Genomic DNA, 55,666 nt, shown 5'->3' with positions numbered 1-55,666 from the left:
TGGCTAGCGCCGCCACGTCGGACGGGCCGCGGGACTCGGCGCGCACCAGCGCCCGCACGGCGCCGACCTGCGAGCTGCGGTACGCGGAGGACGTACCCGGAACGCGGTTGTAGGCCTCGACCGCGCCGTCGCGGTCGCCCACCTCCAGCCGGCACCGGGCCAGCCCCGCGGCAGCCGTGGTGTACGCCGGGTCGGTCCTGCTGACCACGTCGTAGTACGTGGCGGCCTGCGCATGCCGCCCCGCGAGCTCCAGGCTCAGGCCCAGCGCGAGTTTCGGCGCGAGCTCGCCCGGCAGCACCGAGTAGACCGCGTCGAACCGCTCACGGGCCCTGGCGTGGTCACCGGACGCCAGCGCGAGCAGGCCGTCGTACCACCCGACCCGCCAGTCCTGGCCGTAGGCGGTGACGATCGTGTTGAGCAGCTTGGTGGCGTGCGCGTGCGCGTCGGCACCGATGTCCACATACGCCCGCAGCGCCCGCAACTGCACCTCGATGGTGTGCTCGGGTGCCTTGCCCAGCAGCGCGAGCACCTCGCGCGGGTCGGTCACCGTCACCGAGGCCAGGAACGCGGCCGCCGGATCGGTCAGGTCCACCATCGGCGACGGCAGGTAACGCCACTGCGGCTCGTCGCGGCCCGCCTCGGTGCGCATCTCGCCGGTGAACAGCCGCGACGTCGCCGGCCGCGGGGTGCCGTCGGCGGCGGCGAGCACCTCGCGCAGCACGCCCAGCATCTGCTCGGTCATCTCGGCGGCGTCGACGAACCGCTCCGCCGGGTCGATCCGCGTGGCACGCAGCAGCAGGCGGTAGAACGACTCGTGCCGCTCGTACACCTCGAAGTCGCGGCGTTCGGGGAGGCTGTCCTTGAACGTGCTCTGGTAGCCGCGGAAGTCGGTGGTGAGCACGGCGAGCGTACGCCCGATGGTGAAAAGATCGCTCTGGATCGACGGCCCGGCGGTGGCCATCTCGGGTGCCTGGTAGCCCAGCGTGCCGTAGAGGGCGGCGTCGTGGTCGTCGATGTGCACCACGCCGCCGAGGTCGATGAGCTTGACCTGGTCGCCGGTCTGGATCACGTTGTCCGGCTTGAAGTCGCAGAAGATCAGCCCGCGGTCGTGCAGGTAGCCGAACGCGGGCATGACCTCGAGGGCGTACGCGAGGGCCTGGTCGACCGGCAGCGGATCGGCGTGCCCGGCCTGGGTGCGGCGGGTCTTGAGGATGTCCTTGAGCGACTCCCCGCCGACGTACTCCATGACGATGTAGCCGGCGCCGTCGTGCTCCACGAAGTTGTAGATCTTGACGATGCCGGGGTGCTCGACCTCGGCCAGGAACCGGCGCTCGGCCACCGCGGCGGCCAGGGCGTCCTCGTCACCGGAGTTGAGCAGGCCCTTGAGCACGACCCAGCGGTCCGAGACGTTCTTGTCGATCGCCAGGTGGATCCAGCCGAGCCCGCCGTGGGCGAGGGCGCCGACGACCTCGTACTGCCCGGCCACCAGGTCACCCTTGGTGAGTTTCGGGGTGACGTCGAAGGCCTCACCGCAGGAGGGGCAGAAGCCCGAGGTACGCCCGGGGCGGTCACCGCGGGACCGGCCGACGGCGTTGCCGCACTTCGCGCAGTACCGCTTGTCCTCGGGGACCTCCGCGACGGCCATGATCGCCGACGCGGGGTCACGCGGCTCCAGCGGCGCGACGTCGACCAGGCCACCCCCGAACCGTCGTCTGCTCACGCTGCGGGAGCTGCCGGTCCTGGCGGATCCTCCCGTACGCGTGGACAGCGCGGCCGTCCGCACGGAAGGCGCTGTCGCCGTCCGCGCTATGACCGGGTCGGCGCTGCCGGTCAGCGGTGGGCGCCGCGGCCTCGACCCGGCGGTGACCCCGGTGACCTCGGCGGGGGCCGCCTGCCGGGGAGCCGCGGCCGGAGCCGGGCTCTTCAGCGGCGCCATACCGCAGGTGTCGCAGTAGCCGTCCTCGATCGTCCCCGGGCAGTTCCGGCGGCATTTCATCTCGGGACCTCCCTGGTCAACGCGGCGACCGCGTCCTGATACGCCGCGACGGCGGCCCGTGCCGAGTCGAGGTTGACCGGCGCCTCGGTGAGCGCCGAGCGGGCCCGCTCGGCGAGCGGCACCAGTGTGCCGTGCTCGGCCAGCCCCCGGCTGCCCGCCTTGGCCCGGTAGGCGTCGAACCGGCCCCGCAGCTCGTTGCGCCCCGACAGCATGGCCGAGTTGCGCGTCGTGGCTTCGCTCAGGGCGGCGAGGCGCTCCCTGGCCTGCCGGGTCCACGCGGCGAGGCGGGGACTGATCAGCGCCCAGTGCCCCGCCGCCGCGAGCGCGTCGACGGCGGCCAGGTCGGGGCGCAGGTCGGGGCCGCCGACCCGGGCGATGTCGCCGTCGGCGAACCGGCCGGTCACGGCATCCTCGGCGGCTGCCGCGGTGTGCGCGGCGGCGGCGAGCCGGGTGGCCAGGCCGTGCGCGTCGGCGAGCCGCTGGGTCAGCGTCTCGCGCAGCTCACCGGCGGAGGTGCGCTCGGCGTCGGCGCGGTCCAGCAGCGCGCGGACCCGGTCGAGGATGTTGTCGTCGCAGCCGATCGGGTCGGTGGCGAGGGTGGCGGTGAAGTCGCCGAGCCGGGTGTCGGCCTCGTCGAGCGTCGCGGAGCTGGTGAGCGTACGCAGATGGGTCAGCCGGGCCGTCAGGTCGGCGGTCTCCGGCAGCAGCTTGCTCCACCGTTCACCGGCCCACGTCGCCACCGAGACGGCCGTGCGGAACGCGGCCTCCATCGCCGACAGCAGCTCGGCGGGGGAGCAGGTGGTGCTGACCTGGCCGGCGCCGAGCAGTCCCCGGCGGGCCAGCGGCACGGTCGTCGTGGACAGCGTGATCGAGCGGCCGAGCACCTGGTCGACGTAGACGGAGCGTTCCGCGTCACCGAAGCGCCGCTGCGCCCGGGTCGTGCGGGCCTCGGTGATCAGGGCGGTCAGCATCCCGTAGCCGTCCCACAGCTGGGTCAGCGCCGCGGTGGCGTCCTGCCACTGGGTCGCCGTGCGCCCGGTGAGCGGGCCCCGGTCGAGGTCCTTGCGGGCGCGGTTGTCGTCGAGGTCGACCAGGTTGGCCGCGATGGTGGCGGCGGCGGCCTCGAGGCGGGAGAGCTCATTGTCCGCGCGGGTCAGCAGCGCCGGGAACGGTCCGGTCATCGCCGCCGTCAGTCCTTGTACACCGCGGCGGGCGGCTTCGGCGCGGCGCCGAAGTCCCCGAGCCAGTGCTCGTACGTCTTCTTCCAGGTGCCGTTGGCGCGGTTCTTCTCCAGGACGGCGTTGACGAACCTGGTGAATTCCTTGTGGTCCTGGGAGATCGCCATGGCGTACGGCTCCTTGGACAACGGTGTGCCGACGACCTTGGCATACGGGTCCTGGGCGGCCAGCCCGGCGAGGATGGTGTCGTCCGTGGAGATCGCGTCGACCTGGTTGCGCTGGAACGCGACGAGGCAGTCGCCGAACGTCGGCTTACCGACCGCGACCGGGTGGGACGCGGCGAGCTTGATGTTGTCCAGCGAGGTGGAGCCGGAGGCCGCACAGACCTTCTTGCCGCCCAGGTCGGCGATGCCCTTGACGGCGGAGGTCGAGGAGACGAGGACCCGCTGCCCGGCGTCGTAGTAGACGGTGGAGAAGTCGGTGTCGCCCCAGCGCTCGCACGTGGCGGTCATGGTGTCCGCGACGAGATCGATCTTGCTGTCCTTGGCGGAGACGAGGTCGGAGCGGCCCTCGTACGGGATGACCTGAATCTTGATCTTGTCGGGATCGCCGAAGATGGCCTGCGCGATCTGCCGGCCCTGGTCGACGTCGAAGCCCTCGATCGTGCCGCTGAACGGGTTGCGCGAGCTGAACAGCAGGGTGTCCTGGCTGGTGCCCAGCGTCAGGTAGCCCCGGTCCTGGATCGTCTTCATGAACGTGCCGGCGGGCATGTTCCCCGGCGCCGGCAGCGCGCCCTGGGGCCGCAGGCTGGCCCGCGGGTTGCAGGACGTGTCCGCGGGCTTCTTCGCGCCGCCACCATCAGCGCCGGCGGACGGGGCAGCGGACGCGCGGACGCGGGCGGCGCTGTTGTCGGAGTCACCCGAGCACCCCGCGACGGCGAGCAGGGTGAGGGCCGCGACGGCAGCACAGACACGGTTTCGCATCAGCGGTACTCCTCCAGTCGGGCACGGAGGCCGGCGACGGCCAGGGCGGCGACCGCGAGTGCCAGGGCCGGCCCGAGAACGGTGAGCAGTCCGAGGCCGCGACCGGCGACGCTGCTCTCGTGGGTGAAGACGTCCTTGCGGTCATCGAGGGCCTTGCTGAGGCTGTCCGAGAGGCGCTGGAACGTCCGGGTCGTCTCCGTGCCGATCGCGAGCTTCACCGCGCCGGCGTAGTCGGCCTGGTCGTCCAGCGCGCGCACCTCTTTGTGGGCGGCGAGGTATTCCTGGTGGTACTCCTGCGCGGACTCCAGGGACTCCTCGGCGCGGGTGCCCTGCACGGAGCGCTCGGTCTCGTCGAGCACCCCGGCGAGCTTCTGCACCGTGTCCTTGAACTGCGTCTCGTTGTCGTCGTCACCGGCCCGGCCGACCAGCGTCAGCGCCTCGTAGCTGCGCTCGTTGAGGACGAGGATGCGGGCCTGGGCGAGCAGGGCGACCGGCCGGGAACCGCCCTCGTCGGCGTTGTGCAGGTGGTCGCGCTGGATGGTCAGGATCGTGAGCGTGGTGATCCCGAGCAGCGCGGTGACGACGGTGGCCGCGGCCAGCGGGACGTTGAACGTGCGCCGGGTGCGGGCGCTCAGCTGCACCTGGGTGATGAGGAGCATCGCGAGCAGCACGATCAGCAGCACGGTGAGCAGCGCCGACCAGAGCGAGCTGCGGGCGCTGGAGTAGGAGCCGTCGACCTCGACCTGCGCGGCGTGCAGCAGGGCCTCCGCCCGGGGCTGCAGGGTGACGCGGTTGAGCTCGGAGGCGGACGACAGGTAGGACGCGCCGAGCGGCAGGCCCTGCCGGTTGTTCGCCCGGGCGCTGGCGACCAGCGCGGTGTATTGCGGCAGGCCGATGGAGAGCTCGCGGACGGCCTGGCCGGCCTCGCTGGTCTCCGGGGAGAGCCGCGACGCCGACGCGATGGCCTGCGCCGCGCGGTCCAGGTCGGCCTCGTAGCGCTGGGTGAGGTCGGCGGGCTCCAGGCCACCGGCGAGGAACGCCTGCGTGGCGGTCGTGTCGGCGTCGGCGAGGGCGGTCCAGACGGTCTCGGCCTCGACCAGCAGCGGCTGGGCGCGGTCGCCGAGATCGTCGGTGCCGGAGCCGGCGGAGGCCGCGGTGATGCCCGCGACCAGCCCGGTGAGCAGGGCGACGGTGACCAGCGCGGTCAGCCGCAGCCGCAGCCGCCCGGGCGTGGTCCGGCGCAGGGCGGCCAGCCGCCGGAACGGGCCCGGGCGCTTGACGGTCACGGGTGGCGGCGCGGCGACCACCGTCGCGGGCGCGGGTGCCGGGCCGGCGGGGCGCGCCGGTGCCGTGCGTGCTGGTGCGGTCACACCCGACACTGTGCCGTATCCGCGCAAACGATCTTGTCCCAGGTGGCCTCTTTTTTCATGACGGTTTCTAGGAGAGTGCGCGCTTCAGGAGCTTCCCGGTCGCGGTCATGGGCAGTGTGTCGGCAAAGGTCACGATCCGGGGATATTTGTAGCTCGCCATCTGCTCGCGGCCCCACGCGACGAGCTCCTCCTCGGTGATCGTGGCGCCCTCGTTCAGGATCACGTACGCCTTGACCTCCTCGCCGTGGCTCGGATGCGGGACCCCGATGACAGCGGCCAGCGACACGGCCTCGTGCGTCATCAGGACCTCCTCGATCTCGCGCGGGTACACGTTGAAGCCGCCCCGGATGATCATGTCCTTGGCCCGGTCGACGATGTGGTACCAGCCGTCCTTGTCGCGCCGGCCCAGGTCACCCGAGCGGAACCAGCCGTCCTTCATCACCTCGGCGGTCGCGTCGGGCCGGTTGTAGTAGCCCCGCATGATGTTGTGACCGCGGATGGCGATCTCGCCGATCTCGTCGGTTCCCCCGATCGTGTTCCAGGACTCGTCGATCAGCTTCACCTCGACACCCCAGATCGGGATGCCGATCGACCCGGGACGCGGCTCGGCCGACAGCGGGCTGAACGTGGCGACAGGGGAGGTCTCGGACAGCCCGTACCCCTCGAGGATGGTGAGCCCGAGCCGCTCCCGCACCTGGGTGATGATCTCCACCGGCAGCGCCGACCCGCCGGAGACCGCGACCCGCATGTTCGCCGCGATGCGCTGGACGTCCACGCCCTCGGTGAGCGCGTTGAGCAGCGCCCAGTACATCGTCGGCACGCCCGCGAAGAACGTGACGTTCTCGCTCTCGAGCAGCTTGACCGCGCCGGCGGCCTCGAACCGCGGCATGAGCACGAGGGTGGCGGCGTTCGAGAAGCCGGCGTTCATGTTGACCGTCGAGCCGAACGAGTGGAACAGCGGCAGGACCAGCAGGTGGGTGTCCTGCGCCGGCGCGGACTGGAACAACCGGTTGCAGGTGAGCGCGTTCATCACCAGGTTGGAGTGGCTCAGCTCCGCGCCCTTGGCCTGCCCGGTCGTGCCGCTGGTGTAGAGGATGACGGCCGGGTCGTTCTCGTCGGCCAGCACGGTCTCGAAGACCGGCGACCGCCCGGCGAGCCCCTGCCCGAGCGTCTCGGTCCCCTCCACCGGGGATGCAGCAGCAGGGTCCGCCGTGATCATGAAGAAGTGCTCGCAGTCCGGCGTCTCGCTGAACCCGGCGTACCCCTCGGTGCCCATCGGGAGCTCGGGCGTGCCCTGGAAGCAGAAGTACGCCTTCGTCTGCGAGTCGGCCAGGTGGTAGGCGATCTCCCGCCCCTTGAGCAGCACGTTCAGCGGTACGACCACCGCGCCGGCCTTGAGGATGCCGTAGTAGACGACCGGGAAGTACGGCAGGTTGGGGCAGGAGAGCGCCACCTTGTCACCGGGCCGGATCCCCCGCGCGACCAGCAGGTTCGCCACCTGGTTCGCGGCGGCGTCCACCTGGGCGTAGGTGAGACGCTGCGGCCCGAGCACCACCGCGGCGCGGTCGGGATGGTTGCGGGCGCTGTCCTCCAGGAAGATGGAGAGATTGAGCATGCGAGAGTCCTCCGACGATGCGCTGTGACGACGGTCTCATCCCAACATGCCCCGCCTTCGCTTCAGAACCCACCGTTTCGACTTTGTTTCCTGGTGAACACCGGCGCCCCGGCGGCCAGCACCGCCACGAGCGCGCAGATCAGCACCACCGGCACCGCCTGCCCCCACGGGATGACCAGGTCCACGCTCTGGCGCAGCTCCTCCTCCGTCGCGCGTCTCATCCCCAGCAGTGCTGCGGCCGCCACCCCGCCGCCCAGCAGCGTCCCGGCCGCCACGGCGAGCAGGGCCTCGCCGGTGGTCACCCGCAGCACGTGGCCGGTGCCGCCGCCGGCCAGCCGCAGCGCGCGGAACTCCGTCCGCCGTCCCGCCGTGGCCATCAGCAGCGTGTTCGCCACGGCGAGCCCGGTGTAGCCCACGGTGAGCGAGATCAGCACCACCAGGAAGAGGTCGATGATCTGTCCCTCCTCGTCGACGAGGCCGGTCACGTACTGCCGGGCGGTCAGCACCTTCATCCCCGGTTCCGCGCGCGCGGGGCCGTCCAGCATGACCGCGTCGGCCAGGGCCTGCGGGTCGTGTTCACGCAGGAGGGCGCGGGGGACGTCGGCCAATTCCGCGGGTCCGTCGTGCGTTCCGGTGACCGGCAACGTGGCCGTCGTACCGTCGCGGAACACGACATCGACCCGCTTCGGCCGGTCGGTGAGGTCCCGGGACAGGATCACACCCTTCGCGTCGCTCTTGCCGGTGACCTGGTACGCGCCGGTGGTGCCGCCGATCGTCATGAGCATCTCGCTCCTCAGCGGCGCGTCGCCCGGTTGTCCCGCGACGGCGGCCTCGGACAGCCCGGGAGTGTTGTCCGGCGCGGCGACCTCGACGGCGGGCAGCTTGGCGGTCTCGTCGATCCGGGTGGCCTGCTCGATGGTGGCGATCGTGCCGGTCAGCAACGTCGCGAAACCCACGGTGAGCAGCACCGGGGCGGCTGTCGACGCGACCCGGCGTACCCCCGTGAGGGTGCCCTCCCGGACCAGCATGCCGGTGGCACCGCCGCGCCACGGCCAGGTGACCAGGCGGACCAGCGGCACGATGACGACGGGGGCGAGCAGGGCCGCCGCGACCAGCAGCAGCATCGCCGCGAACAGGGCCGCCGTGGTCTGCGTCGTCGGCGGCAGCGAGGGCAGGGCCACGGTCAGCGCCGCACCGCCGGCCGCCGTCAGCAGCCCGAAGATCCAGCGCGGCACGGTCATCGCCCGGCGCTCCACCGCAGCATCCCGCAACGCGTCCAGTGCCGGGACCCGGCTCGACCTGCGCGCCGACGACCAGACACCCGCGAGCGCCACGATGATGCCGAGCAGGAAAGCCCCCGCCAGGACAGCGGGCTGCAGGGTCACGGCGAAACCCGCGGGCTCGAGACCGGCATTCACCAGGGGCGACGCGAGCAGGGGAGCGGCAAGGGCCCCTATGGGTACGCCCACGGCGCCGCCCAGCACCGCCACGACCAGGGTCTCCGCGTACATCAGGCGCACGACCTGCCCCGGGGTCGCCCCCACCGCTCGCAGCAGGCCGATCTCCCGGCGCCGCTGGGCCGCGCTCAGCGCGCAGGTCGACGCGACCACGAACACCGCGACGAACACCCCCAGCGTCACCATCGCGATGATCAGCTGCGCGCCCAGCCAGCGGATGCGCGTCACGGACTCGTCCTCGAGCTTGTCGCGTTCACTGCCGGCGAAGACCAGGTCGGTGATTGCCGAGGTCTGCGGGTTGCCGGTCAAGCCGATGACGCGTACGCCGCCCGCCTGCTCCATCGCCGCCGAGTCGGACAGGTAGAAGCCCGGACCGTCGACAGTGCCCGTGACCGTCCAGTGCTCGGGGCCCGCGGCGGTCAGGACGTCGATCGTCTCGCCCGGTGCGGCGTCCTGCAGCGCGACCTCGCCCGGTTGCGACGGCGGGGTGCCCGCGGTCAGGTGGTAGCCGCCGAGCTTTGTCGATGACCAGGCGTGTCCGGCCGTACGCGAAGCCTCGGGGTCGCCTGTTGCCCTGTTCTTGATCAGTTTCTGCACGTAGAACGCCGGGTCCGGAACGGCTGCGGTCACGCCCGGCACGGTGCTGAGCTGGTCGGCTTTGTCCCGCGCCTCGGCCGGCGTCCAGGAGCGGTAGTCGGGATAGCCGTCGGTGCCCTTGCCGATGGCCGGGGAGTGCACGAGCACGGGGGCGCTGTCGTAGCGTTCCGGAGCCTGCGGGCGCGACGACGCCCACAGCGTGCACGCGCCGGCGACCAGGGCGACCCCGAGCGCGATCGCGACGAACGTGCCCGCGAACGCCGCGAACCGGTGGCGGACCATCGTCCAGGCGAGGCTCATCGCTCCTCCAGCCCAGTTCGTTCTTCGAGGCGGGTCATGCGTACCGCGATCTCCGCGGCGTCCACGGAGCCCTCGGTCTGGTCGGCTATGCGGCCGTCGGCCAGGAAGATCACCCGGTCGGCGTGGGCGGCCGCGTACGGGTCGTGGGTCACCATCACCACCGTCTGGACGTGGCGGTCCACGGCCAGCCGCAGTAGGCGCAGCACGTCGCGGGACGCCTTCGTGTCGAGCGCGCCGGTCGGCTCGTCCGCGAACAGCACCGCCGGGCGGGACACCAGCGCGCGGGCGATGGCTACCCGCTGCTGCTGACCGCCGGAGAGCTCGCTGGGCCGGTGCTTCGCGCGGTCGGCGAGGCCCACCTCGGCGAGCATGGCTTTCACCTGTCCCGGATCCGGCCTGCGCCCCGCCAGCCGCATCGGCAGGGCGACGTTCTGCTCCGCGCTCAGCGCGGGGATCAGGTTGAAGGACTGGAAGACGAAACCGACCCGCTCGCGGCGCAGCTTCGTGAGATCCCGCTCGGAGAGCCCGCCGAGCGGGACACCGTCGATGATCACGTCGCCGCCGGTCGCCCGGTCGAGGCCGGCCGCGCAGTGCAGCAGGGTGGACTTGCCCGAGCCGGACGGGCCCATGATCGCGGTGAACGCGGCCGGGGCGATCGTCAGGTCCACGGCGTCCAGGGCCGTGACCGCGCCGTACTGTCTCGATACTTTCCGCAGCTCAACCGCGGCCTTGAGGGTCGTGATGGTCATGGCACCAAGACTTTCGGACCGTACGCCCGCGCACATTGGCGCAGGGAATAGTCCGGGACGTATACCTAGGGCTACTGTGCCCGCCCTGGTCGCGGCGCTAGCGTTCCTGTCATGGCGGCCCGCAACGCGCTCGAGGCGCTCACCATGCGCCCGACGAGATTTCTGGTGTCGTCGTGGCCGTGGCGCTCCCTGGCGTACCTGACCGGGGGAGCGCTGTTCGGCTTCGCCACCATCTTCGTCGTCGCGGGGCTGCTCGTCACCGGCGTCGCCCTGTCGATCGTGCTGATCGGGCTCGCCGCGTACCTCGCGACACTGCTCGCCGGGGTCGTCGTGGGCCGGCTCGAACGCTGGCGGATGCGGCTGATCGACCGCGACGTCCTGCCCGACCCGCACCGCCGCCCGCCCCGCCCGGGCCTGCGGGCCTGGCTGCTGTTCCGGCTGCGCGAGCAGTCCACGTGGCGCGAGCTCGGCTACACGATCGTGTCCGCGGCCGCGCTGTGCTGGATGGACGCCGCCGTGGTCACCGTGACGATCTTCGTGCCGACGGCGTTCCTGTTCGCCCCGCTCTACATCGACGACCGGCCGCTCAGCGTGACCCTGCCGATGACCCTGGTGGCGCCGCTCGCCTTCGTCATCGCGGCCTATCCGGTCACCGCGTGGGCCGGCGCCCGTGCGGCGATGGCCCGGGCGATCCTGGCCCCTCGCAGCAACGACACCGACGCCAAACTGGTCGAGGTCACCCGCTCGCGCGCCCGCCTCGTCGACGCCTTCGAGGTCGAACGCCGGCGGATCGAGCGGGACCTCCATGACGGCGCGCAGCAGCGGCTGGTCGCGCTGAGCATGCAGCTCGGGATGGCCCGGCTCGAGGTTCCGCGCGGGTCACCGGCCGATACTGCGCTGACCGGCGCGCAGGCGCTCGCCCGGGAGGCGCTCGCTGAGCTGCGTGAGCTGATCCGCGGCGTACACCCCAAGGTCCTCACCGACCGTGGCCTGGCCGCCGCGGTGACCGACGCGGCCGGGCATGCCCCCGTCCCGGTCGACCTGGATCTGCGGCTGGACGCCCGGCTCCCCGCCACGATCGAGGTCGCGGCGTATTTCGTGGTGGTCGAAGCCCTGGCCAACCTCGCCAAACACAGCGCCGCCACCCGGGCCTCGGTGGCCGCGGCCGTTCATGGTGACCGGCTGCACGTCGACGTTCGCGACAACGGCCGCGGCGGGGCCGACCCCAGCCGCGGGACCGGCCTCATCGGCCTGGCCGATCGCGTTGCTGCCGTCGACGGCACGGTCGCCCTGTCCAGCCCACCCGGTGGCCCTACCCTGGTCCACGTGGAGATTCCGTGTGGGTCGTGATCACTCTGTTCCTCGGGGGGCTTCCGTGCGGGTCGTGATCGCGGAGGACGGGCTGATCGTGCGGGAGGGGATCGCGGGGATGCTGCGGCGCTTCGGGCACGAGGTGGTCGCGGCCGTCGGCGATGCCCCCGCCCTGATGGCGGCGGTCACCGAGCACGAACCCGACGTCGTGGTCACCGACGTGCGCATGCCTCCCGGCTTCAGCGACGAGGGCCTGCAGGCGGCGATCGCCCTGCGCGCGGCCGACCCGTCCCTGCCGGTCCTGGTGCTCAGCCAGTACGTCGAGCAGACCTACGCGGCCGAACTCCTCGACTCGGCACCCGCGGCCGGCGTCGGCTACCTGCTCAAGGACCGCATCGGCGACGTCGAGGAATTCGTCGACGCCCTCGTCCAGGTCGCCTCCGGCCGCACGGTCGTCGACCCGGACGTCGTCCGCCAGCTCCTGGGCCGCCGCCGCGACCCCCTGCAGCGCCTGACCGCACGCGAACGCGAAGTCCTGGGCCTGATGGCCGAGGGTCGCTCCAACGCCGCCATCGCCCGCACCCTCACCGTCTCCGAAGCCGCCGTCGCCAAACACATCGGCAGCCTCCTCGCCAAACTGGACCTCCCACCCGACGCCGACGACCACCGCCGCGTCCGCGCCGTCCTCGCCTACCTCCGCACGGGGTAGGGCCTGCTTTCAAGACAGGCCCTGGCTTCCCTACCGGTAGTCGGCGAAGATCCGGCGTTCCGCACCGTCGACGGTGAGGGCGCCGCCGTGGGGAAGGATCCACTGCGGCCGGGTGTGGCCGAAGGGGACGCCGACGCAGACAACCGCCTCCGGGTTGTAGCGCTGCACCACGGCGGCGACCGTGTCGCGCTGCTGCTCGCGTAGCTGTGCCCGATCCGCAGCGTCAGGCCGGCGCGTGAGGTCGGAGACCGGCGGACGGGCCACCAGGACAGCGTCGACCGCGCTGAGGAGACCACGCTCGCCCAACGCACGGACGATCCAGCCGACATCGCGCGCAGGGAGCAGTTCCTCCGAAGTCTCGATGATCAGCACCCCGCCGTCCAGAACCGCCGCAGGGAACGGGAACCGTCCCGCGGTCAGGATCCACTCGATGACCTCCAGGCAACCACCCCAGGTGGCACCCGTGACCGAGCGGCGTGGCCCGTACCAGCTCCACGGCTGCGTCGGCTCGCGCTCCCCGAAGGACTCCAGCGCCCGCGGATCGGCCCAGTCGACCCCGACATCCTCGGACTCGCCCGGATCGGTGATCTCCAGCCGTTCCCCGGTGAGCAAGGCCGCCCGCAGCGACCGCGCGTGGATGTCGTCCACAGCGGGCCCGGGACCGAGGTGCACCTGGGAGGATCCACCGTAGAAGCTCGCGATGCCGAGGCCCCACAGCCAGTGGTGCAGATTGGTGTTGTCACTGGTGCCCAGGAACGGCTTCGGATCGGCCAGGGCGAGGCCGGCGTCAAGGTGCGGGACGACCGTGATCTGATCCTCACCGCCGATGACAGCGAGGATGCCGCGCACCTGAGGATCCGCGAAAGCGGCGTTGATGTCAGCCGCCCGGGCCGCCGCGCTCGCCCCGACCTCGCGCGTGGTCGGATACTCGACCGGAACGAGCCCGGTCACCTCAGCGAGCCGCCGCATGGCCTGCTCGTGGATCGCGGGAAAGGCACCCGCCGCGGCGAACGACGGCGACAGCACGGCGATCCGGTCCCCGGGCCGCGCCTTGCGAGGCAGAACAAGCTCATGTCTCATGCCGAGATCCAACAGGTACGCCACCCTCCGCGCACCCCATTTCGGTCAGTCGGGCGCTGGCTCGGGCGGCCGGGACCCCCGGGCAGACTGTGCTCGGGCCGCCGCTCGGATCGGGCGACGTCATGCCACCGGAATATCTTCGCCGCTGAGGGTGGGGCCCGGAAAATGTCGTACCCGAGGTTGATACTGACGTTCGAGCGATTGATCGGGGGCCGGGCGCATGGGGCAGAGTCTTCGGGGGGCACGTCTGCGAGGGGCGGACCTGTCCGGTGTGGTGGGTCGGGGGGTCTACGCGAAGACCCTGGATCTGAGTGGGGAGTTCGGGTCGCTGGTCGTCAACGGGGTCGAGGTGATGCCGTTGGTGGAGGCCGAGCTGGACCGGCGTCATCCGGATCGGGTGCGGATGCGGCCGGTCGACGCCGATGGGTTCCGAGTTGCCTGGGAGATCGTCGAAGGGCTCTGGGCGCGGACCGTGGCGCGGGCGCGGTCGCTGCCGGAGGAGCGGCTGCACGAGCGGGTCGACGACGAGTGGTCGTTCATCGAGACGTTGCGGCATCTACTGTTCGCGACGGATTCGTGGGTGCTGCGGGTGATCCTCGGGGACCCGGCGCCGTGGGATCCGCTGGATCTGCCGTTCGACGAGATGAGCGGCGCTGACGACGGGGTGCCCTGGGATCGGGCTGCGCGGCCCTCGCTGGAGGAGGTGCTGGCGCTGCGGGCGGATCGGATGGCGGTCGTGCGGCGGGTGCTGGCGGGGCTCACCGACGCGGAGCTCGACCGGGCGACCGGGCTGACGCCGGGCTGGCCCGAGCCGGTGGGCACGCCGGTGCGGTTATGCCTGCGCATCATCCTGAACGAGGAGTGGGAGCACCGGCTCTTCGCCGAGCGTGACCTCGGCATCCTGCTGGGTTCCTAGGGCCGGTTCCAGGGCTGTGTGGTGGTGGTGATCTCGTGAGCGGTGGTCGCGGCGTCCTCGATGGCGAGGGCGAGGAGCTGGTCCTGCATGCCTTCGGCCAGGGGGTACGGCGGCGGGCCCTCGCCGCGGACCCAGGCGGCCATCGCGTCCAGCAGGGCGGCGGTGGCGATCTCGTCGTCGTTGAAACGGGTGCCGGGGTAGGGATTGCGATAGAGGACCTCGGTGCCGCCGAGGGTGACCGTGGCGGTGTCGAATCCGTTGAGGTCCAGGTCATGACCGCTCTGCCGGCGCAGCAGCGGCACCCGGCTGATCGTTTCGGCGGCCGGCATGTGCACGATTTCGTCGTCGTGCAGTTCGCCGTGCGTGCCGCGGACCAGCAGGCGGCGGAAGCGCAGCAGGTTGCGGGTCTGGCCGGTCGTGAAGTCGTAGACACCGGAACGGCCTCGGCCGAAGTCCACTGTGGCGATGGTTGTGGTTGCCGGTTTCGGCTCCAGGGCGCCGGTCCAGCCGGCGCGGTCGAGCGGGTCGAGCAGCGGGGCCACGGTTCGTGTCGCGCGGACGGCGGCGGGGTCATGGCCCACGCCCAGCAGGCCGCGGATCAGGGACACGGCGTGGTATTGCTGCGTGGAGGAGACCTGCACCTGCGTCGGCGTGCCGATGATCCCGGACCGGACGGCGGCGAGCCGGGCCGCGTGGGTGGGCATCAGCAGATACTGCTCGGCGACCTGCACGAGACCGGACCGCCCGGCCACCTCCCACAACGCGCGCAGCCCCGCCAGGTCGGGCGCCGGCGGCGTCTCGGCCAGCACGGGCACGCCCAGCGCGACCGCCTCGGCGATCAGACCCGGGTTCGCCTCCCGCGGGACGGCGATGACCAGGAAATCCGGTCGCGCTTCCCTAAGACAATCAGAAATCGCACCGTACGAAGGGAGCACGCTCAACGGTTTCCGCACCACAGCCCCGACACAACGGAGGTGTGGCAGCGCCTGCGCCACCCGGTGGAACGTCGCCGCGCGGAATCCGAAGCCCACGAACGCGAAAGTCGTCATCGGTCGCTCCTGCGCTGATTGTTCTGGCCCTGGTCGTTCTTGTCCTGGATGTTCTGGTCCTGATCGCTTTGGCCCTGGTTGCTTCGGTTCTGGTTGCTTCGGTTCTGGTCGCTTCGACGTTGGTTGCTTCGACGTTGGTTGCGTTGACGTTGGTTGCTTTGGCGGCGGGCGAGGTGGACGGTGATGTCGGCGTTGATCTCGATTGCTTCGGGGAGTAGTGCGCCGATGCTTCGGAACGCTTCTTCACGTATGGCGGGCGGGAGGGTGAGTGAGGTAGGCGGAGATCGTCGACAGGTGGCCGATGTAGTCGGAGGCGGTCAAGGTCAGACGGCGCGTGATCACGGACTGGCGAACATCGGTGAACCAGGGGGAATGCTCGAGCTCCGGCCCTGGCCACTGCGTGGCCTGATCCGGGGGTGACGGTGCTGCGGGGCTTGAGGGTGACGGTGCTGCGGGGCTTGAGGGTGACGGTGCTGCGGGGCTTGAGGGCGACGGGATGTCGTCGCTGGGGAGGAACGGGGTGCGGGCGTCGCGGACGGCGTTTTCCAATGCCGGGTCGGCGAGGTGGAGCGGGGCGCCGAATGCGGTGAAGACGCCGCCCGGTTCCAGCAGGCCGGCCATGCGGGGCCAGCGGCGGACCGGGTCGGTCCAGTGGAGCGCCGCGGCAGCGAAGACCAGCTGGTACTTGCCGCGGGGACGTAGATCCTCGAAGGCCGCGCGGTGGGTGGTGACGCCGGCCGGGACGTGTCTGCGCAGCTCGGCGAGCATGGCTGCGTCCGGATCGGTTGCGGTGACGGCGATCCCGTGGGCGGCGAAGAGGCGGGTCGCCTTGCCCGTCCCGGCACCGATTTCGAGGGCGGTCCGGATCGGGTTGCCCGCGTAGGCCGTCACGAGCTCGATCAGTTCCGGCGGGTAACCGGGGCGAAACCGTTCGTAGGCTTCCGCCGACGCTCCGAAGCTCAGCGCGCGATCCGACATGACGCGCATCGTGACACGGGTCTGCGGGGTGCGCTCGTCCATTTCGGGTGAGAGCAAGGCTTCGCGGTGAGATCAGGGCCTCACGGGCGGCCCAGGCCAGGCCAGGCCAGGGCAGGCTGGGGCGGGGCAGGCCGGGGCGGGGCAGGCCAGGCCAGGCCAGGCCTGGCCAGGGTGGGGTGGGGTGAGGCCAGGGCAGGGTGGGGTGAGGCCGGGACGGCCCAGGCCAGACCAGCACGGGGCGGGGCTTGTCAGCGCGGGGCGGGGCATGTCAAGGCAGGGCGGGCCAGGGGCTGGGTGGGGTGAGGCCGGGACGGCAGGTCAGCCCGGGGGTCGCGGCAGATGCTTGGTGGCAGGTGGTCGCGTGGTGGACTCGGTGCGGGGGGCTGGCGTACTTGAAGGGGTGGCCGTGACACCCGCGGCCGGGAGCCACGGCACATGGTCTCTCAGATGGTGGCGGGGGTGGCTTCGGGGTCGACGGCGACCGTGACCGAGGCGATGAGGCCTTTGCTGAAGTCTTTGTGCTGCTGGACGACTTTCAGGAGGCCGGCTGATCCGCCCGCGTTGAACTGCATGTCGATGTCGTTGGTGGTGCGTTCGGTGGTGTTCGTGCGGTAGGGCTTGAGCGTGGCCACGCGGCTGGTGAGTCGTTCGGGGAAGAAGAACTGGCCGGTGTGGGAGACGTGGCCGCTCTTGGCGGTGCCGCCGGTGAGGTAGCTGCCTACGTGGACCTTGGCGTGGAGGTGGACCGTGCGGCCCTGGTACCAGCCGGGGAAGATCGTTGTGAATTCCGCGCGGCCGGTGTGGTCGGTCATCTGGACGCCGCGGAGGAATGTTTCGCTGTTGGTCGGGGTGGCGTGACCGCCGGCCCCGCCTTCCGGTCCGCCAGAAGGGCCGCCAGGAGGGCCGCCCGGGAAGCCGGACGGCGGCATGCCGGGGCCGGGGCCGAGGCCGGGACCACCGCTCGGGCCGCCGCCTCCGGGGCCGCCGGGAGGAGTCGTCGCATCGTAGCCGGAGTAGACGCCGAGTGCGCTGCAGTGCCAGATGTCCAGGACGGCGCCCTGGATGACCTTGCAGGTGGCGTAGTCGATCACCTTGACCCGCAAGGTCAGCGGCAGGCCGGGGCGGCCCTCGGTGATGTTCTTCCGGACGATCTCGAGCGGGAGGTAGTACGGACCCTCGGTGACCTCCGGGGTCAGCGTGCACGCCCCTGCGCGGGCCGTCTCCAGGAAAGCGTCGCCGGAGGAGGCGCCGAATGCGGTGGACACGATCGAGGTGATGCCGACGACGCCGAGGCTGACCGCGCCCGCGGCCGTCAGCGCTGTACGTCTTGTAACATTTGTCATTAAACGGATATATCAGGATCCCCCGCGCAGATGGGCGAGAACCAGCGGATCGATGTGTCCGGGGACGATGCGCTCCTCGAGGTTCTCGATGCCGGCCCACGTCGTCAGGGCCTCGTCGAGGTCGGTGGCGTGGTGGCCGGCGGCGACCAGGCGGCCGCGGACCTCGGCGCCCAGGGAGCCCTCCAGGACCAGCAGCGACGCAGGGTCGGGGCGTTCGAAGTACATGGTGTGCATGTCGAGGAGGCGGGCGAGCTCCGTGACCGGCTGCGGGTGGTCGTCGACGCGCAGGTCGACCACGACGTCGCTGGTGCCGCCGTAGCCCATGCCCTTGGCGACCACGAGGACCGCCGCGCTCTGCCGGCCGCGCCGGTCGCCGCCGGCCTCGTCGCCGGCTTTCAGGGCTGCCAGCAGGCGATATGCCAGGCGTCGGCGGCCGGATTCCGCGAGCCAGGTGTCGCGCATCGCGGCGACCACCTCCGGGCCGGTCAGCATGTTGCCCTGGATCGCATAGCCGTCGCCGGCCGCGCCGCCCGCCCAGTCGTGGCAGTTGTTGCCGGTGAACGTGGCGCCCGGGCCGTCGGGGCCGACCACGCCGACCTGGCGCTGGTCCACCGGGCCGTCGTCGCCCGCGATCAGTGCGGCGACCGCGTGGGTGGCCGTCATTCCCGTGCTGAGCAGGGCCAATGCCTGGGGGCGGTAGGCGAGGTTCGCGTACGACTGGGTCGCCACCGCGCCCACGTCGGCGAGGGCGGCCGGCACCGCCGCGCCGGCCCCGAGGAATTTGCTGGCGAGAGCCACGCCCAGCGCGCTTCCGTCGGCGGAGCGCGCCACGATCGAGAACGTCATGGGGGCACGTTAGCGGAGTCGTAACACGCCGGGATGACACTGCTACCCATGCAGTGGATACCTGTCGCCCGCGATGCCGAGGTCGGGCCGCGCCCGGTCGCCGTGGACGCGGGCGGGACGCCGCTGGTGGTGCTCCGCCCGGTCGCGGACGGGCCGCCCGTGGTCTTCGCCGACCGCTGCCCGCACCGGCTCGTGCCGTTGTCCGCCGCGAGCGGCGTGGACGGGCGGCTGCGGTGCGCGTACCACGGCTGGGAGTTCGACGGGTCCGGTGCCTGCGTGGCGCTGCCGTCGCAGGACGGCCACGTGCCGCCGAGGGCGGATCTGCCCCTGGGCCCCCGGGTACGCGTCAGCGACGGCACCGTCTACATCTCCGCCGACGACCTCGCGGCCACGGCGGCGGACCCGGCCGACCTGCTCACCAACGAGCACCCGGGGCTGCGTCGCGCGTGGCACCCGGTCGCCCTCGGCTCGGAGTTGCCGTGCCGGGTGACGCTGCTCGGCGACGAGTACGACGTGCACACCGGCGACGACGGCATCCTGCACGTCACCCCGGAGCCGTTCGCCGTGACAGAGCGGTGGGGCCTGATCTGGGTCGCCCCGGAGGAGCCGCTGACCGAGCTGTTCCCCGACGCGGACGGCGACGACGCGGCGTACGTGGGGGCCTGGCTGCCGCCGGTCCGCACGCCCGCGTCAGCCGGGGTGGTCGCCGACAACTTCCTCGACGTCGCCCACTTCCCGTTCGTGCACGCCAGGACGTTCGGCGCGGCCGAGGAGAAACTCGTGCCGCGCTACGACATCAGCGTCGAGCCCGACGGCTGCCGCAGCGTCCAGGACCAGTGGTTCGACAACCCCGAGGACCCGGGCGTAGCTGCCGGCCTGAGACCGCTGAAGCAACGCCGGCGCGCCACGTACGTCTACCGCGCCCCGTTCCAGCTGCTGCTCCGACTCGAGGAGCTGGATGCCGGTGCGGTGAAGACGATCCTGTTCTTCGCGCAGCCGGAGACGCTGACCAGTACCCGGATCTACACGAAGATGCTGCTGCACGGGATCGGTGGCGTGCCGGATCCGTCCGCCGAGGTGGTGCGCCGGGAGGTTGCCTTCGAGGAGGCTGTGCTCGCCGAGGATCTTGCGCTGCAGCAGGCCATGCGACTCCCTGGTCTGCCCCTCCGGTTGCGTGATGAGCTGCATGTCCGCGCAGATCTGCTGGGTGTGACACTGCGGCGGACGCTTGCGGCTTTTGTCGGTTTCGCGCCATGATCGACTTGCTCCTGCGGAATTCGTCACGCGGGGATCTGGCGGTGAACGCTGGGCGATTCATCCAATATTCCGGACAAGTCGCCCGGGAAACTATCGACCTTGGCGGCCGCCTCGTCACCCCACCCCTCGTCGAACCCCACATCCACCTCGACGCCGTACTCACCGTAGGTCAGCCCCGCCCCAACATCTCCGGCTCCCTCTTCGAAGGCATCGCGATCTGGGCCGACCGCGTCCGCGACCTGACCGTCGACGACGTGAAGAACCGGGTACGCCAGGTGCTCCGCTGGCAACTCGCCCACGGCGTGCAGCACGTACGCTCCCATGTGGACGTCTGTGACCCGTCCCTGCTCGCCCTGCGCGCCCTGGTCGAACTGCGCGAAGAAGCCCGCGGCCTGATCGACCTGCAGCTCGTGGCGTTCCCGCAGCAGGGCATCCTCAGCTTCGACAACGGCCCCGACCTGATGCGCAAGGCCGTCGAACTCGGCGCGGACGTGATCGGCGCCATCCCGCACTACGAGCTGACCCGCGAGGACGGCGTCGAGTCCGTGAAGTTCGCCATGGCCCTCGCCCAGGAACACGGCCTGCGCGTCGACATCCACTGCGACGAGACCGACGACGAGCACTCCCGCTTCGTCGAGACGATGGCCGCCGAGACGATCCGCCGCGGCATGAGCGGCCGCGTCACCGCCAGCCACACGACGGCGATGCACTCGTACAACGCCGCCTACGCGTCCCGCCTGATCACGAACATCGCCCGCGCCGGAATGCACATGGTGACAAACCCCTTGGACAACGCCGTCCTGCAGGGCAGATTTGACCAGGGCCCCATCCGCCGCGGCCACACCCGCGTCAAACAGCTCCTCGAAGCCGGCGTCAACGTCGCCATCGGCCACGACTCGGTGATGGACCCGTGGTACCCGCTCGGCACGGCGGACCCCCTGCAAGCAGCGTTCGTGCTGGCCCACCTCGGCCACATGAGCGGCGTCACCGAACTCCGCACCCTCATGGACATGATCACGGTCGCCCCCGCCGCCGCCCTCGGCGTGGCCGACTACGGACTTCGCGACAACGGACCGGCCGACCTGGTGGTCTTCGACGCGACGTCCGAGGCCGAGGCGTTGCGCCTGCAGCGACCCCGGTTCCTGGTGCTGCGGGCGGGCCGGGTGCTTGCCGGCACCCGCCCCGCCCGCAGCTTCGTCCGCTGGCACGGCGAGGAGGAAGAGGTCAACTTCCAACCCCTGTAAGTACGCCCAACCTCCCGCCCCGAGTCCACCCCGCGAGCAGTCTGCCGATCCAGGACCTGCCGCGACCGCCGGGCTGACCTGCCGTCCCGGCCCATGCCCCACCGGACAACCGAGCTCCGCTTCGACGACGGCCCCCGCTACCGCCCCAGCGGCGTCGACTACTGGTTCCGCTGGAGTTCTGGGGGCTGACCCCCACACCGGCACTCGGGCTTTCCGGCTGCCCCCGCGTCCGAGCTCTCCGTACGGTCGAAGCACATCAGCTTTCCCGTCAGGAGACCCGACGTGAGCACACAATCCGCAGCGCCCACCCCCACGAGGTTGCGCAGAACCGTGGCAGCCGCAATGACCGGCGCACTACTGGCCCTGACGGTCGGCAGCGGAGCCGCCCGCGCCGCACCGCCGATCGCGGGTCCCCGGCCGCCGGGCGCAGCCGCGGTCCTGCAGCGCGGCCTCGACGATCTGCGCGACCTCGGCGTGTCCGGGGCGCAGGGCCTGGTCCGCGACGGCGACCGCGTGGAGGTGGCCCGCAGCGGCGTGGCCGACCTGGACACCCGCGCCCCGGTCCCGATCGGCGGATATTTCCGGATGGGCAGCACCACGAAGACGTTCGTGTCGGTGGTGCTGCTCCAGCTGGCCGCCGAGGGCCGGATCGGCCTGGACGACTCGATCCAGCGCCACCTCCCCGGCGTGGTCACCGGCTCCGGCAACGACGGCCGTCACATCACCGTGCGCCAGATCCTGCAGCACACCAGCGGCCTCTACGACGCCACCGGCGACCTCCCCGGTCTCCAGTCGCCCGAAGCGTTCCAGGCGCACCGCTTCGACCACTACACCGAGGCACAACTGGTGGCGACAGCGATGCGGCACCCGCCCCTGTTCGCCCCCGGCTCGCACTGGAGCTACTCGAACACCAACTACCTCGTGGCCGGCCTGCTCATCGAGCGCCTCACGGGCAACCCCTGGTCCACCGAGGTCCGCTCCCGGATCCTGACGCCGCTCCACCTGACCCGCACGTTCTACCCCGGCGACCGCCCCACGCTGCCCCGTCCGCACGCCAGGGCGTACCAGCAGTTCGCGCCGGACGACCCCCTGGCCGACACCACGATCATCAACCCGACCGTGGCAGCCGCCGCCGGCGGCCTGGTCACCACCACCGCCGACCTGGCCCGCTTCTGGCAGGCGCTGACCCGCGGCCGCCTCCTGCCACCGGCACAAATGGCGGACCTGCACCGCACCGTGCCGGCCGAGTCGCTCCAGGACCTCCGCCCGGGCATCGCCTACGGCCTCGGCATCATGTGGATCCCCACCCGCTGCGGCGGCTACTGGGCCCACTTCGGCGACATGCCTGGCGTAACCACCCTCAACGCCGTCACCCCCGACGCCCGCCGCTCCGCAGTCCTCTCCATAACCACCCAACTGGCCGACCCCACCCGCGCCCCAGCCCTCATGCAGCGAGAGCTCACCCTGCTGGACGACCTGACCTGCGCATGATCACCGCCCCCCAGGCAGTACGCCGCCCAGAACGTCGCGCCGCCCAGAACGTCGCGCCGCCCAGAACGTCGCGCCGGTCAGCGGCGACAGCACCGGGCCAGGTGCTGCGGCCCGTCCCGGCGGGGCGCTGCACCCAGGGCGCATCTGATGGATCACGATGGCCTGCGCCGGGTCCAGGTTTCGACCACCTGCGACACGAAACCTGGACCTCGCCGCGGACTCGCCGTGATCCATCAGATGCGCACCTAGGGATTGATCGCGGCGCCGAGCGACGCCACCCTGGCCGTCAACCCCTGCAGCAGGGCGGTGAGCTGCAGGAACGCGACCTGGCGCTGGGCCCACGTCCGAATGCCGGAGCCGGATCCCAGGCCCGCGACCGATCCGAGCCTCGCCGTGGGCACACGCTCCGCCGTCTGCACCGCGGCGACCCGGTAGTCACCGGGGGAGATGCACTGCCCCTGCAGGATCGTGGCGGCCTGTGCCCGGCGGACGATGCCGATCCCGACGCCGAGTTTGCGCATCAGTGCCTCGGCCACGGCGGGGGCCAGGGCCGGGTCGTTGCGCAGGCGTGCCCAGTGGTGCGGGGTCTGCCGGAGGGTGTGGATCGCGTCGGTGAGGAGGGTCGCGCCGGCTTCGATGTGGGTGGTGAGCAGGGCGATGTTGACTGCTACGAGGGCGTTGCCCGGTGGGCCGGGCTGATACGACGGGTCGCCTGGTCAAGCCCGGCCAGACGGTAAGGCCGAGCCGGCCGGACGAAGCTGCCCCGGACCTTTCCGCTGCCCGGGACCTGAACGCTCAAGCCCGGCCCGGAAGCGCGGCTAGAGCCCACCCCGGAAGCGCGGCTCGAGCCCGCCCCGGAAGCGCGGCTAGAGCCCGGCCCCGGAGGCACGGCTAGAGCCCGGCTCCGAAGCGCGGCTCGAGACCGGGCCTGGGGCGTGGGTGGTGAAGAGCGGGCCGGCGGGGAAGCGGCTGATCATCTCACCGGCGGCTTCGGGGGGTGGTGGCCAGCCAGGCGGTGGTTCCGGGTGGGCACGGAATGCGGGTCAGCGGGCCCGGCAGGTGCAGGGTCGTGTACGCGGGTGGCGGGTCGGAGCGGAACTCCCAGTCACCTTCAGTCACCGGGTAGACACGGCACGTCAATGACCGAACCGTCAATGGCAGTCGAGTGCGCAACAGCCGCGCAACACTGCCGGAATGGGCCGGGCGTTAACTGCGACCTGTGTGGTCAATACACAGGTAGGGAGCCAGTCATGACAGCGGTGGAAACGCCCGCGGAGGTCTCGGCGGAGGTCCGTGAGGGCCGGTACGGGGCCAAGGTGACCGCCGTGGAGCCGGGTGGCGCCGGTTTCATCCCCCTCGACGAGCGGCACGGCCGGCCGCTCAGCCTGTTCTGGACGTGGATGTCACCGAACCTCGAGTTCGCGACCGTCTACGTCGGTGTCATCGCGATCCTGTTCTTCCACCAGAGCTTCGGTCAGGCGGTGGCGGCCATCGTGCTCGGCACTGCACTCGGTTCCGCCACGCACGGCGTACTTTCGGCGCGCGGGCCCGCCATGGGCGTACCCCAGATGGTCCTGTCCCGGATCGGCTTCGGATATCGCGGCAACATCCTCCCCGCCGGCCTCAACGCGGTGGTCGCGGGTGTCGGCTGGTTCGCGGTCAACAGCGTCAGCGGCGCCCTCGCCCTGGCGACCCTGACCGGCCTGCCGAACGCGTTGTGCCTGGTCGTCGTCGTGATCCTGCAGGTGTCGATCGCGTTCTTCGGCCACAACCTGGTGCAGGCCTTCGAGCGTTACGCCTTCCCCCTGCTCGCGATCATCTTCCTGATCACGAGCATCATCACCCTCACCAAGGCGACACCCTCGTCCGACGTGGTGGTCGGCACCGGCAGCATCGGCGGCTTCCTGCTGACCGTCGGCGCGACCTTCGGCTACGCCGCGGGCTGGAACCCGTACGCCACGGACTACACCCGCTACCTCCCGGCCACCGTCAGCAAACGGCTCACCGGCGTCTGGGCGGGCCTCGGCGTCTTCGTCTCCTGCACCTTCCTGGAAATCGTCGGCGCGGCCTCGGCAACCATCGCGGCCCCGGGAATCACCAACCCGACCGAAGCATTCACCAGCCACCTGCCATCCCTGGTCGCAGACCTGACACTGCTGGCCATCTGCCTCGGCGCCATCAGCGCGAACGCCATCAACATCTACTCCGGCTCGATGTCGTTCCTGGCCCTGGGAATCAACCTCCCCCTGGGCCTGCGCCGCGCCATCGTCGCCGGCGTCTTCGGCATCCTCGGCTTCCTGCTCGCCCTCTCCGGCCTCGACGACGCAGGCCACAAGTACGAGTCGTTCCTGCTGGTCATCTCGTACTGGATCGGCCCCTGGCTCGCGGTCTACCTCACCGACTGGTTCCTGCGCCGGGGCAAACGGGTCGACGGCTACCTCTACGACAAATCCCACAACCCCTGGGGAGGCGCGGTCGCCATGGCCGCCGGCATCGTCGTCTCGGTCTGGCTCTTCTCCAACCAGGAACAATACGTAGGCATCGTCCCGGCGCACGTCGCGGCCTTCGGCGACATCACGTTCGAGGTCGGATTCGTGGTGTCAGCATTGCTCTACGCGGCATTCTTCAGCTTCCAGAAGGACCGCAACAAAGAACAAAAGCCCTCCTCCGGTCCTGAGTTGTCGCAGTCCATGCCGCGTGGCTGAATATTGCGCCGGACACCGGGATGCGTGAACTTTCTGCGGTGTAGCTCCTCAAAACCGGCCAATCACGTCTGACAGAGGAACATGTGTTTCCTGGCCAGACGTGATTGGCCGGTTTTGACAGCTGAAGCCGCAGAAGATTGCGGCATAGCGGGTTTCGGCGCAACTTCGTGTTCCGTGGCTCAGCAAGCCCGCATCCCCGCCGAAGCGGAGTCGTAATGGCCCTGGTCAGGCCATCTCGATCGCCATGGCCGTGATGTCCTCAACCGCCGTGGTGGCGTGCTCCTCACCGGCCCGCCACACAACCGCCTGCCCCGCGCGGACCGGTTCCGCATCACCCTCCCCAGCCTGCACGAACCCATGCCCTGCCATAACCACGAACACCTGATCCACCGCCGCGGCATGCCGGCCGATCTCCCCGCCCGCCGCCACCCGCAGCACGGTGACCGCCACCGCCTCGCCGCGAAACAACGCCTGAGCAGTCACCCCGGCACTGCCGAAAGCCTCCACCGCCCGCCCTACCACGCCATCGAAAGACACGATCTCCACACCGGAATTATCTCCAACCCCTACCCGCCTCTGCGAGTGCCGACATCGCGCCGCTGGCGGGCCTGGCGGGCGTGTTGGCTGGTCCTGACACTCCCAGCGACGCCGGGGTACTGCCTGATTCGTCCCGATAGTCGGACAGCGGGGTTACCACCGACGCAAATGAGGAGTCGTACATGACAGCGAACAACTTGGGCGGGACGTACACGATGACCGACGTGGTGAACCTGCGCGTCGGTGGCGGCGCCGACGGGCATTCCGTGGTCCCCGGTTCGCTCGCGGAGCCGTTCGGGGCGCTGGCCGAGATGCGTAAGCTCACCCTCGAACTCCCCGCGGACGCCCTCGCCGACCTCGACCGCATCGCCGCTTGACCCGCCCGATCGCGCAATCGCCGCCGGCGCCGGTCAGGGCCGAGCCGTCACGGGCGTGCAGCTGCGGCGGCGTCGGCCGCGGCGGTGGCGCCCGTCGCGGTCTGGCCCGCGATCACGCCGTCGATGTCGGCTGCCGGGCGGTTCTGGCTCAGCTTGAACTTGGCCTCGACGCGGGTGATCCGCAGCTCGACACCGACGATGGCGCGGAGCTGCCCGGCGACGTACTTCTCCGGGGCGTCGTCCACCGACCACGGATGCTCGCGACCGGCCTCGTGCCGATCGGACAGCCGCCGGACCAGCCCCGCGAGCCACTGCGGGTCGTCGTGCACCACCAGCTCGCCGTAAAGGTGGGCGGTCACGTAGTTCCAGGTCGGGACGACGCGGCCGTGCTCCGCTTTGGAGGCATACCAGGACGGCGAGACGTACGCGTCCGGCCCGTGCACGATCGCCATCGCCTCGCCGAGCACCGGCGTACACCACTGATCGTTGTTGCGGGCCACATGCGCGAGCAGGGAGCCGTGCGGCCCGGCCGCCGCGTCGTAAAGTATGGGCAGATACGTCGCGATGAGCCCGTTCGCCGTGGCGGAGACCAGGTCGGCAGTGTCCGCCCGGGTCAGCAGATCCTGGACAGCTGATGCGTCGGGCGCGAAGTGAGCGGGAATGTACACGCGCAGCAGCCTAGTTCCGGCCGGCGACGAGGCCGAACGGATTGCCGCGGCGTTCGCGGTGGGCCGGGCAACGGCACCGCTGGCCCGCGTCGACGGAGGCATCTCCCATGCCCTGTTCCGCCTGCGGACGACCACCGGCAGCTATGCCGCCAAACGCCTGACCGTCGTCGCAGACCCCGGGTGGTGGGACGAGTACCACACGGCCGCCGGGATCGAGCATTCCGCGTACGCCGCCGGTGTGCGCATGCCCGACCGCCTGGCACCCGAAGTCGTGGCCCTCGACCAGGATGGCACGCGGCAGTACTGGCAGCTGCATCGCTGGTGCGACGGCCGCCATCCCACCGGGCCCGGCGCCGAGGTCGCCGACTGGGCCGGTACGACCCTCGCCCTGCTGCACGCCCGGCCGGGGGACGACCCGGCACCCCGCCCCGCGCCGTACCCGATCGACTCCTGGCACGAATGGCTCCGGGGTCACGACACCGCATTCGCCCGCGAGGTGCACCGGCATCTGCCGACCGTCGAGGCAGCCCTGGACTACCTCGGCCGCCCCGGCCCACCACTGACTCCGGTGGCCTCCCATCGTGACATCAAGCCCGACAACGTCCTGCTCACCGCGGCCGGCCCGGTCCTGCTCGACTGGGACAGCGCCGGGCCGGACACGGCTGAGCACGAGCTTCTGCGTACGGCGCTCGCCATGGGTTTCGAGGAGCAGTTACCTTTCGCACGCACCATCGGTGCCTATCGCCGGGCCGGTGGCCGCCCGCTTCCCGCGGTCCCCGCACTGTTCCAGGGCATCGTCGAAGCCCAGCTGCGGACCGCCGAATGGCTGCTCTGGCGCGCACTCGGTCACCGTGACGACGACCCCGCCGCGCGGGCTCTGGCAGCGACGGAATGCCTGACCCGCCTGCGGGGCGCGGCAAAATCCCTGCGGCGCGTTCCGGAATGGGCCACCTGGCTCGCCGAGCTGCCGGGCTGACGGCGGCGGCTCAGGCCAGGGTGCTGGTGATGACCAGGGCCGTGTAGGTGACGGTGAAGGTGCCACCGGCCTCGTCGATCACCGCGCCGAGGCCGTCCAGCAGATCCTTCAGCGTGGCCGCCGGGAGGAGGGTCGCGGTCCCCTGGGTGGGGATGAGGTCGAGCCATTCGGCGCGGGTGTAGGTGTGTTCCCAGGTGAAGCGCCAGCGGTCCGGTTCGGTGAATGCGGTGGTGAGGCCGGTTGCTGCTTTGTCGAGCATGAGGGCGTACCCGTCGGCGGCTGACATTCCCGGCGGCATCGCGGGAAGGTCGGGCACGACGCGGGTGTAGACCTCGGCGAAGGCGCCGGCCAGGTGGGGTGCGGGGTCGGCGGCGTTCCAGAACGCGGCGAACCGGCCGCCGGGGCGTAGGGCCCGGGCTGCCTTGGCCGCGCCCGCGGCGGGGTCGACCCAGTGCCAGGACTGGGCGGCGGTCACCAGGTCGAACGTGCGGCCCGCCGGATCCCAGTCCTCGAAGCGGGCGACCTCCACGTCGAGGCCGAAGCCGCGGGCCAGCTCCGCCATCCGCGGGTCGGGGTCCACGCCGAGCACCGTGCAGCCCGCCGCCCGGAACTGGCGGGCGGCGATGCCGGTGCCACATCCGACATCGAGCACCGTACGCCCGGGAGCGGCCGCGACGATTTGGCTGATCATGGCGTCGGGGTAGCGGGGGCGGGTGCGGTCGTAGCGCTCGGCGTCCGTACCGAAGGATTCCGCTGTTTCCCGGTAAGTGGGCATGCGCCCACACTAATGGGCAAGTGCCCACTCGGGCAAGCGATAGGCTCAGAGGGTGCCGACCGGAGTAGCCATGCGTGACGTACGCACGCAGCTCTTCGACGCCGCCGAACGCGTGCTCGTCCGTGCCGGGGTGGGCGCCCTCACCAGCCGGGCCGTCACCGCCGAGGCGGGCTGCGCCAAAGGCGTGCTGCACAAGCACTTCGCCGACTTCGACGAGTTCCTGGTCGAGCTCGTGCTGGACCGCACCACCCGGGTCCGGGCCCGCGACGTGACCCTGCGCGCGGCCGCCGGGACGGGCACGGTCGCCGGCAACCTCGCCGACGCGCTGACGGAGCTGTTCACCTCGGTCGCGGTGGCCCTCGTCGCCCTGATCATCGCCCGGGACGAGCTGCGGGCCCGGCTGTGGCGGGCCTCGCAGCAGTCCCGGGCCGGGTTCCCGCCGGTGAGCTACCCGAAGGGCATCACGCTGCTGGCCGAGGCGACCGCGATGCTGGCCGGCTATCTCGGCGCCGAACGCGACCTCGGCAGGATCGCGCCCGGCGCCGACGTCGAGATGGTCGCGCTCACCCTGATCGGCAGCGGCCATCTCCTCTTCGCCGGTCGCGACGGGACCCCGCCCGATGACGACGAGGTCCTGAAGATGGTCAACTCCGCGATCGCCGCCGCCCGCCCGGCGGGCTAGCCGAAGGGTCAGCCTGCCCCCGGCAGCCTGGAAGGGCAGCCGAGAGCGGGCAGCCGAGTGCAGGCAGCCCGTCGGGTCAGCCGGCTGAGGGCGGGGTGAAGGCGATCCGGGAGCGCAGCCGCCGGAAGCCGGTGCGTTCGAGCTCGGCGGTCGCGGCCACCCGGTGACCGTCCACATCGGCGACGACCTCGCGGGCCCCACCCGCGGTGAGCGCGTTGACCGCATCGATCAGTGTGTCCCCGAGCGCCCCTTCGTCGAACAGCCCGAGGTAGGTGATCTGCGGGAAGCACGCGTCGCCGCTGGTGCCGGCCAGTCCGACGGGTTCGCCATGACGCAGAACGATCCGCCAGCCCGAGGGTCCGTTGCCCATCCAGGGCTGCGGATCGGTGGCCAGCGAGATCCCGGCGACCGCGAGCGCCGTCTCCGAGCCGGTCAGCAGCGTGGGCTCCGCGACCTTGCCGACCAGGTCGTTGATCTCGTCGGCGCCGGCGGCGGGGCGGAACGTGTACCGCCCCGAGGGCTCCGGCAGGGGAGTGCCCGCCCAGGTGCAGCGATGCCGTTCGTCGCCCTCGACGAGCCCGGCCAGCCGGGCCGCCTCCATCGGTGGCTCGACCACGGCACGGGCCTGCGGGACCCGCCGCCAGTACGGGGGCAGCGCCGCGTAGTAGATCTTCGGCCCGCCGAGCGCCTCGTGGGCGGCGCGCAACAGGTCGGCGCCCAGCGCGGGCTCGGCGGCGAGGTCGAAGCGTTCCAGCCACGGCTCGCCGACGGCGCCAGGGGGCTGGACCCAGGCGGCGCGGGCCAGCACGACACCGTCGCGCAGGGCGACCCAGGTGTGCGAGGGGCGGAAGCCACCCAGTTCGAGGCCGTCCGCGTACGACATCTTGCGGATCTGGGGAAGGGGGTCGGGCATGGATTCGAACAGGTTTTCCTCGCCCGCGACGAGCGGGCGGATGACCACAGAAGTCATGGTTCCTCCTGGAAAGGCGTACGCCCCAGGATCAGACCCGCGAGGACGCCGGAACGCGGGCGGGGCGCAGAACATCGGACATTGTTCTGACCTCCTCCCAGCTCGACGGCGTACCGAAGAAGTTATCACGGCGTGTTCTCCTGGACAGCCCCGCCGAACCCCATCATGCTGCCGGTTATGCGATCCCGAAAGCCCGGCATGTGGTGGGGCGCCGCCATCGAAGCCCCGGACCCGGCCGCCCTGGCCCGGTTCTACTCGGACCTGCTCGAATGGCCGCTCGTCCACGAGGAGCCGGGAACGGCGGTCGTCGGCACCCCCGGCGGCAGCTACCTGGTCTTCCAGCAGGCGGACGGCTACCAGCGCCCGGTCTGGCCGCCGGAGCCCGGAGCCCAGCGCCCGATGACCCATCTGGACTTCCAGGTCGGCGATCTCAGTGACGCGGTCGCCGAGGCGGTGGCGCTCGGTGCGGTCGTCGCCCCGGACCAGCCACAGGAGACCGTCCGCGTACTCTTCGATCCGGCAGGTCACCCTTTCTGCCTCTGCCTGGACACCGACTGAGGTACGCATGAAGCGCACAGCCGCCGCCGTTCTGCTGATTCTGCTGGCGGGCTGCGGCGCGTCGACGCCACCGGCCACAGTCGAGTCACCATCGGTCGTGACGACCACGACCCTGGACCGCGCCGGCCTGAAGAAGTCGGTGAAGGATGCGTTGGTCCCCGCCGATGATCTCAAGGCGCTGGGCGTCGGGAAGCCCGAGGCGGATGTCGATGACCAGAATTTCCTCGTCTCCGATGTCTGCCGCAGCAAGCTCATGAACCCGGAGAACTTCACGAGCGTGCATTACGCCGATTCCCGCACCTGGCGGGGCGGCGGGTGGTGGGTCAACGAGGTGGTGCACGTGTGGAACGGCAGCGCGCCGACTTCGGTTGACGCGGTGCGGAAGGCGTACGGAACCTGCAAGTCCTGGAAGGACGACCTCGACACGAAGTTCACGGTGAAGGGGGCCGTCGCGCTCACGGGTGATGCGTTCGGATATTGCGCGGAGGTCGACCGGAGGGACGCCGAGCCCTTCATCGACTGTCATTCCTTCGTCACACGCGGTGCCCTGATGATGGTTGTCAGCACCGCCCACGGTACGACCCTGACAAGCAATCAGGCGGCCCTCGTCACCGTCACCGCGATCGCGGTCGAGTCACTCCGGGGCTGACCGGCGTTCGGAATGCCGCACGATCCGTTCCATCAGCTCGGTCAGGGCGGCGACGTCGATCGGGCTCCCTGACACGTGGGACATGACGCGGTCGCGGGCGCTTCGCAGGTGTTCCGGCCAGGCTTCTTGCAGACGCTGAAGACCGTCGGGGGTCAGGGTCACCAGGAAGCCTCGGCCGTCCTGTGCGGTGGGGGAGCGGCGTACGTATCCCGCGGCCTCCAGTGAGTCGACAACCCGGGTCATCCGGCTCGCGGACAGGGCGGTCAGCCCGGCGAGCTCGTTCATCCGCAGGGTCCGTTCGGGCGCCTCGGACAGGTTGAACAGCACCCCGTAACGCGAGCTGTTCAGGCCGGTCCGGTCCTGCAGGTCCTGGTCCAGGGCCCGGGGCAGTACGAACAGCAACCGCATCACGGCACGCCAGAGCCGCTCCTCCTCAGCCGAGAGCGCTGCGATCAACGAGCTGTACGCGGAGAACGTGACCTTCACCAACCCCGAGGAGGCCGTCACCGGCCGGGCGGCGCTCAACGAGAAGGCGCAGCGCCTGCTCGACAGCGCCCCCGGGTTCGTGTTCAGCGCCGCCGGCGAAGTGCGCGTCGCCGGCAACCTCGCGCTGCTCGCGTGGCACTTCGGCCCCGAGGGTCAGCCGCCGGTCGCGAGCGGCACGGACGTGTCCATCGTGGAGGACGGACGGATCACCGCGCTGTACACAATTCTTGACTAGGAAGGCGTCGACAGAGTGGTGAAGATGTCGGCGAACGCGGTGCGGATCTTCTCGGGATGCCGGGTCGCGTCGAGGGAGACTCCACCCGTACCGTTGGCGATGGCCTTGAGGGCGGCCTGGTCCGCCTCGCCGAAAGCGATGCCGAAGACCTGGACCCGCTGGTCCGGATCGGCCTTCCGCAGGGTGTCACCCAGGTACGCGCCCCTGCCCCGGTCCGAGCGCGACATGCGGCACTGCCCGGTGTCGTAGTCGTCACGCCCGTCGGTCAGCACCACCACCGCGTTGACCGTCAGGTTGGCGGGGTCCTCCGGCGGGAGGCGGTCGAGCAGGGCCCGTTGCGCGTCCCTGATCGTCACGCACAGCGCGGTGTCGTTGTACGGCGGCCTCGCGGGCGTCAGCGCGTCCCTGATCACGGTGTCCAGGTCCATCGTCGCACCCAGCGGCGCCGGGGTGCGCAGCTGCGGGTGCAGGTCGTCGGGGTCGGACGCGAACGACCACATGCCGACCTGGTCGTCCGGGTTCAGCAGGCGCAGGTTCTCCCGCAGGGCCTTCTTCGCGGCCTCCATCCGGGTGCCGCCGCCCGGGATGCCGCTGTCGACCGCCATGGAGCCGGACTTGTCGACGGCGAGCAGGATGTTCGCGCGTTTGCTCAGGGTCTTCCACTGCGCGAGGACGGCGTCCATCACCGCCGCGGACGGCAACGGCATGGTGCTCGACCGCTGGTCGACGGGGAAACCGAGCGAGTCCGCGACCGCGGCCGGCGCCTGGTCGACCGTGTCACGGAAACCGGCGGCGGCGAAGGCGTCGTGCTGATCCCGCAGGTACGCGAGGAAGTCCTCCGCCGCCTCCCGGACCGGCCCGCTGATGCCGGGCATCGTCACGAACGGATGATCCATCACGAGGGTGCCGTCGCTCGGGTGGATCGCGACGAACCGCTGCCCGGGCTCGGCGACGTTCGTGTTGTGCAGGTAGGCCACCTGCTCCTGCAGCACGACGGCGCTGATGTCGGCGCGCGAGCCCTGCAGCTGCCCGAGGTAGTCCACGATGTCCGGCGGGTGGGCGACGACGTTCGCCTCGACCCTGCGTACCGCATGCCGGACCTCGGGCGAGCGCGTGTCCGCCTCGGTGAAACCACCGGTGGTCTTGCCCGCGGCGGCATAGAACGTGGCCACCGTCGCGGCCAGCCCCGAGGTCGACTGCGTCGGGTCGTCCTTCGCGTAGGTGAACCGGCCCCACTCGTCATGGCCCCGCTGCGACCACGCGTCCTTGTCCAGGCTCAGCACGTCACTCCAGGTGAGCGCGCGGTCCGGCCAGCCCAGCGCCTCGGCCGGCTCCCGGCGCATGACGATCACCAGTGGGCTGTGGGCCACCGGCTGGGGAGCGGCAGGCAACCCGGCGTACGCGGGAAGGGCCCGCAGCTTGGTCACCCACATCGACGAGCTGGGCAGCCAGACGTCGGGCCGGCGCGGGTGCCCGGCCGCGGCCTCGCCGGTCCATCCTTGCGCGAGGGCCGTCGCCGCCTGCCCGGAGTTGACGCCGTCGACCGTCACCGACACACAACCCCCGGGCCGGGAAACCTTCTCGAAGCGGGCGGCGAGCTGCGTGATCAGGCCGGCCTTCTCGGTCGAGGACGTGACAGCTACGGGTACGCAGTGAGCACGCCCCCACCGCAGATACGTGGTGCCACCGCCGATCACCAGGACACCGGTGAGCAGCGCGCTCAGATACGACAGCCGGTTACGGGACACGGGCGGACTCCCTGCCGGCGAGCATCGTCCGGACGAGATAGGTGGCGGCGAGCGCGGCGCCACCGAGGATCGCCGCGGGCGGCACCTCGTGCGTGACCTGATAGCCGGCGAGAGCACCGGCCGCGCCCATGACAACGGCGAGCACGATGCCCGCCACATCCCGGTGGTTCCGGGGCTCCTCGCGGGGGACGACCTGCGTGACCAGCTGCACGGATTCGGCCAGCCGCGGGTCCTGCACCGGCCCGCCGCCCTCGACCAGCCGCAGCAACGCCTCGCGAGCCTGCGGGCGGGCCCCCGGATCTTTGCGCAGGCAGTCGCGGAGCAGCTCGTCCAGCGCGGACCCGAGCCCCGGCAACCGCGGCGCCTCGTTCAGCACCCTGTTCATGATCGCGGGCATGGAGTCGGTGCCGAACGGGGGCTCCCCGCTCGCGGCGTACGCGACCGTCGCGGCCCACGCGAAGACGTCGGCGGGCGGGCCCACGCCGGCGTTGGCGTACCGCTCCGGCGACATGTACGACGGCGACCCCACCACCGTCGAATGCCCCGCGTCCCCGGCCGCCCGCGCGATCCCGAAGTCGATCACCCGCGCGCCGTCCGGACCGCAGACCACGTTGCCCGGCTTGAAATCGCAGTGCACCACGCCGGCCTGGTGGATCGCGGCCAGCGCGGTGATCGTACTGATGGCCATCCGCTCCAGCCGGGTCCCGTGCAGCGGCCCGTGCCGCGTGACCTCGTCACCGAGATTGCGCCCCTCGATGAACTCACTCGCCACGTAGGGCGGGTCGCCGTCCACGTCGACGTCGAGGATCTGCGCCGTGCAGAACGACGCCACCTGCCGCGCCGCCGCGATCTCCCGCAGAAACCGTTCCCGCGCCCGCGCATCCAGCCGCACATCGACATTGAGGACCTTCACGGCGGCGAACCCGCCGTCCTCGTCCTCACCCAGATAGACGGTTCCCTGCCCGCCCCGGCCCAGCCGCCCGACCAGCCGGTACCGCCCGGCCCGCCGCGGATCGTAGTTCGTCAGCCGTCCGATCGGCGCGTTCGTCGACATCCGCCCCCCGCCGGCCGGTCCCCCTCAACGCACTATCCAACCCGTCCCGCCCACCCCGGGGAACTCCCCGCCCGGGTGACACCCCGCGGCCCTATCCTGGTGCTCGTGGCCACGCACTGGACGATCTGTTTCGACGCCGCCGAGCCGCAGCGGATCGCCGCTTTCTGGGCCGCCGCCCTCGGCTACACCACCGAGCCGGGTTTCGACGGCCCGGACGCCGCCTCGATCATCGACCCGCGGGGTGCCGGCCCGGCGATCAGCTTCCTGCGCGTCCCCGAACCCAAGGCCGCCAAGAACAGGCTCCACGTCGACATCCGCCCCGGCGGAGACGCCACCGCCCTCCGCGCCAAGGCGGCCGAGCTGGTCACCCTCGGCGCGACGGTCGTCCGCGAGGAGCACTACGGCGAGCACCTGGGCCACATCGTCCTGCTCGACCCCGAGCGCAACGAATTCTGCGTCGCATGACGATCGTGCTCGTGGACGACCTCCGCGACTTCACCGACGGCCGCCCCGCCACGGTCGCCCGCACCAGCGCCGAAGGGGTCGCCCTGCTCACGGCGCTGGGCTCGGCACGGATCGACGAACTCTGGCTCGACCACGACCTCGGCGGCGACGACACGATCTGGCCGGTCGTCGAGATCCTCGAACGAGCCGCCTTCGAAGGAACCCGGCTCGACTTGGGCGCCGTCCACGTCCACTCGGCCAACCCACCCGGCGCCGCCAAGGTGGTCCAGGCTCTCACCCGCTGGGGCTACCCCGCCCGCATCAGCACAGGCTCCCCCGCCCTCGGCTACCAGGGCCCGGACACCCCGTGACCGATTGGCCCACGCTGACCGCCGAGGCGACCGCAGCCGAGGCGCGCGAGGACTGGGCTGCGGCAATTGCCCTGGTCAGTGCGGTCGCCGAGTGCTACAGCGAGGACTACATGCGCCACAACGCGCACCTGTGGCACGTGGATCTGCTGGTCAGGGCCGGGCTCCTGCACGAGCTGACGCGCTTCGCCGGGACCGACAAGCACGCCCGGCGGCGGCTGGCCCGGTTCCTGTACGACGAGGGCCGCGCGGATGATCTCCGTGAGCGGGCCGCGACGGGTGACAAGGCGGCCCTGTATCCGCTGATCAGGCTGCTCCGCGCCCGCGGTGAGCACGAGGCAGCCGAGCAGGTGGCCGCCGAGCTCGCCCCGGCAGATTCCTACGCCCGCGAGCTGGCCGGAGGGTGACGCTCAGAACCAGCGGTTGCCCAGCCACAATCGGGAGAGCCAGCTGTCGTACGGGATGAGCTGACCGACGAACAGTGGGTAGAAGTAGGCGAAGCAGAGGGCGACCAGCGTGACGTAGACGCCCGCGACCACGACGCCGGTCAGCTGGCGGTCGGTGCGGGCGGGGCCGGTGGCCATGCCGTCGGGTGGGGTCATGACGGCGCCCAGGACGTAGACCACGGCGAGGATCAGGAACGGCAGGGCGGGCAGGGCGTAGAACGAGAACATCGTCCGGCCGTCCTTGATCGCGTAGTAGAACCACGGGAGCAGGCCGGCCGCCGCGCCGGTGAGGATGGCGTAGGCGCGCCAGTCGCGGCGGGCGATCCCGAACCAGATCAGTGCGGCCAGCGCCGGCAGGAACGACCACCACAGGATCGGCGTGCCGAGCAGCAGGATCTCCCTGGCGCATCTGGTTTCGCCGCAGCCCGTCACGTTGGGCGGGAAGAAGAAGTTGACCGGACGCCCCAGCAACAGCCACTGCCACGGCCACGATTGGTACGGGTGGTGCGACGTCAGGCCGCTGTGGAACCCGTACGCCTCCTGGTGGTAGTGCCACAGGTTGAGCAGCGTGCCGATCACGGGCGGTTCGCTGAGCCCGTTCGCCTCACGGTAGTGCCGGAACCACCCGTCGTCCGTGACGAACCAGCCGGTCCACGTCGCCAGGTAGGTCACGAAGGTCAGGACGACGCTGAGCACACCCCAGCCCAGGTCGCGGACCAGCCCGGCGAGCAGCGGGCCCTCGATCCCCGCCGAGCGCCGGGCCTGCACGCGCCACACCACGACCAGGGCGCCGAAGAACGGCAGGAAGAACAGCGCACTCCATTTCACGCCGCAGGCCAGCCCGAGCAGCACCCCGGCGGCGAGCAGCCACCACGGCACGATCCGCGGCATCTTAGGCATGCTGTCGCGGTCGTAGGAATCCTCCAGCGCGTGCAGCAGCCGGCGCCGATAATGGTCGCGGTCGAGCACGATCGCGGCGAACGAGGCCAACACGAAAAGGCCCAGGAAAATGTCGAGCAGCGACGTACGCGACAGCACCAGCTGGAAGCCGTCCAGCGTCATCAGCAGCCCGGCCGTCCCGGCTAGCACGATGGAGTGGAACATCCGGTAGGCCACCCGGATCAGGATCGCAATCATCAGCGTCCCGGCGACAGCAACCGGGAAACGCCAACCCAGCTCATTGTTCCCGAACGCTTTCTCACCGAGCGCGATCAGCCATTTCCCCAAAGGCGGATGCACGACGTACGCCGGCCCGTTCGTCTTCTCCGGATCCCATTCGACCCCGTGCGTCAGCATGTCCCACGCATCGGTCGGGTAGTACACCTCGTCGAAGACATACCCCTTCGCGCCGGTGATCCCGTTCAACCGCAACACTGCCGCGATCACCACCACCACAGCGGTGACCACCCACGAATACGGATCGAGCCAGTTCTCCAGCGACGCCAACCGCCGCCGGACAATCTCCGGCACACCCCGCACCCCGGCGGCAGCATCCGGCGCGCCCACCTCCGCTGCAGTCCCGGTCTCCGCCGCCGCCACGTCAGTCACCCCGCGATCGTAGGGGCTCAGCGCTAAAAAAGAAGCCCACCGGCCCCGGCGGGATAATGCCCGATCATGAGTGAGTGGTTTGTTCTGGGCAGACCGGATGCCATGCGGTGGGTCGTCCATCCGCCGCACGACTCCTACGGTGACGGCTACATCTTCTCGGCTGCCATGGAGCTGCACGACGAGGGCCTGACTGCCACGACAGTGGCTCAGATCGACGGGGTCAGCGGCGACATCGCGATGCTGCTGCCCGCCTTTGTGGAGAAGCTCGCGGCCGACTGGCAGGGCTGGGAAGGCGTTCGGCGGTGGCGGGCGCTGGACGGCGCGGCGGCCCTGGACGCCCGCCACGACGGCCGAGCCCTGGTGACGTTGGGCGTGACGTTGCGAGCCGCGGACCCGCGGGGCGCCTCGGGGTGGTCGGCGCGGGTGGAGTTCGGCCTGGAACCGGGGGAGGAGATGCGCCGGTTCGCGCAAGCGGTCAGCTTTCCAGGACCGCCTTCATCTCGATGATGGCCCGGTCCACTCTGGCCTGGACGGCGGGGGCCTGGGAGTGGGGGAGGACGTCGGTGGTCCAGACCAGGCGGCTGCGGTCGGGGGAGTCGGTGGGGAAGACCTGAAAGGCGGCGTGGTGGTAGGTGATGGGCATGTGCTGGCCGTGCTGGACGGCGTAGGCCATGCGGTGGGTGGGGTGGTCGATGGCGAGGATGAGCTCGTGGATCTCGGTGCCGCCGGGCATGGTGAGGATGCGTTTACCGTAATTTGTTGAGATCGCGGGTGGTGCGGGGCCCCTGAGAGCGATCATCTTCGATATGTTCGGGCTGACTACTTCTTCGACGGAAGGAAGCTCGACCGTGCGACGACTACTGGTGGCGGTTACCGCCACGGTGCTGGCTCTCGCCGGGACGGCCGCCCCCGCTGCTGCCGCGCCCGCGCCCGGTGGGGCGGGCCTCGGGGATGAGTATTTTCCCGATTATGGCAACAGCGGCTACGACGTGTCCCATTACGACATCCGGCTGCGGTACTACCCGGATCAGGATCGGCTGACCGGGACGACGACGATCCTGGCGAGTGCCGAGCAGGATCTCAGCTCCTTCAACCTCGACTTCATTCTCGACGTGTCCTCGATCCAGGTGAACAACCGCGCGGCGGCGTTCAAGCGCCAGGGTGACCATGAGCTGGTCGTCACGCCGGCGCGCTCGGTTGCCAAGGGGCAGGCGTTGACGGTGGTGGTCACCTATTCGGGGGTGCCGTCCAACAAGGTCGCCGCGGGATACACGGCGTGGATCCGGACGCCCGACGGCGCCCTGGCGGTCGGTGAGCCGGAGGAGGCCTGGTGGTGGTTCCCGAGCAACGACCACCCGAGTGACAAGGCGACGTTCGACGTGTCCGTCGCGGTGCCCGACGGCGTCGAGGTGATCAGCAACGGGGTGCAGCCGCGCAACCCGACCCCGGAGCTGCTCGGGTGGAGCCGGTGGTACTGGCGGTCCGCGAAGCCGCAGGCCACCTATCTGGCGTTCATCACGATCGGGCAGTACGACATCACCCGGGACGTGACCGCGGACGGGACGCCCGTGATCAACGCGTACTCGCAGCTGTTGCCCGAGGATTATGCGGCCGCGGCGCGGGCGAGCGTGGAGCGGACCGCGGAGATCACCGACTGGGAGTCGACGATCTTCGGGCCGTGGCCGTTCACCGCGCGCGGCGGGGTTGTCGCGCCGCCGGGGACGCTCGGGTTCGCTCTGGAGAACCAGTCACGCCCGAACTACTCGGCCGCGTTCTTCCGGGCCGGCGCCAATCCCTACGTCGTGGTGCACGAGAACGGTCACCAGTGGTTCGGTGACGCGGTGTCGGTGGCGCAGTGGAAGGAGATCTGGCTCAACGAGGGGTTCGCGAGCTACGCCGAGTGGCTCTGGTCGGAGAAGGAGGGCGAGGGCACGACGGACGAGCTCTTCGACTATCTGTACGCCACCGAGTCCGACGACTTCTGGACCGTGGAACCGGGTGACCCGGGGCCCGCGAACGTCTTCGACGGCGCGGTGTACGACCGCGGCGCGATGACCCTGCACCAGCTGCGCAAGGCCGTCGGCGACGACGACTTCTTCGCGATCCTCCGGACGTGGGTCGCCCAGCACCGCTACGACCACGCGACCACCGCGCAGTTCATCGCGCTGTCGGAGCAGATCTCCGGCCTGCAGCTCGACGACCTGTTCCAGACCTGGCTCTACACACCGGCCAAGCCCGTCCTGGACAGCGTCGCCGGGGCGAAAGCCGCAAAAGCCGCAGTGAAGGCCCCGGCGTCACTGGCCAAGATCCGCGCGGCACACGAGCACCGGTAACGCGAAGGCTGGGGGTTCAGCGCAGCGTCGCCGCGTCGGCCGCGATGCGCCCGGACTCCCAGCCTTCCTCGCTGTCCACCCGGAAACCCCGGCCCCGCACCGTACGCGGAAAAGCCTTGTCCCGGGCCTGCTGAACCTGCACGTCGCGCGAGCGCAGCACGGGCAGCAGCGCGGCGGCGTCCCGGCTCTCCTCCAGCGCTGCCCGGTCGGCATCGGCGAGGCGTTCACCGATGCGCACGGCGTACCCGATCAGGAAGGACTGCCGGAACGTCTTGAGCCGGGCCCGGCCGGCCTTTCCGCCCGGCGGCTCGGCGCGCGACATCGCCCGGTGCGCCTGCACCAGCAGCGAGGCGTGCAGCAGGTCGACGGCGTCCAGGTCGGCGTCGAAGCCGAAGACGGTGGCGAAGCCGAACTCGGGCGACCACACCACGTGACACCGGTTCGCCCCGGCGACGGCGTCGAGCAGGGACGCCTTCTCGCTCTCGTAGGGGTGGTCGATGCCGATGCGGCGCGCGTACGGCACGACCTGGGCGTCACCCGACGCCTCCAGCAACGCCTCGTCCAGGCTGTGCCGGGAGATCAGCTCCTGGGCCTTGGCGCTGTAGGCCTCCGCCTCCGCCGGGAACGTGGTCGACTCGGCCTTGGCCAGCAGCGCCCGCACCCGGCTGAGCAGGGCCTCGGAGCCCGGGGACCGCGCCGGACGGGCGACCTGCCCCGGCGGCGGGATCAGGATCTCGATCGGCGGCAGCGTGGCCAGCACCTTCAGCGCCTGCAGCACGGCGTCGATCAGCGTCACGCGGTCGGCGCGCCGATGCTGGACGACCTCGGTCACGTAGCCGTCGTCGGAACCCCACCAGACCTTGGCGCCGAGATCCTCGGCCTGGGCGCGCCAGCGCGGATCGATCGTCCTGGGCTTGAAATCCTTCTGGTACGCGGCCACGGCGTCGACGATCAGGTGCCCGCAGGCCGGATTGCCGCGCCGGGCCGTGACCCTGTGCAGCTCCGCGGGCTGCCATCCGGCTCGCAGCAGCCGGCCGACAGCGTCGAACAGCATCCCGGTCAGCACCGGATCCACCTCACCGGCCGGGGAGACGGTGAGCAGATCGAGCCCGTCCTCGTACCCGATCCGCCCACCGACGACGGCCGCAACCGTCTCTCTCACCGAAGTCACCCCGCAAGTCTGCCCGACCGGGTCAGCCCGCACGTCGTCAGCACTGCCAGGAGCGCGGTCCCACCGGTTCCTTGTCACCCGTCAGCGAGACGGCGCTGCCGACGACCAGGCTGCTGTCGGAGACGGCCATCGCATTGCCGCCCTGCCCGGCCGGGGCGGCGAGCCGGACCTCGTCCTCGCCGTGCCAGACGCTGCCGCCGGCGACCACCCAGCCTTCGCCGTTCACGGTGTCGGCTGGTCCCTCCTTGCCGGGCCTGGTCAGTTCGCCGGTGCGCAGGTTCCAGAGTGCGACCTCCTGCGCCGGCCAGAGCCCGCCCGTCACCCACTCGCCCCGGCCCGCGTACGCGGCGGCGCTCTGCCCGTCAGGCACCTTCAGCTTGGTGCCCTTCCCCTGCTTGTCCCACGCGTAGCCGGCCACCGCGCTGCCGTCCCGGTAGATCGAGCCGATCAGCGTGCCGTCGTCGAGGATGGCGTGCACGTTCGCACCCTCGGGCAGCGGCAGCCTGTCCGCGGTGGTGGCGCCGTCCTTCCAGATCACCGCGAAGCTGTCCTTACCACCCGAATTGCCGAGCGGCTCCAGGTTGATGACGATGTCGCCGGTCGCGTTGATCGCCGGCTCCGGGTAGATCGTCCAGCTCCCTGATGGCGTACGCAACTTGGTCAGCTTGTGGTTCTCGTAGCGGAAGACGGAGTCCCGGTTGTTCTCCGTGAGCAGCCCGACCACCACGCCGTGCTCGTTGACCGCGGAGGCCTGCACCGAGTCGCCGTCCACCGGCAACGCCTCCGCGCGCCCGCCGGTCCACAGCACGCCCCGGAAGTCCTGGCCGATCGTGCCGTTGCCGGCGATGTACTTCCCGGTCGGATCGACGGCCTCGGCGATGACGTCCTTGATCCCCTTCGGCACGGCCAGCTTCGTCATCACGCACGACGCCTTCCCTGTTGTCACCGGCGACGGCGCCGGGGAGGGCACGACGGCGACCGGGGCCGCTTTCGGTGCCGGCTTCGGGGTCAGCAGGGGCACGCCGACCAGCACCCCGGTGACCAGGGCGATGCTGCCGGCCGCCTGCAGGGCCCGCCGCCTGCGCGTACGCCGCCGCCCGGCCCGCAGCAGCCCCGCCACGTCGACCCGGCTCGGCGGCACCGGCACCGCTTCGAGCCGCTCGTGCAACTGGTTCTCGGTCATCGTGTTCCTTCCGCGGTGGCCATCGGCAGAACTTCCCGGAGCGTGGCGAGGCCGCGCGAACATTGACTCTTGACGGTGCCCGCCGTGCAGCCGAGCGCCTCGGCGGTCGCGTCGACCGACAGGTCATGGAAATACCGCAGGACGACGACGGCCCGCTGCCGCTTGGGCAGTGCCCTCAGCGCCGTCAGCACCTCGTCGCGCTGCTCGACATCCGGTGCGGCTGCCCTGCCGTCGTCCGGCAACCGGTCGCCGAGCAGCACCTGCGACCACTTGCGGCGCTTCTCGTCCAGGAACCGCCGCACCATGATCCGGTGCACGTACCCGTCGAGGTTGTCGGCCGCCGAGGCCTTCCTCCAGTTCGTGTAGAGCGACGTCAGCGTCGCCTGCACGATGTCGTCCGCCTGGAACGCGTCGCCGCAGAGCAGATACGCCGTCCGGTGCAGCCGCGGCAGCCGCCCCTGCACGTACTCGACGTACTGCCGCTCCAATTCGGGCCGCATCCCGCTCCTCCCGCTCAGTTCGTCCTGAGTTCTCCCTGACTTGTCGTGGCCGGGGTGGCACCGGGTTGCATCAGGTTCGCGTACTCCCAGAGGCGGTTGTGGTTGACGTCGTTCAGGTCCCGGCCCGGCTCGATCGAGGCCGTGAACGGGCGCGCGGTTGTCGCCGCCGGTGCCCACGGGGCGGTCGTGGTGAAGCCTTCGCCGATGAGGCTGTTGCGAATGACGAGCTGGCCGTTGGGGGTGACTCCGGGAAGGTAACCGGTGGTGCCGGCTCCCTGGTCCCAGGCGCGCCCGAGGAATCCGGTTGGCGCGGCTTTGTACCCCGCGTCGGCGGTGATCAGGGAATGGGTGACCAGGAAACCGTACGGATAAAGGGGTGCTGTGTTCGGGGCGAAGATGACGCCGCCGGAGGGTTTGCGGGTCGAGACGAGATGGAATCGCGTGTGGTCGAAAACGGCGGCGGCGCGGCCGAAGACGAAGTCGGTGTCGCCCTCGATGTAGCTGTTCCGGACCGAGACCCGTGCGATCCGCTCGACGTCGTTGGCGTTCGCCAGGAAGGTGTCCTGCCGGCTGATCAGGTGCATTTCCTCCAGCTGGGTGCGATCGGCATCCGTACGCAAAGCAAGTGCCTGATGCGTCCCACGGTCCACGGTGTCCAGCAGGGTGTTGGTGATCGTCAGCCCCTTGAGCTGCAGGTCCGTGCTCTGCCCCCAGACCACGGTCGCGCAGAGCCCCGCATTCGTGCTGGTCCTCGTCGCGCACGACTGGAACATGTCCCAGGCCGGATCGCCTTGGGCGTACCGCGATCCGCCGGGGTTCACCAATTCCGCCCAGGCTGCCGGGGTGATGATCGCGTCGACGGTGAATGCGAGGCGCGGGTTGCCGATTCCGTAAATGGTCAGCGGGGGAGTGCCCGCCGGAATGAACACGGTCCCGGTGTACGTCCCCGGCCGGATCGCGATGTAGAGCCGTTTGGTGCCGCCCTTGCGGAATGCCGCGTTCACCGCCTCCTGCACCGTGGCGAATCCGCGTCCCCCGACCACGAAGTCAGGCGGTGCCTCCCTGATCGGCGCCGGCCGCCACGGATCTGCCACCGGAGCGGCATAAGGCCCGGAAAATCCAAAATAGTTCGCCGGTACGAACGGAGCGGCCTCGGCGCGCGACAACACCGGCCGCGTCACCGTTCCCGGAGCGGTGAGCCCGGCCGGCCGGCCCGTACCGCCTGCCGCCGTACCGCCTGCCGCCGTACCGCCTGCCGCCGGACCGCCCGCCGCGGCTGCCGGGCTGCTCGCCAGTGCCGTGACCGCTACCGTGGCCGCGGTCGTGATCCATCGTGCGATGCTCATCGGCTCTCCTCAGGAATGCGCTTACCTCAGCACTTTCACGCATCCTAAGATCGAGGAAGATCAATGAAAAGACCGGCCGCTCCATTGCTGGAGCGGCCGGCCCATGTGCCTGTTGTGGCTACCGGGTGGCGCCGACGAGTTCCCGGTCCGGTTCCTCCGCATCCGGGGTGGTACGCAGCTTCTCGCCCTCCACGTCCACGTCCGGCAGGACGCGGTCGAGCCAGCGGGGCAACGCCCACGCCCGCCGCCCGAGCAGCGTCATCACCGCCGGCACGATGGTCATCCGGACCACGAACGCGTCCAGCAGGATCGCCGCGGCCAGCGCGAATCCGATGGACTTGATGATGGACTCGGGGGAGAGGATGAAGCCCGAGAAGACGCTGACCATGATGATGGCTGCGGCCGTGACGACCCGGGCGCCGTGGCTGAACCCGTTGACCACCGCGTCGGTCGGCGCGGCGCCGTGCACGTGCTCCTCGCGCATCCGGCTGACCAGGAACACCTCGTAGTCCATGGCCAGGCCGAAGACGATGCCGATCAGCAGGACCGGGATCAGGCTGACGATCGGGCCGGTCTCGGAGACGCCGAGCAGGTCGGCGCCCCAGCCCCACTGGAAGACCGCGACGACCGCGCCGAACGTCGCGGCGACGCTGAGCAGGAAGCCGCCGATCGCCTTGAGCGGCACCAGGATCGAGCGGAAGAGCAGGGTCAGGAGCAGGAAGGCCAGGACCACGATCGTTGCCAGGTACGGCAGCAGCGCCGCACCCATCTTCGCGGAGATGTCGATGCTGACCGCCGTGGCGCCGGTCACCGCCAGTGTCGCCCCGCCGGACTCGGGCAGGTCACGGATCGCGTGCACCAGGTCGGTCGTCTCCTGGCTGTCCGGGGCGCTGGACGGGATGACCTGGACGATCGCGGTGTTGCCGGCCGGGTTGAGGGTGGCCGGGCTGACCGCGACGACGTCCGCGAGACCCTTGATCGTCTGAGCCGTGGCGTCCGCCGCGCCCTTCGGGTCGGCGCTGCTCGCGGCGTCGACGACCACGATGAGCGGACCGTTGAAACCGGCGCCGAAGCCCGCGCTCAGCAGGTCGTACGCCTTGCGCTGGGTGGTCTCCTCGGCGGCCGTCCCGTCACCCGGCAGGCCGAGCCGCAGGTCGAGCGCGGGGATCGCGATGATCAGCAGGCCGACGACGGCGCCGACCAGGGTGAGCACCGGGCGGCGGGTCACGATCTTCGCCCAACGGCGCCCGGCGGGTTCCTTGGTCCGCACGCGGCGCTTGCCGGACGACTGGACGCGCTTGCCGGCGAAACCGAGCATGGCCGGAAGCAGGGTGAGCGCGATCAGGACGGCGATGACGACCGCACCGGCGGCGGCCAGGCCCATCTGGGTGAGGAACGGGACGTTCGCCACGGTCAGCGCGGCGAGCGCGATCACCACGGTCAGGCCGGCGAACGTGACCGCGGATCCGGCCGTACCCGTCGCCCGTCCTGCTGCTTCTATGCCCGTGCGTCCCTCGGCGAGCTCGTGGCGGTAGCGGGACACGATGAACAGCGCGTAGTCGATGGCCACGGCGAGCCCGAGCATCAACGCCAGCGTGGGCGTGGTGCTGCTGAGGCCGACGAACCCGGTGGCGATCTGGATGCCGGCCATCGCGGCGGCCACCCCGAGGATCGCGGTGAGCAGCGGCAGCCCCGCCGCGACCAGCGAGCCGAACGTGATCACCAGCACGACCGCGGCGACGAGGAACCCGATCGCCTCCCCGGCACCCTGCTCACCTGGCTCCTGGATCGCGTCCCCGCCCGCCTCGACGGTCAGGCCCGCGTCCCGGCCGGTGGTCATGGCCTCCTTCAGCGCGTCCCGGTCGGTGCCGGTCAGATCAATGGCCTGCACCTTGTACGACACCGTGGCGTACGCGACCGTGCCCGCCTTGTTGATCGTGCCCTGCAGCGGGTCGGAGACGTTCGCGACCTGCGCGCCCTTCTTCAGCTCGGCGACGGTGTCCGCGATCGCCGATTTGTTCGCCTTGTCGGTGAGCTTCGCGCCCGCGGGCGCCGCGAAGACGACCCGGGCCTGGGCGCCACCCGCGCCGGCCTGCGGGAACCGCTGCGCGAGCAGGTCCTGCGCCTCCTGGGCCTCGGTGCCCGGGATGGAGAAGCTTTCGGCGGTCGGTCCGTTCAGGGTGAACGCGCCGACGCCCAGGGCCGCGATCATCGCGAGCCACAACGCGAGGATCAGCTTCCGCTTCCGGAAGCTGAACTTGCCGAGCCGGTACAGGTAGGTAGCCACCCCGAAACGGTCCCGTCCCGGGCCCCGGAAAACGTCCTCCCAGCGCAGTCAGCTCCCTACCATGATCGTGGTAGCCGGCCGGGGTGCCGCTTACTACATCGGGATGACGAGGTGCCGGCCGATCGCGCGTACGGTGCTTGGTGATGGATACCTGGGACCTCAAGCGGATCAAGGCGTTCAAGCACGCGGCCGAGAAGCCGCTCCTGCTCGACATCCTGTTCGCCGGCGTGCTCTCGTGGGCGGTGCTGCGCAAGGCCGCCGCCGACGACCACGTCGCCATGGGTGACGTCATCGTCGCGTTCGTGGCCTTCGTCGCCGTGCTGCTGCGCCGGGTCCGCCCCCGCGTCGCGCTGGGCATCGCGGTCGCCTCCACCGTCGGCGCGATCCTGCACGGCGTGAGCAATCCCGGCCTGATCGCCGCGCTCGGCGTCATCACCTACTCGATCGCCGCCCACACCAGCCGCCGCAAGGGCCTCGCCTGCGCCCTGCTGGGGTCAGCCCTCATCTACGTCACCGGTCTGATCGTCGCGCCCGGCGACTGGTGGCGCTTCGAGAGCCTCGCCGTCTTCGCCTGGATCTTCATGGCCGCGGCGGTCGGCGACGCGGTCCGCACCCACAAGGCCTACATCCACGAGGTCGAGGAGCGCGCCCGCCACGCTGAGCAGACCCGCGAGGACGAGGCCCGCCGCCGCGTCATGGACGAACGCGTCCGCATCGCCCGCGAGCTCCACGACGTCGTCGCCCACCACATCGCGGTCATCAGCGTCCAGGCCGGCGCCGCGGCCCACGTCCTCGACCGCAGCCCCGAGCAGGTCGGCCCCGTCCTCGCCCACATCCGCGAAGCCTCCGACACCGTCCTGCGAGAGATCCAGTCCGTGGTCGGCGTCCTCCGCAACGAGGACGAAGCAACCAGCACCGAGCCCGCCCCCGGCCTCGCCCGCCTCCCCGAGCTCCTGACCGCCCTGGAGAGCGCCCACTTCTCCGTCCGCTCCCAGCAGCGCGGCCCGACCCGCGACCTCCCCGCCCTGGTCGACCTCGCCGCCTACCGCATCGTCCAGGAAGCCCTCACCAACGCCCACAAACACGGCACCGGCCCCGTCCGCCTCCTCATCGAATACGCCCCCAGCGGCATCATCCTCGAGGTCACCAACGAAATCCGCCCGGGCTCGCCAGGCGCCACCCGCGCCACCACAGCCTCGGGTGCTGCCACCGGTCCCGCCGCGGCCGGGTCGAGCGCGGCCGGGTCGGTCGCGGGCGGGTTGGGTGCGGCCGGGTTGGGTGCGGCTGGGTTGGGTGCGAACGGGTTGGGTGCGAACGGCGCCGGTGCGGCGGGCTCGGTCCTGGGTGGTTCGGGCTCGAGGGGATCGGTGGAGAACGGATCCGGCTACGGTCTGCTCGGGATGCGCGAGCGAGCAGTCGCGGCGGGCGGCCAGGTCACCGCGGCCCCCCTCGGCGACGGCCGCTTCCGCGTCCACGCCGTCCTCCCCACCGAACACCACGCCCCCGCCACCGCCCCCGACCCGGGGTACAAATCAGGCGTGGAGGATGGTGGCACAGGCCGCGACTGCGTGGGCGTCGCCGGCGTCCTGGGCGCGATCGGCGTGCCCGACGCTCTCCACGTCCGCAACGCAGCACGAGCAGCCCTCGGCGTGCCCCACCTCCTCGACACCCGGAACGCGGCGAGGGCAGCGCTCAGTGTGCCCGGCCTCCTCGACCGGCGGGATACCGCCAGGACCGCGCTCGGCATACCCGATGTGAGGAGTGCGACCAGGGCGGCGCTGGGTGCGTCCGGGGCTGTGGACATCCGAGGAGCTGTCAGGGCGCTCAGCGGCTTCGACGCGTTGAACGCGTTCGGCGGCGCGGGTCTGCTGGCCGGAGTCGGAACCCTTGCCGGGACCACAACGCCCTCACCCGCTCGCCCGCAGAATCAGGCCGACCGCCCCACAAACCCGGACGTCCGGCAGGCCCCGACGTCACAGCAGACCTCGGAGCCGCGGCAGGTCCCGGACTCGCAGCGGACCTCGGAGCCGCGGCAGGTCCCGGACTCGCAGCGGACCTCGGAGCCGCGGCAGGTCCCGGAGCCGCAGCGGACCTCGGAGTCGCAGCGGTTCCCGGCGTCGCCGGGAAGACAGGGATCGCTGCACCACTCGGCGGAGAAGCAGAGTTCGCAACCAGACGGTCCGGAGACTGCGCCATGACCATTCGGGTGCTGCTGGTTGATGATCAGGCGCTGATCCGGGCCGGCTTCAAGATGATCATCGATTCGGAGCCGGGGTTCGCCGTGGTGGGGGAGGCCGGGGACGGCAAGGAGGCCGTGGAGCTGGCGCGGACGGCGCGGGCTGATGTGGTGCTGATGGATATCCGGATGCCCCGGATGGACGGGATCGAGGCGACGCGGCGGATCGGGGCGGATGACAATCTGGCCGGGGTGCGGGTGCTGGTGCTGACGACGTTCGAGAACGATGACAACGTGGTGCTGGCGTTGCAGGCCGGGGCGAGCGGGTTTCTCGGCAAGAGTGTGCCGCCGGAGGATCTGTTGCACGCGATCCGGGTGGTGGCGAGCGGCGAGGCTCTGCTGTCGCCGAAGGCCACGCGGGGGCTGGTGAGCCGGTTCCTGACGAGTCTGCGGCCGCAGCCGTCCGGGGTCGTGCCGGGGCTGGCGCTGCTCACCGATCGTGAGCGGGAGGTGCTGGTGCTGGTGGCACACGGGCTCTCCAACGACGACATCGCGGAGCGGCTGTTCCTGTCGCCGCTGACCGCCAAGACGCACGTGAACCGGGCGATGACGAAGCTCAGTGTGCGGGACCGGGCTCAGCTGGTCGTCCTGGCGTACCAGAACGGCCTGGTCCGTCAGGGTGACGCCCTTCCGGGAGCGTGACGCGGACGGTGGTGCCTTCGCCGGGCGTGGACGTGACGCCGGTGGTACCGCCGTGGGCTGCCACGATGGCCTCGACGATGGCCAGGCCGAGGCCGGAGCCGCCGGGATCGCGGCTGCGGCTCGGGTCCGCGCGGTAGAAGCGTTCGAAGACGTGGGCGAGGTGCTCCGGCGGGATACCGTCGCCCCGGTCGCGTACTTCGATGTCGACGTGCTCCGGGCGTACTGAAACAGTGACCTGGACCGAAGTCCCGGGCCTGGTGTGCTGCACCGCGTTGCCGACCAGGTTGCGCAGGACCTGCTGGAGGCGGGGGCCGTCGGCGTCGAGGAAAGCGTGCGGCACACCGGTGAGGGTGATGTCGCGGTCGGCGGTGACGACAAGGGCGTCCTCGACCACCTCGGCGGCGAGGGCGACGACGTCCACCGGCTCCCGCCGCAGGGGGCGCGCCGCGTCGAGCCGGGCGAGCAGGGACAGTTCGTCGACGAGCAGGCGCATCCGGCCGACCTCGGCCTCGACGCGGACCATCGCGTGGTCGAGCTGGTCGGGGTCGCGCAGGCCGCCCTGCACGTAGAGGTCGATCCAGCCGTGGACGGTGGACAACGGCGTACGCAGCTCGTGGCTGGCGTCCGCGACGAACGTACGCAGGCGGTCCTCGGCCCGGCGCTGCGCGTCGAAGGCCTTGTTGACCGCTGCGGCGAGCAGGTCGGTCTCCGGCCCGGTCCCGCCCGCGGGCAGCCGCAGGTGACGCTCGCCGGCCGCGATGGCGTCGGCGGTGCCGGCCATCCGGGTCAGCGGCCGCAGCCCGATCCGGATGAACAGGGAGGCGAGTAGACCCATCAGGGCGAGGGCGATCAGGGCGCCGACGCCGTTGACGATGCTGATGAGCCGGACCACCTTGCGGTCGTTCGCGATGGGTACGCCCACGACCACGTACTCGGCGCTCACGGCGGTGCCACCCTCACGGAGCAGTATCCGCAGGCCGGGGGTGTGGATGCGGGCCACGACGGCCGGCAGGGGGTCCTCGATCACCCGGGTGTCGCCCGGATCCAGGTCCGCCGCCGCGGCGACCAGGGCGGCCGGGTCGGTGAGGGTGGCCTGCCCGGTGCTCACCAGCACGTGGCCGGCCGCATCGACCGCGACGGCGGTACCGCTCTCCGGGGTGACCAGCGCGAGCTGGCCGAGCGGGAGGGTGAATCCGCCGGCGCTGCGGGCCGAGATCTTGACCGACGCGTTGCTGAGGCCCTCCTCGACCCGGTCGGTGAGGTAGCGGCGGACCAGCAGCACGCTGCCGGTGGCCACGATGACGAGGCCACCGGCGAGCAGCACCACCAGCGCGAGGGTGAGCCGGGCGCGGATCGAGCGGATCATCGGCCGGATCCGCGCAGGCTGTAGCCGAAGCCGCGGACCGTGTGGATCAGCGACGGGCCGCCGAGATCGATCTTGCGGCGGAGGTTGGAGACGAAGCGCTCGACCACGCCCGCGTCGCCGCCGAAGTCGTACTGCCAGACGTGGTCGAGGATCTGCGCCTTGGACACCACCCGGCCGGTGTTGGCGAGCAGGTAGCGCAGCAGCCGGAACTCGGTGGGGGAGAGCTCCACCGGGGTCCCGGCCCGGGTGACCACGTGCCGGGCCTCGTCGAGTTCGAGATCCGCGCAGCGCAGGACGCCGTCGGAGGCCGTGGTCCCGCGCCGCGACCGCCGCAGCAGTGCCTCCAGCCGGGCGGCGACCTCGACCACGTTGAACGGCTTCGTCAGATAGTCGTCGCCGCCGAGCCGCAGGCCTTTCACCCGGTCGTCCAGCTCGTCGCGCGCGGTCAGGAACATCACCGGCACCTCCACGTCCCGGCTGCGCAGCAGGCGAAGCAGGTCGAAGCCGTCCGCGCCGGGCAGCATGACGTCCAGGACCACGGCGTCCGGCGGGCGCGCCCCGATGGCGGCCAGGGCGGCCGGCACGTCGCCGACCGCCTCGACCTCGAAGCCCGCGAACCGTAACGCGGACAGCAGCAGCTCCCGTAACCCCGCGTCGTCGTCCACGACAAGAATGCGATCCACGTGCTCCATCACATCAACTTCGACCCCTCGAGATCCAGATTCGGCAGATACCGGTCGAGCCACCGCGGCAGCCACCAGGCACCCCGCCCGGCGAGCGCCAGGACCGCCGGCACCAGGGTCATCCGGATCAGGAACGCATCCAGGAGTACGCCCACCGCCAGCGAGAACGCGATCGGCTTCAACGTCGGGCTCCCGTTCGGTACGAAGCTCACGAAGACACAGATCATGATCAGCGCCGCCGCGGCGACCACTCGCGAGGAGTCCCGGAAACCGTTGATCACCGAGGGGAGCGGGTCGCCGGTCCGGGCATACTCCTCGTGCATCCGCGAGACCAGGAACACCTCGTAGTCCATGGCCAGCCCGAACAGGACCGCCATCAGGATGATCGGCATGAAGCTGATCACCGGCCCGGTCCGGCTGACCCCGACGGCGTCGGCGAGCCAGCCCCACTGGAAGACCGCGACAACCGCGCCCAGCGTCGCCCCGATGGAGAGCAGGAAACCCAGCGCGGCCTTGACCGGCACCACCAGCGACCGGAACGCGACCATCAGCAGCAGGACCGCGAGACCGACCACCACCAGGGCAAACGGTACGAGGGAGCCCGACAGCCGCTGCGAGATGTCGAGCCCGATCGCGGTGACGCCGGTGACGCCGGCATCCGGGCCGCCGGCGTCGCGGATGTCCTCGACGACCCGCTCGGTCTCCGGGTCCTGCGGGCCGGTCCGCGGGACGACCTGGATGAGCGCGTACCGCCCGTCGGCCGACATCTGCGGCTTGCCGACCGCGGCGATCCCGTCCAGTGTCCCGAGCTTCTGCACGAGCGCCGCGCTGTCCTGCTGTCCTGCCAGGACGAGCAGCGGCCCGTTGAAGCCGGGCCCGAACGCCTCGGCGGTCAGGTCGTACGCCTTGCGTTGCGTACTGTCCACCGGCGCCGATCCGTTGTCGGTCAGCGCGAGCCGCAGCCCCGCGGCCGGCACCGCCATGATCCCGAGCACGATGACCACGGCCAGCGTGGTCACCAGCGGCCGGCGCGTCACCAGCTTCGCCCAGCGGATGCCCGCGCCGGGCTTGTCCGTGGCGTGCTGTTCGCGCCGGTCGGCGCGGGAGCCGGGTTTCGGGCGGAGCCGCTCGCCGGCGAAGCCGAGCATGGCCGGGATGAGGGTGACGGCGACGAGTACGGCGACGATGACCGCGGCCGCGGCGGCGAGCCCCATCGCGCTCAGGAAGGGGATCCGCACCACGGTCAGGCCGGCCAGCGCGATGACCACGGTCATTCCGGCGAAGACGACGGCGCTGCCGGCGGTGCCGATGGCGCGGGCCGCGGACTCGGGCACGGCCATGCCCCGGGCCAGCTGGGAGCGGTGCCGGGCCACGATGAACAACGCGTAGTCGATGCCGACGGCCAGGCCGAGCATGATCGCCAGGGTCGGCGCGGTGGTCGGCAGCTGGAGACCGCCGGCGAGGGCGGTCATCCCGGCGGCGGTGATCGCGACGCCGAGCAGAGCCGTGAGCAGCGGGATCCCGGCGGCGGCGAGCGACGTGAACGTCACCAGCAGCACAATCATGGCGACGACCAGGCCGGAGACCTCGGTGAGATGACTGGTCCCGCCGGGCGTGTCACCGTACGCGGACCCGCCGAACTCCACCTGCAACCCGGCCTCCCGCGCGGGCCGCACCGTGTCCTCGAGCGCGGTCAGCGTCCCGTCCTCGAGCCCGGCCTTGGTGACCTGGTACCCGACCTGCGCCAGCGCCGTGCGCCCGTCCCTGCTCGGCGTGGGACCGGCAACCGCCGCGACCTGGGGCGCCTTCGCCGCGGCGTCCAGCACCTGCTTGATGACAGCGCCCTCGTCGGCGATAGTGCGGCCCGTCGGCGCCACGAAAACGATCTGCGCCGTGGCACCCGAGGAGGACGGGAATTCCTTCCCCACGGTGTCGAGGGTCTGCTGGGCGCTCGACCCCGGGATCGAGAAATCATCCTCGTACGAACCGCCGACCGTGGCTGCGAGCGCCCCGGCGGCGACAAGTATCGCCAGCCAGGCGACCAGGACGGTGCGGCGGCGCCGGTGGGCGAGGGCGCCCAGCCGGTAGAGCAGTGCGGCCATGACAGGGAACTCCTAGGAACTCGGGGTAAACCGGGTGCTAGAAGATCGCGCCCGCCTGACGGCTGGGCGCCCGCGAACCTGACGATCGGCTGACGGTCCAGGAGGAGGCACGTGCACGCCGTACGCGTAGCCCTGTCGGTCTTGCTGGTCCTCGCGACCGTCGTCGTCCCCGCCCCGGACGTGCCGGCCCGGCACCTTGCACCCACGCCGTACCTGGGCTGGAACACGTACTTCGCGCTCGGCGGTGACCCCACCGAGGCCGAGGTACGGTCCATCGCCGACCACCTGGCCACCAGCGGCCTGCGCGACGCCGGCTACCGGATCATCTGGGTCGACGGCAACTGGGCCGCGCCCACGCCGCGCGGCAAGGACGGCGAACTCGTCGCCGACCCGGCCCGCTTCCCGTCGGGCATGCCGGCACTGACCCGCTACCTGCACGAACGCGGCTTCGAGGCAGGCATCTACACCGACGCCGGCCCGTACCTCGAAGGCCACTGCGGCCTCGGCAGCGACGGCCACTACCGCGACGACGTCCGCCAGTTCGCCGCATGGGGCTTCGACGCCCTCAAAGCCGACTGGCTCTGCGGCCGCGCCGCCGGCCTCGACCCGGAAACGTCGTTCCGCCGCCTCGCCGCGCAGGTCAGTGCGTCCCCGCGGCCGATGATTCTCAACATCTGCAACCCGGTCACCAGCGACTGGGGCGGCGGCCCCTATCCGCTCTCGTCGTTGTCGACGTGGACCTACACGTACGCCCCGCAGGTCGCCCAATCCTGGCGCACCTACACCGACGTCGCCATGATCGACCCGCAACCGGACACCGAATGGCCGGCCATGCTCCGCAACCTGGACGCCAACGCCGCCCACCCGTCCGCCACAGGCCCCGGCCACTACAACGACCCCGACTACCTCCTCCCGATGCGCCCCCTGCCGACCGGCGGCACCGAACTAACCTTCGAAGAATCCCGCACCCAGCTCGCCATGTGGTCCATCATGGCCGCCCCGCTCATCATCGGCTCCGACCCGCGCACCCTCCCCACCGAGATGACCGCCGCCCTCACCAACCCGGAAATCCTCGCCGTCGACCAGGACCCCCTCGCCCGCCAAGGCGAGCAGATCGGCACCTCCGAGGTCTGGTTCAAACCCCTCACAGGTACGGGCACCCGAGCCGTCGCCCTCCTCAACCGCACCGACACCGCCCACCCGATCACGGTCACCTTCACCGCCATCGCCCTCGCCGGCCCGATCCACATCCGCAACCTCTGGACCCGCACGAACGAACCCACCGCCACAGGCTCCTACACGGTCACCGTCCCCGCCCACGGCACAGCCATGCTCCGCCTCACCGGCACCGAACTCACCCTGCCCTCCTACTAGGAGCGACGTCAGCGCCGACCATGCCGGGCGTCGTCGAGGGCGACCGCCGCCAGGTCGACGGCGGCTGGTGCTTCCCGGAGTCGGCATGCCTTGGAATGTCCCGATGTCCGGGTCGTGGCCGTCGCGGTCGTCGGTCCCGGGAATTCAGAACCCTCGTCCGAGCCCCGCAACTCCATGAAATACCGATCCGCGTGCCTGGCGAGCCGGCGTTGGCCGGTCGACGAGGGTGCTGTGGCCGCATCGCTGAGCTCGGCTTCGAAGCTGCTCAGGTGGAGTGTTAGGACGACCGCCAGAAAGCAGGGGCGCAGGTATTTCATGGAGTTGCGGGGCGCGGCAGGGTTGCTGCCATTGCCGAGGCGAAATGCGGTATGGGCGGGGCCTCGTGAAGAAGACGCGCAGGATTCCTTCGTTACGCAGGAATACCTGCCTGTGTCCGGCTCGTAGGCGTAGAGCCGCCACATCGCCCATGTCGCGTCTGTTCCCGCCGGACTCGTCACCGGTCGTGGACTGTGGTTGAGTGGTTTCAAGTGTGCGCGTTGATTGTCGTGTCGAGCCCCGCGGGTGTGACGGAGAGTTCGGTGTTCGTGGGTTAGTAGGCGGCGGCATACTTTACTAGCCAGCGGTTGGTGAACCGGCTCCAGTCGAACAGGTCACCGGCGGCGCGTCTGCGGTCACGTTCATGGTCAGCGGTGGCCTGCGCCCGGTGGGTGTTCGCCTCGCGGAACAACGCTCGTGCGGCCTCGATCCA

The 55,666-nt window shown here is 70.9% G+C and carries 52 protein-coding genes (1 of these 52 cut by a window edge); 21 read left to right on the top strand and 31 right to left on the bottom strand.

Features of this window, described 5'->3' with window-relative positions; all coding sequences use genetic code 11:
• From Aco04nite_RS36440 to Aco04nite_RS36410, 7 genes are all read right to left on the bottom strand, one after another.
• Positions 1-1,996: the 5' portion of a serine/threonine-protein kinase gene (locus Aco04nite_RS36440; protein ID WP_213001788.1), read on the bottom strand. 272 nt of this gene lie to the left of the window's left edge; the window shows 1,996 of its 2,268 coding nt (coding positions 1-1,996); the start codon lies at positions 1,994-1,996; its stop codon lies beyond the left edge, outside the window.
• Positions 1,993-3,177 carry a hypothetical protein gene (locus Aco04nite_RS36435; RefSeq protein ID WP_213001787.1) on the bottom strand — a complete coding sequence of 395 codons (1,185 nt, stop codon included), beginning with the start codon at positions 3,175-3,177 and terminating at the stop codon, positions 1,993-1,995. Before Aco04nite_RS36435 ends, Aco04nite_RS36440 begins: the two co-directional genes overlap by 4 nt.
• 8 nt (positions 3,178-3,185) lie before the next feature.
• Positions 3,186-4,157 carry a glutamate ABC transporter substrate-binding protein gene (locus tag Aco04nite_RS36430; protein ID WP_213001786.1) on the bottom strand — a complete coding sequence of 324 codons (972 nt, stop codon included), beginning with the start codon at positions 4,155-4,157 and terminating at the stop codon, positions 3,186-3,188.
• Entirely contained in the window at positions 4,157-5,527 is a 1,371-nt protein-coding gene (locus Aco04nite_RS36425) for a GlnX family signal transduction membrane protein (protein WP_244876554.1), read from the bottom strand. Before Aco04nite_RS36425 ends, Aco04nite_RS36430 begins: the two co-directional genes overlap by 1 nt.
• A 67-nt stretch (positions 5,528-5,594) precedes the next feature.
• Positions 5,595-7,142: a long-chain-fatty-acid--CoA ligase gene (locus Aco04nite_RS36420; RefSeq protein WP_213001785.1), complete on the bottom strand. Its 1,548-nt coding sequence runs from the start codon at positions 7,140-7,142 to the stop codon at positions 5,595-5,597.
• Positions 7,143-7,204: 62 nt separating this feature from the next.
• Positions 7,205-9,496: an ABC transporter permease gene (locus Aco04nite_RS36415; RefSeq protein WP_213001784.1), complete on the bottom strand. Its 2,292-nt coding sequence runs from the start codon at positions 9,494-9,496 to the stop codon at positions 7,205-7,207.
• Positions 9,493-10,245, bottom strand: a complete 753-nt coding sequence (locus Aco04nite_RS36410; RefSeq protein ID WP_213001783.1) for an ABC transporter ATP-binding protein — start codon at positions 10,243-10,245, stop codon at positions 9,493-9,495. Before Aco04nite_RS36410 ends, Aco04nite_RS36415 begins: the two co-directional genes overlap by 4 nt.
• Positions 10,246-10,356: 111 nt before the next feature.
• On the opposite strand from Aco04nite_RS36410, the gene Aco04nite_RS36405 reads away from it, so the two are divergent.
• Together Aco04nite_RS36405 and Aco04nite_RS36400 are read left to right on the top strand one after the other, a co-directional pair.
• Positions 10,357-11,595 (top strand): sensor histidine kinase, encoded by a 1,239-nt coding sequence (locus Aco04nite_RS36405; protein WP_213001782.1) that lies wholly within the window; start codon positions 10,357-10,359, stop codon positions 11,593-11,595.
• Between the two features lie 25 nt (positions 11,596-11,620).
• Entirely contained in the window at positions 11,621-12,265 is a 645-nt protein-coding gene (locus tag Aco04nite_RS36400; RefSeq protein ID WP_213001781.1) for a response regulator transcription factor, read from the top strand.
• Between the two features lie 30 nt (positions 12,266-12,295).
• On the opposite strand, the gene Aco04nite_RS36395 is transcribed toward Aco04nite_RS36400, so the two are convergent.
• The gene (locus tag Aco04nite_RS36395; RefSeq protein ID WP_213001780.1) at positions 12,296-13,345 is read right to left on the bottom strand and encodes an LD-carboxypeptidase; all 1,050 of its coding nucleotides are present in this window, start codon (positions 13,343-13,345) and stop codon (positions 12,296-12,298) included.
• A gap of 271 nt (positions 13,346-13,616) precedes the next feature.
• Here Aco04nite_RS36395 and Aco04nite_RS36390 point away from each other — a divergent pair, with 271 nt between their 5' ends.
• Complete coding sequence (locus Aco04nite_RS36390; RefSeq protein WP_244876553.1) at positions 13,617-14,261, top strand: DinB family protein; 645 nt, start codon at positions 13,617-13,619, stop codon at positions 14,259-14,261.
• Here the strand turns inward: Aco04nite_RS36390 and Aco04nite_RS36385 are convergent.
• From Aco04nite_RS36385 to Aco04nite_RS36370, 4 genes are all read right to left on the bottom strand, one after another.
• The gene (locus tag Aco04nite_RS36385; protein WP_213001778.1) at positions 14,258-15,310 is read right to left on the bottom strand and encodes a Gfo/Idh/MocA family oxidoreductase; all 1,053 of its coding nucleotides are present in this window, start codon (positions 15,308-15,310) and stop codon (positions 14,258-14,260) included. The two genes, Aco04nite_RS36390 and Aco04nite_RS36385, sit on opposite strands and share 4 nt — an antisense overlap.
• Positions 15,311-15,553: 243 nt before the next feature.
• Positions 15,554-16,288, bottom strand: coding sequence for a class I SAM-dependent methyltransferase (locus tag Aco04nite_RS36380; RefSeq protein ID WP_244876552.1), 735 nt, complete (start codon positions 16,286-16,288; stop codon positions 15,554-15,556).
• Between the two features lie 443 nt (positions 16,289-16,731).
• Complete coding sequence (locus Aco04nite_RS36375) at positions 16,732-17,631, bottom strand: intradiol ring-cleavage dioxygenase (RefSeq protein ID WP_213001777.1); 900 nt, start codon at positions 17,629-17,631, stop codon at positions 16,732-16,734.
• A gap of 12 nt (positions 17,632-17,643) precedes the next feature.
• The gene (locus tag Aco04nite_RS36370) at positions 17,644-18,477 is read right to left on the bottom strand and encodes a DUF1028 domain-containing protein (protein ID WP_213001776.1); all 834 of its coding nucleotides are present in this window, start codon (positions 18,475-18,477) and stop codon (positions 17,644-17,646) included.
• 48 nt (positions 18,478-18,525) lie between these two features.
• Between Aco04nite_RS36370 and Aco04nite_RS36365 the strand changes: the two genes are divergently transcribed.
• The 3 genes from Aco04nite_RS36365 (at position 18,526) to Aco04nite_RS36355 (ending at position 22,469) form a co-directional block, all read left to right on the top strand.
• Positions 18,526-19,734, top strand: coding sequence for a Rieske 2Fe-2S domain-containing protein (locus tag Aco04nite_RS36365; protein WP_213001775.1), 1,209 nt, complete (start codon positions 18,526-18,528; stop codon positions 19,732-19,734).
• Positions 19,731-20,978, top strand: coding sequence for a cytosine deaminase (gene codA, locus Aco04nite_RS36360; protein WP_280519467.1), 1,248 nt, complete (start codon positions 19,731-19,733; stop codon positions 20,976-20,978). Before Aco04nite_RS36365 ends, codA begins: the two co-directional genes overlap by 4 nt.
• A gap of 282 nt (positions 20,979-21,260) precedes the next feature.
• Complete coding sequence (locus Aco04nite_RS36355) at positions 21,261-22,469, top strand: serine hydrolase domain-containing protein (RefSeq protein ID WP_244876551.1); 1,209 nt, start codon at positions 21,261-21,263, stop codon at positions 22,467-22,469.
• A gap of 245 nt (positions 22,470-22,714) precedes the next feature.
• On the opposite strand, the gene Aco04nite_RS36350 is transcribed toward Aco04nite_RS36355, so the two are convergent.
• Complete coding sequence (locus Aco04nite_RS36350; RefSeq protein WP_213001773.1) at positions 22,715-23,005, bottom strand: hypothetical protein; 291 nt, start codon at positions 23,003-23,005, stop codon at positions 22,715-22,717.
• A gap of 442 nt (positions 23,006-23,447) precedes the next feature.
• Positions 23,448-23,588, bottom strand: a complete 141-nt coding sequence (locus Aco04nite_RS36345) for a hypothetical protein (protein ID WP_213001772.1) — start codon at positions 23,586-23,588, stop codon at positions 23,448-23,450.
• Positions 23,589-23,719: 131 nt separating this feature from the next.
• Between Aco04nite_RS36345 and Aco04nite_RS36340 the strand changes: the two genes are divergently transcribed.
• Positions 23,720-25,174 carry a purine-cytosine permease family protein gene (locus Aco04nite_RS36340; RefSeq protein WP_213001771.1) on the top strand — a complete coding sequence of 485 codons (1,455 nt, stop codon included), beginning with the start codon at positions 23,720-23,722 and terminating at the stop codon, positions 25,172-25,174.
• 225 nt (positions 25,175-25,399) lie between these two features.
• On the opposite strand, the gene Aco04nite_RS36335 is transcribed toward Aco04nite_RS36340, so the two are convergent.
• The gene (locus Aco04nite_RS36335) at positions 25,400-25,720 is read right to left on the bottom strand and encodes a cupin domain-containing protein (RefSeq protein ID WP_213001770.1); all 321 of its coding nucleotides are present in this window, start codon (positions 25,718-25,720) and stop codon (positions 25,400-25,402) included.
• 173 nt (positions 25,721-25,893) lie between these two features.
• Between Aco04nite_RS36335 and Aco04nite_RS36330 the strand changes: the two genes are divergently transcribed.
• Positions 25,894-26,088 (top strand): hypothetical protein, encoded by a 195-nt coding sequence (locus tag Aco04nite_RS36330; RefSeq protein ID WP_213001769.1) that lies wholly within the window; start codon positions 25,894-25,896, stop codon positions 26,086-26,088.
• A gap of 47 nt (positions 26,089-26,135) precedes the next feature.
• Here the strand turns inward: Aco04nite_RS36330 and Aco04nite_RS36325 are convergent, their stop codons facing one another.
• Complete coding sequence (locus Aco04nite_RS36325; protein ID WP_213001768.1) at positions 26,136-26,756, bottom strand: FMN-binding negative transcriptional regulator; 621 nt, start codon at positions 26,754-26,756, stop codon at positions 26,136-26,138.
• Between Aco04nite_RS36325 and Aco04nite_RS36320 the strand changes: the two genes are divergently transcribed.
• Positions 26,749-27,732, top strand: coding sequence for an aminoglycoside phosphotransferase family protein (locus Aco04nite_RS36320; RefSeq protein ID WP_213001767.1), 984 nt, complete (start codon positions 26,749-26,751; stop codon positions 27,730-27,732). The genes Aco04nite_RS36325 and Aco04nite_RS36320 overlap by 8 nt on opposite strands.
• 10 nt (positions 27,733-27,742) lie before the next feature.
• On the opposite strand, the gene Aco04nite_RS36315 is transcribed toward Aco04nite_RS36320, so the two are convergent.
• Positions 27,743-28,507 carry a class I SAM-dependent methyltransferase gene (locus tag Aco04nite_RS36315; protein ID WP_213001766.1) on the bottom strand — a complete coding sequence of 255 codons (765 nt, stop codon included), beginning with the start codon at positions 28,505-28,507 and terminating at the stop codon, positions 27,743-27,745.
• A gap of 52 nt (positions 28,508-28,559) precedes the next feature.
• On the opposite strand from Aco04nite_RS36315, the gene Aco04nite_RS36310 reads away from it, so the two are divergent.
• Positions 28,560-29,189 (top strand): TetR family transcriptional regulator, encoded by a 630-nt coding sequence (locus tag Aco04nite_RS36310; protein ID WP_213001765.1) that lies wholly within the window; start codon positions 28,560-28,562, stop codon positions 29,187-29,189.
• Between the two features lie 76 nt (positions 29,190-29,265).
• On the opposite strand, the gene Aco04nite_RS36305 is transcribed toward Aco04nite_RS36310, so the two are convergent.
• On the bottom strand, positions 29,266-30,159 hold the full coding sequence (locus Aco04nite_RS36305; RefSeq protein ID WP_213001764.1) for an acetyltransferase: 894 nt from the start codon (positions 30,157-30,159) through the stop codon (positions 29,266-29,268).
• Positions 30,160-30,336: 177 nt separating this feature from the next.
• Between Aco04nite_RS36305 and Aco04nite_RS36300 the strand changes: the two genes are divergently transcribed.
• The gene (locus tag Aco04nite_RS36300; protein ID WP_244876550.1) at positions 30,337-30,717 is read left to right on the top strand and encodes a VOC family protein; all 381 of its coding nucleotides are present in this window, start codon (positions 30,337-30,339) and stop codon (positions 30,715-30,717) included.
• A gap of 7 nt (positions 30,718-30,724) precedes the next feature.
• Positions 30,725-31,366 carry a hypothetical protein gene (locus Aco04nite_RS36295; protein WP_213001763.1) on the top strand — a complete coding sequence of 214 codons (642 nt, stop codon included), beginning with the start codon at positions 30,725-30,727 and terminating at the stop codon, positions 31,364-31,366.
• Here the strand turns inward: Aco04nite_RS36295 and Aco04nite_RS36290 are convergent.
• The gene (locus Aco04nite_RS36290) at positions 31,352-31,852 is read right to left on the bottom strand and encodes a MarR family winged helix-turn-helix transcriptional regulator (RefSeq protein ID WP_213001762.1); all 501 of its coding nucleotides are present in this window, start codon (positions 31,850-31,852) and stop codon (positions 31,352-31,354) included. The two genes, Aco04nite_RS36295 and Aco04nite_RS36290, sit on opposite strands and share 15 nt — an antisense overlap.
• Between Aco04nite_RS36290 and Aco04nite_RS36285 the strand changes: the two genes are divergently transcribed.
• Entirely contained in the window at positions 31,842-32,087 is a 246-nt protein-coding gene (locus Aco04nite_RS36285; RefSeq protein ID WP_213001761.1) for a nuclear transport factor 2 family protein, read from the top strand. The two genes, Aco04nite_RS36290 and Aco04nite_RS36285, sit on opposite strands and share 11 nt — an antisense overlap.
• On the opposite strand, the gene Aco04nite_RS36280 is transcribed toward Aco04nite_RS36285, so the two are convergent.
• Together Aco04nite_RS36280 and Aco04nite_RS36275 are read right to left on the bottom strand one after the other, a co-directional pair.
• Positions 32,084-33,835 carry a substrate-binding and vWA domain-containing protein gene (locus Aco04nite_RS36280; protein WP_213001760.1) on the bottom strand — a complete coding sequence of 584 codons (1,752 nt, stop codon included), beginning with the start codon at positions 33,833-33,835 and terminating at the stop codon, positions 32,084-32,086. The genes Aco04nite_RS36285 and Aco04nite_RS36280 overlap by 4 nt on opposite strands.
• Positions 33,825-34,889 (bottom strand): serine/threonine-protein kinase, encoded by a 1,065-nt coding sequence (locus Aco04nite_RS36275; RefSeq protein WP_213001759.1) that lies wholly within the window; start codon positions 34,887-34,889, stop codon positions 33,825-33,827. Before Aco04nite_RS36275 ends, Aco04nite_RS36280 begins: the two co-directional genes overlap by 11 nt.
• Positions 34,890-34,994: 105 nt before the next feature.
• Between Aco04nite_RS36275 and Aco04nite_RS36270 the strand changes: the two genes are divergently transcribed.
• The 3 genes from Aco04nite_RS36270 to Aco04nite_RS36260 are packed head-to-tail and all read left to right on the top strand — an operon-like array spanning position 34,995 to position 36,108.
• The gene (locus Aco04nite_RS36270) at positions 34,995-35,354 is read left to right on the top strand and encodes a VOC family protein (RefSeq protein ID WP_213001758.1); all 360 of its coding nucleotides are present in this window, start codon (positions 34,995-34,997) and stop codon (positions 35,352-35,354) included.
• The gene (locus Aco04nite_RS36265; RefSeq protein ID WP_213001809.1) at positions 35,339-35,704 is read left to right on the top strand and encodes a cyclic-phosphate processing receiver domain-containing protein; all 366 of its coding nucleotides are present in this window, start codon (positions 35,339-35,341) and stop codon (positions 35,702-35,704) included. The genes Aco04nite_RS36270 and Aco04nite_RS36265 overlap by 16 nt, the downstream gene beginning before the upstream one ends.
• The gene (locus Aco04nite_RS36260; RefSeq protein ID WP_213001757.1) at positions 35,701-36,108 is read left to right on the top strand and encodes a hypothetical protein; all 408 of its coding nucleotides are present in this window, start codon (positions 35,701-35,703) and stop codon (positions 36,106-36,108) included. The genes Aco04nite_RS36265 and Aco04nite_RS36260 overlap by 4 nt, the downstream gene beginning before the upstream one ends.
• 3 nt (positions 36,109-36,111) lie before the next feature.
• On the opposite strand, the gene Aco04nite_RS36255 is transcribed toward Aco04nite_RS36260, so the two are convergent.
• Positions 36,112-37,695, bottom strand: coding sequence for a dolichyl-phosphate-mannose--protein mannosyltransferase (locus Aco04nite_RS36255; protein ID WP_438874974.1), 1,584 nt, complete (start codon positions 37,693-37,695; stop codon positions 36,112-36,114).
• Between the two features lie 66 nt (positions 37,696-37,761).
• Here Aco04nite_RS36255 and Aco04nite_RS36250 point away from each other — a divergent pair, with 66 nt between their 5' ends.
• Positions 37,762-38,202, top strand: a complete 441-nt coding sequence (locus tag Aco04nite_RS36250; protein ID WP_213001818.1) for a DUF6228 family protein — start codon at positions 37,762-37,764, stop codon at positions 38,200-38,202.
• On the opposite strand, the gene Aco04nite_RS36245 is transcribed toward Aco04nite_RS36250, so the two are convergent.
• Entirely contained in the window at positions 38,171-38,494 is a 324-nt protein-coding gene (locus tag Aco04nite_RS36245; RefSeq protein WP_213001755.1) for an SRPBCC family protein, read from the bottom strand. The genes Aco04nite_RS36250 and Aco04nite_RS36245 overlap by 32 nt on opposite strands.
• 7 nt (positions 38,495-38,501) lie before the next feature.
• Between Aco04nite_RS36245 and Aco04nite_RS36240 the strand changes: the two genes are divergently transcribed.
• A complete protein-coding gene (locus Aco04nite_RS36240) occupies positions 38,502-40,028 on the top strand; it encodes a M1 family metallopeptidase (RefSeq protein ID WP_213001754.1) in 1,527 nt (508 codons plus the stop codon).
• 16 nt (positions 40,029-40,044) lie between these two features.
• Here the strand turns inward: Aco04nite_RS36240 and Aco04nite_RS36235 are convergent, their stop codons facing one another.
• The 5 genes from Aco04nite_RS36235 to Aco04nite_RS36215 all read right to left on the bottom strand — a co-directional run bounded on the left by Aco04nite_RS36235 (position 40,045) and on the right by Aco04nite_RS36215 (position 46,515).
• Positions 40,045-41,190, bottom strand: a complete 1,146-nt coding sequence (locus tag Aco04nite_RS36235; protein ID WP_244876548.1) for a DUF2786 domain-containing protein — start codon at positions 41,188-41,190, stop codon at positions 40,045-40,047.
• Between the two features lie 46 nt (positions 41,191-41,236).
• Complete coding sequence (locus tag Aco04nite_RS36230; protein ID WP_213001752.1) at positions 41,237-42,382, bottom strand: hypothetical protein; 1,146 nt, start codon at positions 42,380-42,382, stop codon at positions 41,237-41,239.
• Positions 42,379-42,882 carry a SigE family RNA polymerase sigma factor gene (locus Aco04nite_RS36225; protein ID WP_213001751.1) on the bottom strand — a complete coding sequence of 168 codons (504 nt, stop codon included), beginning with the start codon at positions 42,880-42,882 and terminating at the stop codon, positions 42,379-42,381. The genes Aco04nite_RS36230 and Aco04nite_RS36225 overlap by 4 nt, the downstream gene beginning before the upstream one ends.
• Before the next feature lie 14 nt (positions 42,883-42,896).
• Positions 42,897-44,228 carry a putative acyl-CoA thioester hydrolase gene (locus Aco04nite_RS36220; protein WP_213001750.1) on the bottom strand — a complete coding sequence of 444 codons (1,332 nt, stop codon included), beginning with the start codon at positions 44,226-44,228 and terminating at the stop codon, positions 42,897-42,899.
• Between the two features lie 118 nt (positions 44,229-44,346).
• Positions 44,347-46,515 carry an MMPL family transporter gene (locus Aco04nite_RS36215; RefSeq protein ID WP_213001749.1) on the bottom strand — a complete coding sequence of 723 codons (2,169 nt, stop codon included), beginning with the start codon at positions 46,513-46,515 and terminating at the stop codon, positions 44,347-44,349.
• Positions 46,516-46,658: 143 nt separating this feature from the next.
• On the opposite strand from Aco04nite_RS36215, the gene Aco04nite_RS36210 reads away from it, so the two are divergent.
• Positions 46,659-48,713, top strand: a complete 2,055-nt coding sequence (locus Aco04nite_RS36210) for a histidine kinase (protein ID WP_213001748.1) — start codon at positions 46,659-46,661, stop codon at positions 48,711-48,713.
• Entirely contained in the window at positions 48,710-49,393 is a 684-nt protein-coding gene (locus Aco04nite_RS36205) for a response regulator (RefSeq protein ID WP_203839341.1), read from the top strand. Before Aco04nite_RS36210 ends, Aco04nite_RS36205 begins: the two co-directional genes overlap by 4 nt.
• Here the strand turns inward: Aco04nite_RS36205 and Aco04nite_RS36200 are convergent.
• The 3 genes from Aco04nite_RS36200 to Aco04nite_RS36190 are packed head-to-tail and all read right to left on the bottom strand — an operon-like array spanning position 49,308 to position 53,544.
• Positions 49,308-50,759, bottom strand: a complete 1,452-nt coding sequence (locus Aco04nite_RS36200) for a sensor histidine kinase (protein ID WP_213001747.1) — start codon at positions 50,757-50,759, stop codon at positions 49,308-49,310. The genes Aco04nite_RS36205 and Aco04nite_RS36200 overlap by 86 nt on opposite strands.
• Positions 50,756-51,451 (bottom strand): response regulator transcription factor, encoded by a 696-nt coding sequence (locus Aco04nite_RS36195; RefSeq protein ID WP_213001746.1) that lies wholly within the window; start codon positions 51,449-51,451, stop codon positions 50,756-50,758. Before Aco04nite_RS36195 ends, Aco04nite_RS36200 begins: the two co-directional genes overlap by 4 nt.
• Positions 51,451-53,544, bottom strand: coding sequence for an MMPL family transporter (locus Aco04nite_RS36190; protein WP_213001745.1), 2,094 nt, complete (start codon positions 53,542-53,544; stop codon positions 51,451-51,453). Before Aco04nite_RS36190 ends, Aco04nite_RS36195 begins: the two co-directional genes overlap by 1 nt.
• Positions 53,545-53,655: 111 nt before the next feature.
• On the opposite strand from Aco04nite_RS36190, the gene Aco04nite_RS36185 reads away from it, so the two are divergent.
• Positions 53,656-54,918: a glycoside hydrolase family 27 protein gene (locus Aco04nite_RS36185; protein WP_213001744.1), complete on the top strand. Its 1,263-nt coding sequence runs from the start codon at positions 53,656-53,658 to the stop codon at positions 54,916-54,918.
• Positions 54,919-55,666 lie beyond the last annotated feature (748 nt).

It is taken from the genome of Winogradskya consettensis, from assembly GCF_018332715.1.
GTDB lineage: Bacteria > Actinomycetota > Actinomycetes > Mycobacteriales > Micromonosporaceae > Actinoplanes > Actinoplanes consettensis.
Note: the sequence above shows the minus strand (reverse complement) of the source record. Positions and strands in the feature narration are given on the sequence as shown.

What these genes read in the sequence shown, in the direction of transcription:
- Aco04nite_RS36405 (WP_213001782.1), top strand. Translation starts at nt 10,357, where the DNA reads ATGGCGGCCCGCAACGCGCTCGAGGCGCTCACCATGCGCCCGACGAGA.
- Aco04nite_RS36240 (WP_213001754.1), top strand. Translation starts at nt 38,502, where the DNA reads ATGTTCGGGCTGACTACTTCTTCGACGGAAGGAAGCTCGACCGTGCGA.
- Aco04nite_RS36315 (WP_213001766.1), bottom strand. Translation starts at nt 28,507, where the DNA reads ATGCCCACTTACCGGGAAACAGCGGAATCCTTCGGTACGGACGCCGAG.
- Aco04nite_RS36250 (WP_213001818.1), top strand. Translation starts at nt 37,762, where the DNA reads ATGAGTGAGTGGTTTGTTCTGGGCAGACCGGATGCCATGCGGTGGGTC.
- Aco04nite_RS36295 (WP_213001763.1), top strand. Translation starts at nt 30,725, where the DNA reads ATGAAGCGCACAGCCGCCGCCGTTCTGCTGATTCTGCTGGCGGGCTGC.
- Aco04nite_RS36275 (WP_213001759.1), bottom strand. Translation starts at nt 34,889, where the DNA reads ATGTCGACGAACGCGCCGATCGGACGGCTGACGAACTACGATCCGCGG.
- Aco04nite_RS36205 (WP_203839341.1), top strand. Translation starts at nt 48,710, where the DNA reads ATGACCATTCGGGTGCTGCTGGTTGATGATCAGGCGCTGATCCGGGCC.
- Aco04nite_RS36230 (WP_213001752.1), bottom strand. Translation starts at nt 42,382, where the DNA reads ATGACCGAGAACCAGTTGCACGAGCGGCTCGAAGCGGTGCCGGTGCCG.
- Aco04nite_RS36330 (WP_213001769.1), top strand. Translation starts at nt 25,894, where the DNA reads ATGACAGCGAACAACTTGGGCGGGACGTACACGATGACCGACGTGGTG.
- Aco04nite_RS36200 (WP_213001747.1), bottom strand. Translation starts at nt 50,759, where the DNA reads ATGATCCGCTCGATCCGCGCCCGGCTCACCCTCGCGCTGGTGGTGCTG.
- Aco04nite_RS36220 (WP_213001750.1), bottom strand. Translation starts at nt 44,228, where the DNA reads ATGAGCATCGCACGATGGATCACGACCGCGGCCACGGTAGCGGTCACG.
- Aco04nite_RS36375 (WP_213001777.1), bottom strand. Translation starts at nt 17,631, where the DNA reads ATGACAAATGTTACAAGACGTACAGCGCTGACGGCCGCGGGCGCGGTC.
- Aco04nite_RS36380 (WP_244876552.1), bottom strand. Translation starts at nt 16,288, where the DNA reads ATGTCGGATCGCGCGCTGAGCTTCGGAGCGTCGGCGGAAGCCTACGAA.
- codA (WP_280519467.1), top strand. Translation starts at nt 19,731, where the DNA reads ATGATCGACTTGCTCCTGCGGAATTCGTCACGCGGGGATCTGGCGGTG.
- Aco04nite_RS36415 (WP_213001784.1), bottom strand. Translation starts at nt 9,496, where the DNA reads ATGAGCCTCGCCTGGACGATGGTCCGCCACCGGTTCGCGGCGTTCGCG.
- Aco04nite_RS36300 (WP_244876550.1), top strand. Translation starts at nt 30,337, where the DNA reads ATGCGATCCCGAAAGCCCGGCATGTGGTGGGGCGCCGCCATCGAAGCC.
- Aco04nite_RS36245 (WP_213001755.1), bottom strand. Translation starts at nt 38,494, where the DNA reads ATGATCGCTCTCAGGGGCCCCGCACCACCCGCGATCTCAACAAATTAC.
- Aco04nite_RS36410 (WP_213001783.1), bottom strand. Translation starts at nt 10,245, where the DNA reads ATGACCATCACGACCCTCAAGGCCGCGGTTGAGCTGCGGAAAGTATCG.
- Aco04nite_RS36340 (WP_213001771.1), top strand. Translation starts at nt 23,720, where the DNA reads ATGACAGCGGTGGAAACGCCCGCGGAGGTCTCGGCGGAGGTCCGTGAG.
- Aco04nite_RS36385 (WP_213001778.1), bottom strand. Translation starts at nt 15,310, where the DNA reads ATGACGACTTTCGCGTTCGTGGGCTTCGGATTCCGCGCGGCGACGTTC.
- Aco04nite_RS36225 (WP_213001751.1), bottom strand. Translation starts at nt 42,882, where the DNA reads ATGCGGCCCGAATTGGAGCGGCAGTACGTCGAGTACGTGCAGGGGCGG.
- Aco04nite_RS36195 (WP_213001746.1), bottom strand. Translation starts at nt 51,451, where the DNA reads ATGGAGCACGTGGATCGCATTCTTGTCGTGGACGACGACGCGGGGTTA.
- Aco04nite_RS36210 (WP_213001748.1), top strand. Translation starts at nt 46,659, where the DNA reads ATGGATACCTGGGACCTCAAGCGGATCAAGGCGTTCAAGCACGCGGCC.
- Aco04nite_RS36305 (WP_213001764.1), bottom strand. Translation starts at nt 30,159, where the DNA reads ATGACTTCTGTGGTCATCCGCCCGCTCGTCGCGGGCGAGGAAAACCTG.
- Aco04nite_RS36435 (WP_213001787.1), bottom strand. Translation starts at nt 3,177, where the DNA reads ATGACCGGACCGTTCCCGGCGCTGCTGACCCGCGCGGACAATGAGCTC.
- Aco04nite_RS36190 (WP_213001745.1), bottom strand. Translation starts at nt 53,544, where the DNA reads ATGGCCGCACTGCTCTACCGGCTGGGCGCCCTCGCCCACCGGCGCCGC.
- Aco04nite_RS36420 (WP_213001785.1), bottom strand. Translation starts at nt 7,142, where the DNA reads ATGCTCAATCTCTCCATCTTCCTGGAGGACAGCGCCCGCAACCATCCC.
- Aco04nite_RS36370 (WP_213001776.1), bottom strand. Translation starts at nt 18,477, where the DNA reads ATGACGTTCTCGATCGTGGCGCGCTCCGCCGACGGAAGCGCGCTGGGC.
- Aco04nite_RS36320 (WP_213001767.1), top strand. Translation starts at nt 26,749, where the DNA reads ATGTACACGCGCAGCAGCCTAGTTCCGGCCGGCGACGAGGCCGAACGG.
- Aco04nite_RS36430 (WP_213001786.1), bottom strand. Translation starts at nt 4,157, where the DNA reads ATGCGAAACCGTGTCTGTGCTGCCGTCGCGGCCCTCACCCTGCTCGCC.
- Aco04nite_RS36365 (WP_213001775.1), top strand. Translation starts at nt 18,526, where the DNA reads ATGCAGTGGATACCTGTCGCCCGCGATGCCGAGGTCGGGCCGCGCCCG.
- Aco04nite_RS36395 (WP_213001780.1), bottom strand. Translation starts at nt 13,345, where the DNA reads ATGAGACATGAGCTTGTTCTGCCTCGCAAGGCGCGGCCCGGGGACCGG.